This window comes from Gammaproteobacteria bacterium, from assembly GCA_024235095.1.
Taxonomy (GTDB): Bacteria; Pseudomonadota; Gammaproteobacteria; order Competibacterales; family Competibacteraceae; genus UBA2383.
Genome location: JACKNC010000002.1, coordinates 173,014 through 230,419 on the forward strand (window position 1 = coordinate 173,014; position 57,406 = coordinate 230,419).

A 57,406-nucleotide genomic window follows, 5' to 3' on the forward strand; every position below is an offset into this window, starting at 1 on the left:
CGAACGCAATGGTCCAATGCGACCTTCGAGAGCCGACCAATCTCATCAATGGATGGAATAACTCGCTTTGCCGTTGGCACGCTTGGAGCAAGGTTCTTGATGGTCGCGAAGAGCAGGAAGCCTGGGAGTTGCGAAGCGAATTTCTAGATTCATTAGCGCACGAATGCCTGCTCATGCCGGCCTCAATTCGAGATACCATAACTTCCGTTGCAACGGCGGCATTTCACCAGATACGTCTTAGCATTGACCAATCATATCCTGATTACCTTGAAGGAGAACCTAAAACTCCCGAGGAAAAACCAAAGCCGCTTAATCAGAAGCAGAAGGAAAGGCGCCTCTCCCGACTCGTGCGAGTCTGGCCGGATTCCACTCGGTTTCTGGAAGCGTTGCGTGAAATAAATACACAAGTTTACATTGTGGCAACCTGCAACTACCGAAACCTGACGGCTCATTCCATTGGTCCGCGTCTTGGTATCGGCTATACGCGCACCGTCACGCGTTGCGTTAAACAAGCCCAAGCCCTCGAGCGAGCCGATGGTAGCTATGTTCTTAAAGATATACCAGGCAAATTGGCCGTAAGCTACGGCTATGGAGGTACGCCGCCATTGGACCTCGAGACAGTTCGGGCTGCCAATCTTGGCCAGTATGAGAAGGCACGGTCATGTTACGTCGAGTATCGAGCACTTCTCGAGGCAGCAGTAGAAAAAATTGAGCCTGTTGAAAGCGCCGCCTAACATTCAAATCCAGCCGACTCTAAAAAGCGCTGCTTCGCTCCACTTTTTGCCGCCGCTGATTTGAGCGTAGGGGCGTAAAAGAAAATAGGGTGATCGGTGCCGCAGAAAATTCGTGATTTGCTAAAAGCTCTGAAAAGCGCTGGCTTCAAAGAAATCTCTGGGGCCGGTAAGGGATCTCACCGCAAGCTGGTTCACCCGAAATACTCTGGTGCGGTTACGGTGAGTGGAAATCCCAGTGATGACGCGAAACGCTACCAAGAAAAGCAAGTCGCGCAAGCAATCGAACAGGTGCGCAAATGAAAGACTTCGATAAATATCACAAATGGATAGAATGGAGTGAAAAAGATCAAGTATACATCGGAAAATGCCCCGATCTTATTACCGGCATACACGGAGATGATCCTCTTGTGCTGTACGCTGAGCTCTGTGAGGTAGTTGAGGACGTTATTCGCCACTTCAATGCAGAGGGTCGCGCGCTACCGCAACCAAAAGTCCGTCCTATGAGCGAGGTGGCATGAATCGCCCAACAAAGCCATAAATCTCGGACCTCAAGAAGCGCCGCTCCTTCGTCGCTCTGTTTTTTGCGTTCGGTTATGGCTGCCATTAGAGAGCATTATGAAGTATGCAAATGACTATTCCGGATGCGGTAATACAGTTCTATACAATATGTGTGCAGATGAGCCAGCGCATAAAGATATAGATACGGCAGCAATTCCCGGTCTCTTTCCTAATCTTTGATTAATAAGAGTTTTTCTAATAAATTTATCAGTGTTTAATAAAAAATATAGGCTCAATATGGATTCCAGTCAGTTGGCGTTGTTAGGCGACCAGCAGTTCCAAGAGAGGTCTGAGCAAGCCTTTGCCCCGAATGCGGACGTTATGCACGAACTGAAAGAAGCCCAGGTAGAGCGGCAGCTTTTCTTGCGAAATTCCTCGATGGGGTCGCAACCAGGAACGCAACAGGGACCAGAAACCCTCAGCGGTATTAACATGAATCTCATGGAAGCCATCGCCATCGTCGTCGCGGGCGTATTCACCCCGGCTGTGACACACCGTATGATGATCAAAGCCCCAATCCTTCAATGGGTTATAGATTGCATATTCATCGGTATACACCCGGGTTCCCGGGGCGATGAAAGTCTGAAGGAGCGGTTGGATGGTCGCTTGCTGGACATTATCCAGCATCCGGACGACCACCGCGCCGCCGCGCTCAATCATGCCGAGAATCGGCGGCTTTTCCTGCTCCAGGGTGCCTCGACCCCGTGCCCCCTTCAGCCGGCGACGCCGCCCGCGGCGGCCTTTTTTTTCACCGCGTCCGGATGCCCTTTATGCCCGGCCACCATATAGACCTCGTCGCATTCCACTTCCCCCGCCAAGGTGGGTTCGGGTTGGCGGGCGACGATACCTTGGCGCAGTTGCTCGGTCATCCGCTGCACGTCGTCCGGATTCAACGCCAACTCTTGGGCAATCTGGGCATTAGACAAGTTCAAACCCATAAAATATAAACATAATATCCAAATTCGTAACGGCGGGTGGTGGCCGGCCAACACCGTCCCGGTTAGATCGTCAAAAGAGCGATGGCACCCGGCACACCGATATTTCTGTCGCGCCGGTTGGGTCGTGTCGTGACCCTGCTTCGTCACGTTCGCCGCCCCACAATGGGGGCAGTGAACCCCATCGGGCCAGCGCAGTTGGCGGACCGTTTCGTAACACCGGACATCGTCCAGTAGATTCTGAAGGTTGATCATCGACGGGAAACCTGGAGCGCGGCGGTTCAAAACCTCTTCAGTGTAGATCCTGTCCCTTGGCAGGGCGAGCCATCTTCAACAGCCTGGAATCCATATTGAGCAAAAATATATTGATAAATCATTTAGATAAGAAAAAGAGAGCGGGAATTGCTGAATCGTTCCAGCCGACCCGCAACACTCCACGTCGTAGGCGGCGGATAAGTATCCACTGCCTGCGTGGCGCGAAGCGCCGCACAACCAGCGGATCAACCAGACATCGCCTGTCTAAAACTGCGTTTTGTCCGGACTCGCCGGTTACCCGCCGCCCCGTTGGACTCAATCATGGATGATGTAGAATGGTCACTAAAAGTTCCATAAATCTTCGGAGAAGTGTGATTGAACAAACAGTGGAAGGCAGAAGAAGAACTGAACGAGGCGATTAGAATGCTGATGTACAGAATTGATTCGCTGCAAGCTAAAAGTGTCACGAAAGACATTGAATCTGATTCTGTGAACATTGAAGTGCAGGAAATGGCTTTTCGCAATACGATTCGGGAGGTTTTTGGTGCTGATTCGCAGGAGTTCGCAGAGTTCGGAAACACACAAATGCTGCGTAGCCCTTTGCGCGTCGGCATTTCAAATTCTGAAATAGTTCAGGCACGACTCCGTGGCCGAGAATACATGGTGCAAATCTGCGCCGAACTAATTACCAGACTCCAACAGAAGATATTGGAGGTTCGGCGAAAAATTGAATCTGGTACTTTTCATCTTTCGCCGCCGAAGGTTCTACATCCAATCATTGATCAGGCCACTCGAGATCTGATAATTAACGGCCATCATTGGGAAGCAGTGTTTGCCGCAAGCAAGGCACTTGTACTTTACATAAAGGAAAGATCTGGCCGTCGTGATCTTGATGGCGTACCTCTCATGCGAACGGTCTTTTCCAAGAACAACCCAATTCTGAAGTTCAACTCACTCACAACGCAAATAGATTTGGATGAGCAAGAAGGTATGATGCACCTATATGAAGGCGCAGTTATGGCGCTGAGAAACCCTGGTAGTCACGGTTTCCCTACCGGTTCTGATCTACGGGCCAGCCAGTACATCTATCTTCTAAGCCTTCTAATGTTCAGAGCAGATGAGGCTATAACGTAATGCGGTTGCATGGCCCAACAAGCTGCTGCAGCGGCGACAAGGGCGCGGCTGAGTGTTGTCGTTGTCGTTGTCGTTGTCATGGACGCGAGAATAGGGTTTGTCATTCACGCTATGGAACATCCGATCTTTACATCATTTCCGGTCATCGAGTGAAAGAATTTTCCCCGCCTGTTCCTCTGAACGGTCTCAGTTGGTTTCCCATATTTTTGAAATCTCAAAGCAATTTCAGTCTTGGTTTCAATCGTCTCAGTGACGAAGTTGTTGTCCAGGCCCGTAATGCTCTTATTTAGATGGGGCATGCAGTGTTTTCAAGTCTTGTTGAGATTCGATAGGGTGTTGAAGTTACAGATTTGGCGATTAATGAGTAGCTACTTAAAAATCTCCTCCACAGGTATTTCCATATTCAATATCCAATCAGTCAGAATTCCGGAAGAATAGGAAACTGGTTTGTTAATATCATGAAAAATGACAATGGTTTTTGCAGGAGGAATGACCATCCAGCAGGACTTAATACCAGCCCTTAAATAAACCTCGATTTTTTCCGTAACTTCATTAACTCCTTGCTTTGGTGATAATATTTCTACCACCATTAATGGCCTTTCATCTGCTTTCACCTTATCATGTAAAAAATCAATTTCCTTTTTTTCATAGACGGCAATATCAGGGATATAATCATTGCCGTCGATGTCCAGAGTAATTCCAATATGGAAATTGAATTTTTCCTCATGATCAAGAAGCCTGGCAATACGATAGGCGAGATAGGAGTGGTTGTAAGATGGCGACATTTATCAAACCACTCCTGTTGTCTTGCTAATAGTTATCCCCACAAAAATCATGCTGGAGCTTTTTCAGGATTAGCGTATTGAGTATCAGGGAGCCTAAAAAATGATTTGACCCTTTCCTGAAATTCTTTTAGCTTTTCCAAAGCAGAATAAACGCGCGCTCTGAAATCAGCCCGGTTTTTAATTGGCTCCTTTTCCAGATGATCATTTTTGATCTCATTCCAAACCTGTTCATCCGGATTTAACTCTGGCGAGTGGGGGGGAAGAAAGAACAAGCGGATTTGTTTTCGATGCGTCTCAAGAAAGGCTTTGACTTCTTTCGAGGTATGATAAGACGCATTGTCCGTGATGACAATTAATGGGCGCTCTCGACCCTCTAATGCCTTCTCTAAAAAGGCAATGAAAACCCCACTCACTCATTTTTGAGTGGTCACTTCAAATATTAACTCGCCCGTCGCCGTAACCATCGATAAAATGTGAAACCCACCCCGGTCATCACTCACTTTAATTTCAGGCGGATGACCGACTAAGCCCCACGTCCGTCCAGAACGCGTATGGCCTTGAACCCATGACTCATCCTGAAACGCAATATCCGCTCCAAGTTCTTGAGCCCGCTTCTGAATCTCTTTAAATTCTTCATTAATAAACTTTTTAACTTCCTCCTGATCCTGGTTTAAGGCATGATAACAAGGTTTTTGACAACTCAGTCCTAATTGATGTAAATGCAGACGAACCGTGGCATCCGATACCCATAAACCAAAGTACTCTTTCAATAAATTAACCATGATCTCTAAAGTCCATAAAACCGTATCATAGCCATGATCCGCCGGCGTCGTATTGAGTATCGTTTCTTTTAACCATCGATCAATATCCGGAGTCATCACACACGTGGCGCCGAGCGCTTTCCGGGTATCCAGGGCTTCTTCTCCTTCATAACGATAGTTGCGAAGCCAATCATAAATACTCGTTCGGTCGATACCCAAAAAATCAGCAACAAGCTCCGGACCATAATGCTTCTCTTCGACCGCGCGAACCGCAATACGCCGGATGTAATTCATCACTTCATCCGGTATTTTACGTGCATCAAACATCCATTCCGCGTTCATTGCCGCACCTCCTCTATAAATTTAGAGTCTCTAAAGAGGTCTTCTATAGTTATTAGACAATTTGATTAACGCTCAGTTCGTTGATAATGTAGGGATAATCGTTGGCAAGCCTATGCTAACGCCTCGGCATATCGCTGTAAATCCGCTTCAGTCCGGGTCTCAGTTGCGCAAACCAGCAACGCATGGCCCAATTCAGGATATTCATTACTCAGATCGAACCCACCGAGAATGCCGCGCGCCAGCAATCCATCCAGCACTTCGTCAGCGGGACGCGGCAACTTCAATACCGCTTCGTGGAAGACCGGACGGTTAAACGCTTGACTAACGCCTGGAATCACCGTCAATTGTTCCATCAGCTTGCGGGTATTCGCATGACAGGCCGCAGCGACCTGCTCCAATCCATGCGGACCGAGCAGCGACAGATATAATGTGGCGGCGGTAACCATCAGACCCTGATTCGTGCAAATATTGGAAGTCGCCTTGGAACGACGAATATGCTGCTCGCGGGCCTGCAAGGTCAGGGTAAAACCGGTTTTCCCATCCAGATCCACGGTGCGTCCAACCAGACGGCCCGGCATCTGCCGCACCAGTTCTTTCCGGCAACACAGGAAGCCGAAGTAGGGGCCGCCTGAATTCAGTGGCGCGCCGAATGGCTGACCGTCGCCGCAAGCGATGTCGGCGCCGGTATGACCCCATTCGCTCGGCGGCTTGAGCACCGCCAACGCCGTAGGATTGACGACCGCCACCGCCAGCGCATCATGTCGATGCGCCCAATCGGTCAATGCGTCAACGTCTTCCAGCACCCCAAAAAAATTGGGTTGCGGGATCACCAGCGCTGCAAAATCCTGGCCGGCATACGGCGCCAGCGCCTCCTCCGGGGTATGGCCGCCTACTGGATCATAGGGCAGTTCCATCAACTCGATGTCTTGATTATGGACAATCGCGTGGGCTACCCGATGGTAGAAGGGGTGCAGCGTTCGGGGAACCAGGATCCGTTTCGATTTGGATTTCCGGTTGGCGCGCACCGCCATCAACAAGGCTTCGGCCAGCGCCGACGCCCCGTCATACAACGACGCGTTGGACACGGCCAGGCCGGTCAGGCCCACCATCATGCTCTGGTACTCGTAGAGCACTTGCAGAGTGCCCTGGCTGGCTTCCGGCTGATAGGGCGTGTAGGCGCTATAGAATTCCCCACGTCCGGCGATTTCCCAGACTGCCGCAGGAATATGATGTTCATAAGCGCCGGCGCCCAGGAAACAGAGCGGTTGCGGAAGCGCCGCCGCTCGTTCGGTCATCAGCCGGCTCACCCGCCACTCGTCCAAGGCATCCGGCAGGGCCGGCAATTCGCCGATCTGTAGGGAGGGCGGAATTTCGTCGAACAGAGCTTCAAGGGTTGGAACGTCAATCGCGTCCAGCATCGCCCGGACATCGTCCGGGGTATGGGGGATAAACGGCATGGATGGAGCGCCTCCTTAACCGGCTAACTTGGCGTTAGTCAAGGAGCCTTCCTCGTCTTCGTCCTCGTCAATGGCAATCAACTCGTAAGCAGCGGCGTCCAGCAAGCCTTCCAAGTCAGCGCTAGTCTTGATGCGCAGAATCCACCCTTCCTCGTAAGGATCTTCATTGATCAATTCCGGATTGTCCGCCAGCAATTCATTTACTTCGACGATCACACCATCCACCGGGCTGTACACATCGGAGGCCGCCTTGACCGATTCAACCACGGCACAGCCTTCGGCGGCGGTGACTACACGGCCCGCTTCCGGCAATTCCACAAACACCAGATCGCCCAACAGGTGCTGAGCATGATCGGTGATGCCGACAGTAACGATGCCGTCTTCCTGGGAGCGCACCCATTCATGGGTCTCGGTATAGCGCAGTTCAGAGGGGATAGTGCTGCTCATCATCGACTCCTCAACAGGTTGGATCGGAATAGAAACGGTTAAGTTGGAAAGGTTAGATTAGGCAGGACGCGAGACAAAGGGCGGCTTGATCACTTGCGCCGACAGACGCTTGCTGCGCACCTCAATCTGGCAACGGTCGCCAACGCCAGTCATCACTCGCGCCAGGGCGATGCCCCGGTTCAAGGTCGGTGAGAATGCGCCGCTGGTCGTGACGCCAATTTTTCGGTCGCCATCACAAACGGTCTGATGACTGCGCAATACGCCACGCTCTTCCAGCACGAGACCTACAAAGGTTTGCGGCGCACCGGCGGCGCGTTGCTGTTCCAGGGCGGCGCGACCGATAAAATCGCGTTCCAGCGGCTGCCAAGCCACAGTCCAACCCAGCCCGGAGACCAGGGGAGTGGTGGTTTCGTCCATGTCGCTGCCATAAAGACTCATGCCGGCTTCAAGACGCAGCGTGTCGCGAGCGCCCAGTCCACAAGGCGCAACGCCAACGTCTAATAACCGATCCCAAAGCGCTGACGCATCCTGGACAGACGGCATGATCTCCACCCCGTCTTCACCGGTGTAACCGGTGCGGGCGATGAACGCGCCGCCACTCTCCACGGCGTGAAAGCGGCCACTGGCGCGCACCGCTTGCAGGGTCGGGGCATCCAAAACAGCTTCCAGCTTCGCCAGGGCTTCCGGCCCCTGCACCGCCAACATGGCCAGGTCGTCGCGTTCACGCCAGGCGGCGTTAAAGCGCTCCGCCCGCGGCGCGATCCAGGCCAGGTCTTTATCACGGGTAGCGGCGTTCAGCACCAACCGGTAGCCGCCTTCGCCCCGGTCGTAAACAATCAGATCGTCGATGACGCCGCCGGAGTCGTTCAACATGCAGGTATAAAGCGCTTTGCCAGGATAAAGACGGGCAACATCGTTGGCTAGAAGATAACGCAGCAGGACGCGGGTCGGATCGGGAGCGGGGAAATCAACAATGGTCATGTGCGAGACGTCGAACATTCCGGCGGCCTTGCGGACTTGATGATGTTCCTTAAGCTGGGAGCCGTAGTGCAGCGGCATGTCCCAGCCGCCGAAATCCACCAGCTTCGCCCCCAAGGCGAGATGACAGCCGTACAGAGGAGTGCGTTCAGCCATGCGAAAAAATCCTCAAGCAATGGATGGTGCATGTTAGCCTGAAATAGGCTGCTGGAGATACTGCAATAATACGCTCAAAACTCATCATCCTTTCCCTCAACCCTTCTCCTGTCGTTATGAAGCATAGGTTAGCGCAGACGCTCCCCCTTTGCTAAAGGTAGGACTGTTAAGTTCTACGAAAATAGGGCAGCTCGCCGATACTTGACAGCCTCGCCCTTAGCAAAGGGGGAGCAGGGGGATTCGGTTACGTCACCGCTTCCAGAATCTTGGCAAAATGAACGCTGGCTGCTGGCCAATCCGGCAAGGTTTCGCGCGCGGCGCGAGCGCCAGCCGCCAAGCATTCCCGCAACCCCGGCTCGTCCAGGAAACGCGCCAGGGCCTCAGCCAGCGCTGTTTCGTCGCCAGGCGGAACCAACAATCCAGCATCCGCCGGCACCGTGTCGGGAATCGCCCCGGCAGTGGTGCTAATAATTGGTAAACCCCGCGCCAGCGCTTCGGCCAGCACCATGCCATAACCCTCATAAAAAGAAGGCAGCACGAATCCATCCGCCTGTTGATACGCAGCCTCCAGGGCTACGGTCTCCAATTCTCCTAACCATTCCACGCGATCAGACAAACCGAGCTCATCAACCAGCATTCGCAAGCGCGCAGCAGTCGCTGGATCATGGATATCGCCACCGGCGCAACGCAAGCGCCAAGAACGATCTTTCAACCGGGCCAGCGCTCGGAACAGGACAGCATGGCCTTTGCGTGGGGTCAGGCTGGCCGCGCACAACCAGGCAAGTTCACGGCCACCTGAACCGGTCGCCAGTGGCGCGGGGTCAACGCCAGGCGACACCACGGCGCAGCGTTCCGGCGGAACGCCATAATCAGTCAGCACTCGCGCCGTGCTGGGGCTGGTCACAATGACCTGACGCACCTGGCGCAACGCCTCGCGTTCACTGACATACAGTCGTTCGCGTTGCACCTCGTCCAGGCCGGTTTCCAGCGCCAGCGGGTGATGCACCAGTCCGATTAATCGCAACCGGTCACAGTGTGCGGCGGCGGCTTCCGGCATAGCGCCCAGCGCCAGACCGTCGATTACCGCCAGCGACTGATCCGGAAGGGCGACCAGCGCTTCATGGGCTTCGGTGAGTGCCGCCGATGTGGGCGCAGGGAACGAAGCGTCAAGACGCTGGAGTGCAACCGGCCAGCCCAGCGCCGCTAGCCCGGCCATAATGCGCCGGTCGTAAATCGTGCCGCCAGTGCGCCGGTCTGGATCGCCGGGAATCAGGAAATAAGCCTCGTGCGCGGGTGATGGAGAGGACGGGGCAACGCCTTGATTCAAGGCAATACCCCTTCGTAGGAGGCCCAGGCGGTGTGTGATTCATGCAAGGTCACGCGCATGGAACTCAGGCCCGCTGTGTTTGGCCCCAGTTGTCCTTCTTCGATGCGCACCGCCATCCGGTCAAAAATCTCCCGAGCCAGAAATTCCGTGGTGGTGTTGCGGCCTGAAAACTCGGGTAATTCGTCGAGATTGCGGTAGTTCAATTCCTCCAGCACCGCCTGGAGATTGCCGCTGAGCTGGCTAATATCCACGACGATCCCATCTGCATCGAGGTCGGGACGGCGCAGTTCCAGATCGACGACGTAAGTGGCCCCATGCATTCTCTGGGCAGTACCAAAAGCCTCACCGCGAAAACTATGGGCAATCATAAAATGGTCACGAACGCAAACGGTGTACATGGCAAGGTCTCGGGTTGGGATCCTGGATGATCCGGTTGAAATCATCGCACAAGTTCGACCGGACGGTAATCAATACGGTGGCAGAGTACGCCCAATGGATTTCGGCTCAATTCACTCATCACCTTGGGCAGATCGGTAAAGGGACTTTCCCCGCTAATCAGACTATCCAACACTGGATCGTTTAGCAGTTCCATGACCGTGGTCATCCGCCGCCGATAATGCCAGCGGCTGCGCTGGACCGTAGCGATGTTGCCGACCTGGGAACTGCGAATATTAAGCCGTTTAGCATGAAAATCCTCGCCGAGCGGCAAACTGACCGGTTTATTGCCGAACCAGCTTGCTTCCACCACGGTCGCCTCGAAGCCGGCTAGATCCAGGGCTGTAACCAGACCCGCTGGCGCACCGCTGGCGTGAATGATCACATCCTGCTGGCCTTCCGCTCCGGTCGGTAAGGCGAACCGAACGCCCAACTGCTCCGCGATGATCGCTTTATCGGGATCGATATCCACCAATTGCACCGCACAGCTAGGTAGTTGTCCGGCTAGTCGGGCAATAAGGCACCCTACAACCCCGGCGCCAATCACTGTGATCCGATCTCCTAACCGGGGACTGGCGTCCCAGAGCACATTCAGCGCGGTTTCCAGATTGGCCGCCAGTACGGCCCGCCCCGCGGGAACCAGGTCGGGTACTGGCGTAACCGCCGCCGCGGGAACGATGTAGTAGTCCTGATGGGGATAAAGGCAGAAGACAATTTGTCCGCGCCAGGCCGAGGAACCCGCTTCAATGATGCCGACGTTGCAGTAACCGTATTTCACCGGCGCCGGGAATTCGCCCTGCTGAAAAGGGGCGCGCATCACCGGGTATTGGCTGGGCGGCACCTCGCCACGAAACACCAAACTCTCGGTGCCGCGACTGATAGCCGTGTACAACGTCCGCACCCGCACCTCATCCAGGCCAGGCTGTGGCAGGCGTTCGGTGCGAATTTCGCCGCGACCAGGGGCAATGAGCCAGAATGCCCGAGCTGGCATACCTTCGGTTTTCATAGTGAATAACGTCTCCCCAAGGCTTTTTGAACAGCATTTGTCTTAAAATGCCTTAAAATGGGTCAGTAGCGCAAACGCAACCATAGAGAACCCGTATGGCGAATCTTCCAGCGACGGTCCATGCCCTGCTCCATGCTCTAGCGACGCCCCTCACGGTGCTGATGAGCGCCAGCGATATTCTGCATAATCGCACGCCTGATTCCATCAAGCAGCCGGTCTGCCGGGTGTATGACCTGAGTCATCAATTTGGACGGGAAGTAGTCGAATTGCGCGCCTGTCTTGATGAGCGTATTGATCTGCAATCTCCGGTCAATACATCAGCGCAAATTCGGCAATTGGCTGCGAAGTGGCAACGTTATGAGGCGCAGATCTCCGGCCTGGTTGATGAAATCGAGCATGCCAACATCCAGATGTCGGAACCCCTATTGGACAAAATTCTCCATCAGAATCTGCCAAACGGATTAAGCGAACTGCGTCAGGCGCTTTCACAACTGGCCGTCATTCAACCCGAAGACCTGACTCTCTCCTGAATCAGCGATTGCTTTTATTCCCGTGACTCACACCGCCAGGACATCGCTTCAATCATTACAGATCAACACCCTGCTGAACAGCATGGCCGTACTCGCGCTGCTGACCGGCATTGCGCTGATGATCACCAGGATTTTTGCCGCGCCTATCGGATACCTGGCCCAGTCGCTAGCGGTCTTTGTCGGATGCTTGTTGATTCTGGCGCGGTTTCTCTCCCAACATCAACCCTTAACCCGCTTTGGCGCGGCCAATACGGTGACTCTGTTGCGCGCGGGCATTGCCGCTTTGTTCGCAGGCCTGATAGGCCGTCCGGCGCCTGCGCCTGCGTGGGCATGGACCATGGCGGCGCTGGCCATCATTGCCCTGCTTCTCGATGGACTGGATGGCTGGCTGGCGCGACGGAGTAGTATGCAAAGTCCGTTTGGCGCGCGCTTCGATATGGAGGTCGATGCCTTTTTCATTTTGATCCTGGCGGTGCTGGTCTGGCAATTTGGCAAAGCCGGAGTTTGGATCCTTCTCTCCGGCATGATGCGCTATGGATTCGTCCTGCTCAGTTACGCGCTGCCCTGGTTGAATCAGCCCCTGCCGCCGCGCCGTCGTCGACAAACCGTGTGCGTAATCCAGACCGTGGCGTTAGCAGGATGTCTGACGACGCCGCTGATCCCACCGATTTCAACCATACTGGCCGGGTTTGCATTAGGGCTACTGGCGCTGTCCTTCGCCGTGGACGTGGCTTGGCTGTGGCGGCGCGATGAACGCTGAGCTATGGCCGCAATGCGCCAGATGACAGAATTCATGCACAATGACGTAATAATGGTAAATGGTATGAGTGGATAATCATCGACCTCCCCCGAGTGAGGGAGGCTTGGAGAGTCGAGAACGCTTACTTCGTGACCCAGCCCTGGTACTGATCGACATTATCGCGGGTGATCAACTCGACCGGGATGAGGATCGTGGACTCCGCCGGTGGTTGACCCTGCTTGATCTGATAACCGATCTCGATGCCTTCCTTGGCCATACGCAGCGGGTTTTGTGCCGCCGTTGCCAGGAACAGACTGTCCTTATCCTTCAATGCTTCCACGGCTACCGGCGCGCCATCGACACCGGTGATGAAAAACTCGGTGCGCTGTGCCTGCCGCGCCGCCAGATCGGCGCCAGTCGCGGTTGGATCGTTGATCGCGAACACGGCGTCGATCTTGGGGAAAGCGGTCAGCAGGTTGGTCATCGCATCCAGACCCCCCTCGCGGCTGCCCTGGCCATTCTGATTGTCGGACAGAATCTTAATATCGGGATGTTTCGCCAGCACCGACTTGCAACCCTGAACCCGGTCAGTGACCGCTGTCACCGGCGGGCCATTGATGATGACCACATCGCCTTTGCCCTTCAGGCGGTCGACGATGAACTGACAGGCTTTCTCGCCCGCCTGGACATTGTTGCTGGTAATCATCGCATCCGCGCCTTCGGCGCCAGTATCCACGGCAATCACCGGAATGCCCGCTTCTTTAGCGCGCATGACTGCCGGAAAGATCCCTTCGGCATGAACGGCATTGATGAGAATCAGATCGACGCCTGCCGAGATGAAGTTGTCGATCTGGTTGGTTTGTTTGCCGAGATCGTAATCGGCGGAATCAACGGTCACCTTGACCGAGTCGCCGCCGATTTCCCGGGCTTTTTCCTCAGCCCCCTTGGCCAATGTAACGAAAAAGGGGTTGCCCAAGCTGCCCAGGGTTACGCCGACGGCTTTCAAGGGTGGATCAGCGGCCAAGGCTGCGCCGGAGCTGATGAGCGCTAATACAGTCGCGGAAATGAGAGTCTTCTTCATGGTATTGCCTCCTACGGGTTTAATAGATTGGGATGGGGGAGGAGAGTGAAAGGGGTCAAGTGCGCGCGCCGGGCCCCTTGCGCCGGTACTTGTCGAGCGCCACGGCGATAATGATGACCAGACCCTTGACGACCAATTGCCAGAAGAACGACACGTTCATCAGGGTTAAGCCGTTGTTGAGGGTAGCGATGATCAGTGCGCCAAACAGCGTGCCGACGACCGTGCCAATGCCGCCGACGAAGCTGGTGCCGCCCAGAATCACGGCGGCGATGGCGTCCAATTCATAACCGGTGCCGAGCACCCCGTTAGCGCTGTACAGCCGGCTGGTGGTCATCACGCCGCCCAGACCGGCCAGCAGGCCGCTGTAGGCATAGACGAACAGCATCACCAATCCGACCTTGATGCCGGTGAGCCGCGCGGCTTGGGGATTGCCGCCGACGCCGTAGATATGCACGCCCAGCACGGTGTGACGGAGAATAAACCAGGTCAACAGGATGACCAGGAAGGCGATAATCACGATCCAGGGCAGTGGCCCCAAATAGGCGTTGCCGATCCAGGCAAAGCCGATCTTGCTGTTGATCACCGTGGTGCCGCCGGCCAGCAAATAAGCCAGTCCGCGCAGGGCGGTCATCGAACCCAGGGTGACGATGAACGGCGGCAGACCGGCATAGGCCACCAGTAAGCCGTTGATGGCGCCCAGCCCCAGGCCGACCAGTAGCGCCACCGGGACCGCTGCCCAGCCCAGTTCGGGCATGAGCGATATAACCATCGCCGTGACGGCCGATACCGCCAGCACCGACCCCACCGACAAGTCAATACCGCCGGTCAGGATGACCACGGTCATACCAGTCGCTAGGACAATATTGATCGACGCCTGGCGGACAATATTCAGCAGGTTATTTTCGGTGAGAAAGTTGGGGGCGATGATCGCAAAGATGATGGCGATCACGATCAGCACCGGCAAGATGCCCGCCGTCTGCATCAGATTCGCCCAGAAAGTCTTATCGAAGGTTTTCGCTGCAAGGGTCGGGGTTGAGTTCATAATTGCACCATCTCGGTTGTGCCTGTCGCCAGGGCCATGATGTTTTCCTGAGTGGGTTCCGCGCCGCCGAGGCCACCGAGCTCGCCGACAATTTCGCCTTCGCGCATCACCAGGATACGGTCGCTGATGCCGATCACTTCCGGCAATTCGCTGGAAATCACTAGAATCGCCACACCCTTGGCGGCCAGTTCGCTGATGATTCGATAGATCTCGGCCTTGGCGCCGATGTCGACGCCTTTAGTGGGTTCATCGAGAATCAGGACTTTTGGGTGAATGGCGATCCAGCGGGCAATCAACAGCTTTTGCTGATTGCCGCCCGACAGCGCACCCGCAGTGACGAAAGGCCCGGCGACCCGGACCCGCAAATCTGCAATGGAACCCGCGGTCAGTCGCGCCATAGCCGCCCGATTCAGCAACCCGCCGACCAAGGCATCCCGGCCCAGAACACTGATGGTGATGTTCTCGCGCACACTCATGTCGAGAAACAGACCTTGCGCCTTGCGGTCTTCGGTCAGGTAGGCAATGCCGTTATTGATGGCGTCCAGCGGCTTACGAAGGGTCTGGCGTTGCCCTTCCAGCCAGACCCCGCCGCCCGTAGCGCGATCGGCGCCGAAAATCAGCCGCGCCAATTCACTGCGACCGGCGCCGACCAAGCCGGCCAGGCCCAGCACCTCGCCAGCGTGGAGCGTGAAGCTGCACGGTTTCACCCGCCAACCACCGTCAGTCAGCGCCTTGACTTCCAGCACCACTCGGTTCGTGGCGTGGCTATGCTTGTCAAACAGATTGGAGAGCGGGCGTCCCACCATCATCTGCACCAGGCGATCGGCGGAAATCTCGGCGCGCTCCAGGGTGCCGACATAGCCGCCGTCGCGCAGTACGCTGACCCGATCCGACAACTCGTAGATTTCCGCCATGCGGTGACTGATGTAAATAATGGCGATGCCTTCATCCCGCAGCCGCTTAATCAGATCGAACAGGCGGTCGGTTTCGCGGGTGGACAGGGCGGTGGTTGGTTCGTCCATGATCAGGATATGGCTTTTCTGATGCAGGGCGCGGGCGATTTCCACCTGTTGCTGTTCGGCGATGGACAGCGTATTCACCAGGGTCTCGGGGCCGAACTCTGCGCCGAGCCGCTCCAGCACTTTGGCGGTCTCCCGGCGCATGGTCCCCCGGTCGGCCAGAAAGCCGGCGCGCGTCGGCTCATTACCGAGATAGATGTTCTCGGCTACCGTCAGATTAGGGGCCAGGCTCAGTTCCTGGTAGATGATGGCGATGCCCGCCGCACGGGCCGCTTTCGGGCCGGTGATAGCGACCGGCTGGCCGTCGATGCGAATCTCGCCACCGGGATCGGCGGTGTACGCGCCCGACAGAATTTTCATCAAAGTGCTTTTGCCGGCGCCGTTTTCGCCCATCAAGGAATGAATCTCGCCGGTCCAGGCTTGCAATTGCACGTTGTCAAGCGCCTTGACGCCAGGAAAGGTCTTACTGATGCCGCGCATGTCCAGGGCGGGTGTTCGAGTTGGGGCCGCGGTGGTGGAAGGGGAAATAGGTGTCGTGGCCATGTCAGTTCACCTCGCGGTCCAGACCCATGGAGGCCCGATAGGCGGCGCGCTGCGCGTCGCGTCCGAAGCGGTCAGTCAACGCATTCCAGGCTTTGGCCACGTTGTTCAGGGCATCCTGGGGCGAGATTTCAAAGTTCAGCGCCCGCGTCAGTTGCACTTCCAGGGCCTGGGTGTAGGCAAAGTGGCCGGGGATGCGCAGATCCAGCGCAACATTGGGCGACTTCAGGCTTTCCAGTTGTGCATCCAGATACAATCGGGCTTCTTCGGGCGTGAACAACTGGAGCCACCGCTCCCGGTTGTCGAAATGGCTCTGACGGTAGGGGTTGATGCCGGCTTGCGGAGTGACCACCGCCTCGCCGCTGACTTCCGGGCTGGACAGCCAGGCGATAAAGTTCCAGGCGGCTTCAATCTGGTTACTGTTGGCGGGTACGGCAGCCTGCCAGCCGCCAAAAGCCAGGAATGGCGCACGGCTGATGTTCGGAAAGGAATCCCATTGTCGAGTCTGGTCGTTCCAGACCTGCTTGGAGCCGGGCAACAGCGCGGTGCCGACCTTGCCGGGAATCAGGCTGGTCTTGGGATCGGCGGCGTTGACGCCGGTATCGCCCCAGTCGAAGTTCATCGCCACCGAACCGCCGGCGAAGATGTTGTGAATATCCTCTGACGTGAAGCCCAGCGCACCCGGCGGCGCGACATTGAGACCGTTGATGTAATCTTCCAGCGCCTTCACCCAACCTGGGTTGTTGATCTGAGCATCCATGGTGTCGGGATCGAAGAACATAGCGCCCGGATGATCGGGATGGTGGGTGTAGGCAGCGGCGTGGGTAAAGAAATACCAGAACTGCTCGCCGCCGCGTCGATACGCCTCGGCGGTTCCCCATAAGCTGGTGGAGGGTCGGTTGAAAAACTCGGCGATTTGGTAGTACTGCGCCCAGGTTGCCGGTGGTGCTAACTCATAACCGTATTGCTCCTTGAAACGCTGTTGTTCTTTCGGGTTGTTAAACAGGTCCAGCCGGTAATATAAAACGTGTTGGTCGCCATCGATGGTTTGCGATACATAGCGACCCTTCCACATCATCAGCCGCTCGCGGTAGACCGGCAGGATGTCCTGCCAGGACGGGGTTTCACGCATGGCCGCCGGCATATCGGCAAGATAAGGGGCAAAATCCGGCGTCCAGAACGGGCCGAAGGTGATGACATCAAACTTGCCTTCGCCGGTCACCAGGGCGTTGAAATAAGTGGGGTAGAGTTGATCGACCGGAAATTCCCGGAGATTGATTTTGCCGCAGGTCTGTTTCTCCCAGCCTTGGGCAGCCATCGCAATGGCATTGGCGATGAACGGACGGGAACGAGTGCCCACATCCAAAGTGATGCCGCGATAGTCCGGATTACATTCGGCTGACGCGGTGGTTACAGCCAGGGTCAGGCTGAGCAGCCCAACCCGCGTGATCATTGAGGACGCTGTTTTCATCAGCTTTTGCTCCTCGACGGGGGTGGATGCCAAAGAACCAATTTTTCGGGATTAGGGATGCTGCAGGACGTTTCAGGCGCAGCATCCGCTAAGAGAGGTCAGAACAAGACCTTAGTGCCGATGGACACCACGTTCTGATCGCCGTAGAGCAGCGTGTCGGCATCGCGCCCGATGTACTCGGCCCAGAGCAGAGTCCGCTTGCTGAAGTTGTACTGGTAGCCGAGCCGGTAATTATCGATCTTGTCTTCGCCATCGATGCCGGTATCGGTCTGGCCATAGGCCGCCCGGACCGTGCTGTTGCCGAAGGTATACTGGCCGGTGAGAAACCAGCTTTTGGCGTCCGATCCAGTGGAGAGTGGGATGCCGTCTTCATAGTATTGACGCTGCGCATTGACGTCGGTGAAGTCACCCTGCTCGTAAATCGCGCCCACCAACCACACAGCGGTCTTGTAGCCGAGACCCAAGCCCCAGTTGCTCACATCGAGATCAACCGTCTGGTTGTTGCCAATGTCCACGTGGCTATCACCGTTGAGCTTGATGTAGGTCAGGCCGGCGAAGTAGGGACCCTGGCTGTACTTAAGATTGAGATTCCAGATATCGACGCCATCCGAGAAGCCCTGCGGCGTGTTGATGCGGCCATCCAGCACCAATAAGGCTTCGGCGCTGAAGCCATTGAAGATCGGCGTCTGGTAATCGATGCTATTCGCCAGGGTGCTCAAGGCGCCATTGTCGGACGTTCTGCGGTCGATCCCGGAACCCAGATAGACGGTGCCATCGAACATCTTGGAACTATTCCAGATATCAACCACGTTAAGCACTTTCCAGTACGGAGTGTCCTGGGTGCCCAGGGTCACCGCTCCGAAGTTGCCTTTAAGGCCGACGAACTTCTGATTGAGGCCAGCGAAATTGCCGCCTTCGGTCATATCCACGCTGAAGTCGTACTGATAGAAGGCGCTCAAGCCGCCTCCCAAGTCCTCGTTACCCCGGATGCCCAGTTTGGAACCGTTGTTGACGACATCCCAATAGGAATCGGGATCACGATTGTTATCGACATAGTCGACGGAAACCTTGGCTTCGCCGTAAAGAACGGTGTCGGCGTGGGCAAGCAACGGGGTGGTCAAGGCGACGGCAACGGCCAGGGAGATTGCAGTTGTTTTCATGATTGAATCCTCGCGGTGGGTGGTAAGTAATGAAATCGTTTTCATATATTTGTTGAGAGTTGTAATCTCTTCATGGGTATTATTTGTAAACGATTACATTTTCATTGTCAATCTTTTTTTAAAAAATTAATTAACGGCTACTCAAAAAAACCAGGTTACCGTGAAGCAATAGTTGTAATCGTTTACTTTACCCATTCAAGAGGAGGCTCAAATCTCGGTCGCCCCGATGTCGCGAGTGCTGGCAGGATATAGCGGGGTCACTGACGCGACCCGTCAACAGGTGCGCGACCGAACTAATCGTCGGCAAAGTCTATGCCCCAATGGCGGCGGCGCTGATGATCGGTTCGTAACGGGTAAGCAGTAGGGACCGCCTTACCAATAATGTCCAAAATCCGCTCCCCGTTCGGGGAGCTTCCGAGGGACGCCGTGGTCATCGACCGCGACATAAACGATCACAGCCTCGGTCACCGGGGTCGATTGCAAGATGCCGTGATGCGCCCGCTGGGCAAACACTTGCACCTTGACAGTCACCGAGGACGAACCAACGTTTTGAATACGGGCAAAGCAGCTCACCAGATCGCCCACCTGCACGGGCTTATGAAATTCCATCGATGTCACCGCTACGGTCACGACCGGGCCTCCCGCATACTCCAACGCCACGACCCCGCCCGCAATATCCATCTGCGCCATGATCCAACCACCAAAAATATTGCCGCTGGGATTGGTGTGCGCGGGCATTGCCAACAGGCGAACCGTAGGTTGTCGATCGCGAGGAAAATTTCCTGATTTTTCAGTAGATATCGGCGATCCTGATATAACGGTCGTCTGTGACATCGCCGGGTCTCGGCTCTCTTCAACCACCACCCGCTGGGGAAACGAGACCTCCAAAACCACACAGCCCACGTCGGTCTTGAACGGGCCGTGTCGTTCGCCAGGCGGGCGACTGGCGTAGTGGCCCGCCTCCAGCCAAAGATCAAACGCCTGGTCATACAGGCGTCCGCTGACGATGAACACCTCCTCGGGGTAGGCATGGACTTTTCCACCGAAAGCGGTGGTATCCACACCGGGAAGAAAGCGGGTCAACCGCGTGTATTCACCGGTCGCCGGGTCGCTGCTTAAAGTCAGTTCTTCTACCTGGCCTTCCAGGCCCGGGAGTGGGGTCCATCGATCTTGATGCTCCGGATAGAGCGAATTCCAGTAGGTGACAGGTGTTTTCACACAGCTTTCTCCAAGGTGAAGGATTGACCAGTCATAGCCTTGCTCTTTGATAGCCCCACATTCCAGAATTCCCCTCCTTTTTTAACTTTGAAACTCCGGACGCAGTTCGCTACGCAAGAACACTACGCCGCCAGCGTGGGTGGAAAGAGGAGGGTGCCGCGAACCTGGCAAGGCCGCGTGATAGTCGCCAACGGCGTAATGGCGATCACCAATGATCATGTCTCCTTCCAGCAGCAGGCATTCTTCCAGGGAACGGTGATCGTGAGCGGGAATCTGGCAACCCGGAGCCAATCTCAGCAGAAAGGATTGAAAACCTGCTGCCTGGTCTATGAGCAACAACTTGATCTCCACACCTGGCGCCAGGATGCGCCACTCACCTTCCTGAGCTCGCACGGTGATCGTATTGGGGGGGCTGTGCGCGTCCAGCGCGGCTTCGATAGCTTCCCAAACTGAAGCACGCGGCGTTGCTTCTGGCAAAGCGCCCGCCAGTGAGGTTAGCCGCCGTTCCCACATAGCGACTTGCTGACGCGCGACTGGATCTTCAGACAGAATAGCTTCAAACTGGGCCAGCTCCGGATCGGCGAGCGTCCCCAACACATAATCGCCGGCCATTTGTTCTACTTCATGAGTGTTCATGTTTCCAGGCACTCCTTGAGTTGCAACAAACCTCGTCGCACCCAACTCTTGATTGTGCCGAGCGGCATTTGTCGTTGCGCCGCCAGTTCCTCGTGGCTGAATCCGTAAAAGAACGCGAGGCCAATCAGCCGGGCCTGTTTCGGCGGCAGCCGCTGTAGGCACTCGTGAATAGCATGGGCGATCGGATCTGTCGGTTGGAGCGCCTGGGGATCAGCCATCTGTAGCGCATCCTCGGTCAGCGGCTCAGCCCAGGTTTCCAATAACCGCCGGCGGCGTTGACGCAGAAACTCGATAGCTCGATGACGGACAATCGCCATTAGCCAGACCAGCGCTGGCGCGCGTCTGGCCTGATACTGGCCCGCCGTGCGCCAAATGGCCAGATAGGTCTCCTGCAAAATATCCTCTGCCGCTTCCGGCTGGCGAGTGAGCGCCAGAGCAATAGCGTACAGTCGGCGATGGGTAAGCCGGTACAGTTCGGCAAACGCCGCCCGATCGCCGGCGGCGGTTGTCGCCAGCAAGCTTTCGAGGGATGGGGTGGTCAAGGGTTTGGAGGAAAGAGACGGTTGGATGTCCAAATTCACAGCGCTGTCTGTTACCCGTGAGAATGAACCATTCTAGCGGTCGCCGTCGCTGGCGACAATGACTGTCGTCAGCGATCGCCGTCAATGAGAACCCGCCAAGCGTGATGGCGGTTCTAACTTCTCACGCCGAGAATCCATAAATTGAGGTTCAAACCCCGCTCCAAACACCAAATCAGGGCCACCGAAGCGACGATGGCCGAACCCAACGGCAACACCAAACGCCGGTATAGCCAGGTGCGCCGAACCAGGAAGGCAAATGGTAACACGATCGCAACGATCGTCAGTTGTCCCGTTTCCACACCCAGATTAAAGCCCGCCAACGCTAGCGCCAATATATCGCTGGGTAGACCCAAATCCTGCAATACGCTGGCAAAACCAAAGCCGTGAATCAGCCCCAGCGTGAACGCCAGCGCCCAACGCTGGGTCTTAACCAGCGGAAATAGATTGTTGAGCGCTGCTAACACTACAGTAAAGGCAATGGTCGATTCCACCAGCCGGCTAGGCAGATTCACTATCTCCAACACCGCCAGACTGAGGGTCAGCGAGTGGGCGAGGGTGAAAGCCGTCACGATGCCGGCGGTTTCCAGCACGACCGGGCGCAGGGCTACAGCCGGTCGCCAGTGGCCATTTTCCCACCACAGCACTGTGGGCAGCAGCAGCGCCAGTAGGAATAGAAGATGGTCGAAACCGATCCAGATATGCCAGACCCCTTCCTCCCAGTAGCTGATGAATGACCGCCAACCGCTGATGGGCGCCGCATTCAGGACATACTGAGACTGCCCTGGCGACAGCACGACAGTCGTCACGCCGGTAGGCTGATTGACCTGTAACAACCCCCGGTGCGAGGGATCAAGGGCGAAGAACAGCCGGTAATCCAGAGTCACGACCTTTGCCGCCGGACAGTCCAGGGCCACATCGAGCACGGCATAAGCGCCGTCACTGTGCTGGACGACCTGCATGGCTCCAGGCCGGGGAGCGCAAGCGTCATCACCGGCGCGCAAGCTCAGATGTTCCAGGGCATAATTCACCACAGCGCCTTCCTGCGCTTGCAATTCGCCCCAGGTAATAGCGCCGTCACCATCACGGTCCAACCCCAGCGCATATTCCAGATCACGCAACGCAATATCCCAGCGTGCCCACCAGCCACCTTGATGCGGTGTCAGATGTAAATAACTGTCGCTAGGCTTATGGGCGAATGCCGGAAAAGCGCCTAGCAGCAACAAGGCCAGAGTGACCAGTAACGTCGAGAGGACCCACCACCGATTTGATTTTTCGATCATGATTTGAACTCCCGCAAGCGCCGGCTTAACTCGGTCAGCCGTTCACCTTCCAAACGAACCCGATCCAGCCAGTCCAGAACCTCGCGTGCTGCTTCCGGCTGGCCGGCTGCCAGGGCCGCTTCCAACAACAGCCGGGCATCCTGGGGTTCACGCTGGCCCTGTGTCCAGTTCTGCTGGGCCAGTTCCAAAGCTTCCCGAGGTTGCTGGCGCAGATCCAACCGCAACCGGGCTTCAGTGGCGAGATGGATCCCATCGCCGCGCTGACGGGCAGCGGCGAAGCGCGCTTCCAGCATTTCGGCATGGCGTCGCCAGGCGTCGTCACTCAACTGTCGCTCCGCCAAGGTCAGTCGTAGCAACAGATTGTCAGCGCGCTGTTCATCCTGGAGCAAGGTGCGCACCTCGTCGGGACGATGGTGATCGAGTAGAAAATCTGCATAAGCGCCAAACAGGTAGACACTGCGCTGTCCCACGTCCAAAGCGGCGCGGAAGTGCGTCTCGGCCGCCGAAGCGTCACCGCGCTGTTCGGCGATTTCCGCTAGCACCGTCAGCGCCCATTGCCGTTCTTCAGCACCGGCATTAGGACTGTGGGCTAACGCTTGACTCAATCCGCGATAGGCGGCCTCGGCCTGCCCACCCCGACTCGCCGCGCCGCTCCAGCAGGTGATAAACAGTAGCGGAGCTACTCGGCGCTGCAGCGCCAGGCAACTGCGCATGGCCGCAATGGGTTCGCCCTGCACCTGCTGGATGACCGCCTGGGTCAGCCAGGCTTGTGGGTGGCGAGGTTGAATCGCCAGAACTTGGCGCAAATCAGCCAGCGCCCCGTCGAAGTCATGGCGGTTCTGACGCAGCACCGCTCGCAGCAGCAAGACCTCGGACGGCGGTGGGTCTTGATTCCACCACGGCGCCAGCGCGGCTTGAGCGTAACCGGCGTAACGAGGATCGCCTTCAGCGCGGCCGATCGCCAGATTGCGGCGAGCGACCTGGAGCGCCAGTTCCAGATCATTAGGTCGGTCCGCCAGTTCACGACGCAATGCCTGCAACTCTCGCCTCTGTGAGTCGGTCGCGATGTGTGGCAACGTCTCCAGAACCTGATGAGGATCAGTAGGAACGAAGGGCGCCGCTAGCACCGGGCCGACGACGCTCAGCCCCACACCGAGCAGCAGCCGCCAACGCCGCCACCCGGTGGGACTGCTTCTCTCACACAAGACTTGAAAAGCGGAGAGTAGATTCATGGTGAGTCTCGCGAGAGTTCGCCGGTGGTCAGTCCAAAGGACAGACGCTCTCGCAGCCCAACTCGCCTGGATCGACATGGCGACTGTCGCGGCCAGAGTGTGCTAGTCCGAGATAGGGAAAACTCTCGCGGTAAGGTACATCGTTGACGTTGACCCCATCGCCAATCCGGTTATGTGGGAAACCGGTGAATCTCGAATCACCGGTCAATACACCGACCACGGCCCGCGCCGCGATATCGGTCACGTCATCCGACAGTCGGCGACCATTGGGAAAACCAGCAGGATCGCCGGCCAATAGACCCAGGCGTTTGCGCTGCACAGCCGGTGTCGGCGGCACTCCCGTATTCAAGCGCAATAAATCAGCGACCGGGCCGGTTGGGGTTCCTGAAGCAGCGATGGGCGGCGCATAGGTCACCAGCGGCAACAGATCGGTGCGCGGCGGGTCTGGAATCGGCAGGGCTTCAGCATAGATCGCATTCAACACCCGCGCCAGTAGAGGGTCCAGAGCATAATCGGCGAACTGGGCGTCATCTTTGGGCTGGCTCATACTAAACTTGTCCTTGTCGCCGGTGCCAATGAGCAATTCATTGAACAGTGGGTTGCCCATGCGCTGAATCTGGGTTAGGCGCGGCGATAGCTTGGGCGATTCGCCGGGACGGCGGTACGCTTTGCTTCGCGGCCGTAAGGTCGCACCCCAGGCACCGATAGTAGCCAGCGGTTCGCCAGCAGTGTGAAAATGGCCGTCAGCAGTCAACAGCGTGATCGGCGCCTCGATGGCGATAGCGTTGACGTTGAAACCGGCGACATCATCAGACGCGAAATTGGTGGTGTCGCTTCTATTGCCTTCATCCTGATCATCCCCGAGAACGCCTGGGATGCCCGTGTTGAAGGCTCCAGGACGGAAATTCAGCGAATCGAAGGCCGCCCCTAGATCGATCCAGAAGGGGTCGTCCACCGTACCCGCAAACACACGAACGCCATTATCCAAATGGTAAACGCCCTGCTCCGTCAAACCCGCGTAGTCGGGCATGGTGCGCGGCCCTACATTCGTGGGTACGGCGATCAATCCCTCGGCCAGCGTGGTTTGTTGCCGGCCTTGTACCAGGGTGACCGTGTAGCGCTGACGTAGGCTCAGCCCTTCGGAGCCAGTACCGTCCAGCGCAGTGATGGCTGGAGGAATCAAAGGAGTGCCCGGCGCTACTGGCGCCGGGGAATTGGAAGGCGCGGTAATTCCGCTGCCAGCGCCCACGAAGCCGGTAAACACGCTGGGCGCGCGAATTTCGGTGGTGAAGCGAAACTCGAAACTCAGGTCAGCCACCGCATCATGGTTGTTGTCGATACGGATGGCATAGACGATTTCCGGATCGAAGGGGAAATAGTTGGGACCGTTGCTGGGTTCCAGCAGCGGATCAACATCCAGGATGAAGGTAACCTTGCCGGAATCGTCATAGCTGACAAAGGCGTAAAAATCGGTGATATCTGCCTTGGGGTCGAGCGCCGTGAGCGGCGCTTCACGGTGATTGGCAGTATGACCGGCGGTGGCAACCGCCAGGGTCAGGGCTAGGCTCAAGCCGGTGCGAGTTAAGGTGCAAAGCATGACAATCCTCCTTTAAACATCATGATATGTAAGGCGATATGGGGTATCGCCGACATGAAGCAGCAATGACTTCCTAAGCAGTTGCGCCAGCGCTCGTCGTTTGGATGCAAACGGAAAAAATAAAGACTCAATATGGATATCCAGACTGTTGAACACTTATCCACAAAGAGAAAACGACTGCGCGTCGGGTGGCTCGCGCCCATGTCTTGCTGCAAGCAAACGCGGGAGGATTGGAGAGAAAAACCGCCAGACTTTGTTAATCTCTGAGAAGATTCATTGAAAATCAGTCATTTATCTTGATGATAACATCGAACGCCGCCGGCCCAGCCGCCGCCCAACCGATTGAGCGCCGAACTGGCAGTGCATTCAAATTGCCGCAGCACACAGAGTACGGCGTCCTGTTCATCAACGATCCAGGCTTCGCCTCGGGTCACGGGGTCATCCCGTTCTGAATGAACGCGAATCCGCGCCTTGACCAAGTCAATTGACGCTGAGGAGCTGAAACACTGAATAAGGCCCACCCGGTTGGGCAGCGTGGCGCTGCCGCGCAAGGTACACGACCAGATCAGTACGGCCTGAAAGATCGCGTCAACCCATCCCGGATCAAACCGCCATGCGCCATTCTCGGTGAATGGGCAAAATTGCTCAGTCCGGCTGGGCGTTAATCGCAAGTCAATGCCCTGATGATTGATTGCTTCGATGGCTGCAATCGTTTGCAATAGGGGGCCATGGAACAACCAGCGACGATAAGCCTCTTCTACAGTGATTGTTGCTGGCGAAGCCTGCAAAGGGTTCGGAGGCAATTCTTGTGGCCTGGACAGCGCCGGCTGAGTTTTCCTGATGACCACCGTAGCGCGGTAAGCAGGACGTTCACTCTGATCACCCGCGCCAAGCGTGACTGCGCACCGTTGCGGTTCTGGAACAGAAGCGGCTTGTTCATGGACTTGAATCTTTATCGCCAAATCATCCTGCGTGAGTCGCAATCCCTGTAGCAACCGCACATCTTCCAGTTCAAGAATCGGTAATTCCGGTCGATGGACAGCCACCGCTTCAGCCATATATTCCATCGCCACCGCGAACGGCAGCACCGGGACGCCATCCAACCGGTGATGATCCAGATAGGGATCAGTGATTAAATCCACGGTTTTTTCGAACTGCCAGGATGTTGGGTTCAGCTCGGTCAAACGCCCGCCTTGGAGCAACGCATAGGGAGTTTCAATAATAAGAGACGGATCAACTTGGCCAGGCAAGGCGCTGAACCGCATTTCCGCATATTCCCAGGGATAATCACCGGCGACCAGTTCCACCTCATCCGTTGGCCCATACAGCAATTCGTTGAGCAAAAAACACCGACCCGCCGCTGCATTCACTAGATGGACGCCGCGCGCCTCGAACTGCTGCCGCACTTCGGGCGTGACCATACCGGCTCCATGCGTTGTCTGATCCCAGGGACTCCAGTGAATCGCCGCGACCTTCACTGCATCACCCCAACGGGTGCGCAGACGCCACGCCAGCCGGGCCACGATTTCATTCGCGGTTGCATAATCCGCTTGCCCGCGATTGCCGAAACGCCCAGCAACCGAGGTAAAAAAAGCAATGAATTTCAGCGTCTCCGGGCGCAGATATTTCGCCAACAGGAAAGCGCTGTCTACTTTGGCGTCAATGACCCGGTCCATGCTCTCGCCAGATTTGCCCAAGAACCAGCCATCTTCGATGACCCCGGCGCCGTGAATCACCGCATCGATTCGGCCATGCGTCTGGTACAACGTATTCAGCAATGCGGCCATTTCTGTTTCATTCCGAACATCCACGACCCGGTAATCCACCCGCGCGCCCATCGCGATGAAGTCCGCCAGATTGGCGCGGATTTCCCGGTCGCGCAGTAGAGACTGAACGTTTCGTTCGACTTCGGCGGGTTTCACCGTGCGCCCCTCGGCGCTGGCTTGCGCCAACAGATGACGGCGTAACGCGGCGGCATCGGGCAGATGGCGAATCACGGCGTCTTCCGGGTCTGGCAGCGGCGTTCGTCCAAGCAAGATCAAGGTTGGGCGAAATAGCGCTAGTTCACGCAATGTTTCCGCTGTGATGCCACGCGCCCCACCGGTCGCTAGCACGATCCAATCCTCGTCTGGTTGACGCCGGGGAGTGGGCAACGGCGATAGCGAAGCCGGTACAGTTCGGAAAATGGTGCGCACCCCGCCGAGATAGCCGACTTCCCGACGACCGCCGGGCAACGCCAGTTCCTGAAACGCCAGCGCCGCCAATCGTTCAGGATCATCGTCTGGATCGATGTCCAGCGCCTTGCCAATGAATCCGGGTTCAGCCGCATCAGGATTCCATTCCAGATTCAGCGTTTTTACCAATCCGGTCAGTCCTGCGCCACCAGGGAAAATGCTCTGTGCGGCCTCGGGTAAACCATTGCGTCCAAATTCACCACCCAGGCCGCTGACCGTCAGCAACCGTCCTCCATTACGCAACTCGGTCCCGACCTGTTGCAACAAGGCGAATAGACTTTTAACTTCCCGATTCATGCATTCACGCCACTTGGTCAGCGGCGCATCGACCGCCAGCGGCGGCTGACCCAGGGGTAGCAGGTGAATAACGGCCCGGATCGTCAAACTGCGCGATTGCGTCTGAAGCCAATGACTCAGCCGCTCAGTGTCCTCCAGCAGCTCCTCGGGAATCAACAAGGGCTGTACGCCGGCCTGACGCAATTTCCCGCTCAAGGCATCGGCCACGCCCAATTTGTCAGAGGTAATCAGGTATACACCTGGTTCCAGCGCCGACGGCGGAACGGTCAACGATTGTGGATGCGCCTTAACAATAAACCGGGACAGCGGGGCGCACGGAAGACTGTCTGTCCCGGTTAATTCAAAAGGGCGCGCATTCTCCTCCAGCGTCTTTATGGATGTCTCAGTCGCCAATCGGGCGGTCACTGCGTCCAGAATCTGCTGGAACGTTGGCAGCGTGGCGATCGCTTCCATATGTGGCTGAAGTTTTTGTGAAACAGCCTCCGGCAGCGACCGGCGGAACAGGCCGAGAATTTCCACCCGTTTGATCGAATCAATGCCCAAGTCCGCTTCGATGTCCTGATCCAGGCCCAACATCTCCGGCGGGTAACCGGTGCGCTCGCTGGCAATGGTCAGCAAGCGGTTTTTGAGGTCAGGAAGTTTCTCTTCTGATTGGGCCGAGGCAGGCGGCGTAATTCCTTCTTCCCCTCCCTTTGACAAAGGGGGGACGGGGGGGATTTCGTGCGCCGGCATCACAGGAGGAGAGAGATGGATTTCTCCCCCTTTTGACAAAGGGGTGGAGAGAATTTCGCGCGCTGGCATTAGCGGTTGAAGCGCTGCGGATTCAGCGCCGCTTTCCTCCCGGCTTGCGGCGAAATAGGCCAGCATTACTTGTTCCTGCAAGCGCAAAAACTGGCGCATGGTTTCCTGATAACCGGCTAGCGCCTGATCGACCGCCCACCCTGGGGCGGAACCGGTCGCCAGCGGCGGGCCGGATGATGGATCGTTCATGACATGATTCTCCGTCGATGAGATAACTTCCCCCCCACTCCAACCCTCCCCCACGAGAGGGGAAGGCGCTTGTTCCGTTCCCCCCTTTGAAAAAGGGGGGTTAGGGGAGATTTTGGACAAGGCGCCAACCGATGCAGTGAGTGGCGGCTTGACGCCCAGCGCATAAGATTCTCCCTGCCGCCGGACGCCGGTTCCGCTCAGCCACCAGACATGGGACGACAATGGCGCGGGTTTGGCGCGTTCCAATAACTGATCCAATGGCGATGGCGACTGATCGGCAATCCGACCCGCAAACAGCGCGGCCACATCGAGTTGAACGCCATGAGCGAGTAACGCCGCCAACGCCTGCAACAATCCGTTCAGGCCGCCGCCGTGATCATCGACCGCCACCGCTAGATGCAGTTGTCCGTGCAGAATTTGCTGGGTCAGACGGGTTAGCACATTACGCGGGCCGACTTCCAGGAACACGCGCGCACCGGCGGCGTACATGGCCTCGATCTCGCCGGTGAAATTGACTGGTTCCGCCAGATGCGCCGCCAGCCGGTCACGAATCGCCGCTGGTTCCTGCGGATAAGGGTCGGCGGTGAAATTACCATAGACCGTGAACGTCGGCGACCGTAACGGCAAACCGGCTATAAACTCCGCTAGTTGCGCCCGGGCTGGTTCGACGATGGGAGAATGAAACGCGGCGGCGACCGGCAAGGGCGCGGCGGAGATACCGTGCGTTGATAAAGCCTGACGGGCCTGTTCAATCGCCGCAGTAGAGCCGGATAGCACCAGTTGTTGGGGTGCGTTGTAGTTAGCCAGGGTGATGCCTTCGACGCCGCGCAACGCCGCTTTTACGGATTCCGCATCGGCGCGCGCCGCCAGCATCGTTCCCAGTTCACCTCCGGTAGCCGCCTCAACGATGAATCGTCCACGCGCCTCGGACACGCGCATCAGGGTCTCCAGGTCGAGAACGTCCGCCGCATGCAACGCCACATATTCGCCGTAGCTATGGCCTGCCGCGAATTCTGGCTGTAAATTCAAGGTTTGCAACCAGGCCCATAGCCCGGCTTCAACTGCGCCCAGCGCTGGCTGGGCAATGTTGGTACAGGTCAACTGACGACGCGCTTCCTGATCGGTTTCCGGCGTAAAGCGGCGAGGCGGGTAAATGCAAGCGCTTAGTTCCTGGCCAAGCACGTCCGCCAGAACCGTATTCGCCTGTTCCAAAATCGCCGCCAGTTGTGGCAACGCGACCGCCAACTCGCGCAACATGTCGGGGTACTGGCTGCCCTGCCCCGGAAACAGCACCGCTAACCGGGGAAAATCTCCGTCAGCCGGCCAGGGATGCGGCAAATAAATGCCTTCAGCTTGATGCTGCTCACCGCGTAACCATTCAGTCCCCCCCTTTGGCAAAGGGGGGTTAGGGGGGATTTTGGCCCCGTCGTCCGTGCGCAATCCCCCCCGGCCCCCCTTTTTCAAAGGAGGGAGGTGGACGCTTACCTCGCTGCCGGTCAGCGAGAGCGGCAACCCGCGCAACTGCCTCAATGCGCTTGCCGTCTGTTGCGCCAATTCTGCCAACGATCCTGCAACAATCGCCAGCGTCAATCCCTGATCTGGTAATGCCTGCGCCAGCGCCGCCGCTAGTTCCGCCAGACGTGGTTGCGCGCTCGCTTGCAAGGCGACCTGCAACCGTTCCAGTTCAGCGATTAATCCAGCGTGGTCTGACGCTCGCCAGACAAACAACTCAACCGGCCAGTCAAGCGCAGAGGATTCAGGCGCTCGCTTCTCGTCATATTCTTCTAGCGTCGCGTGGAAATTAGCCCCGCCAAACCCAAACGCGCTAACGCTCGCTCTACGCGGATAATCCCGTTCACGCAACCAGGGTCGCGCTTCGGGATTGATAAACAAGGGACTGGCCGGATCGCGCAATGGGGGGAGCGGTCGATCTACCCCGCGATGCGGCGGCAGCACCCGATAATGCAACGCCAGCGCCGCTTTGATCAGCCCGGCTGCGCCTGCCGCCGCCTTGGTATGGCCGATCAATGTCTTAGCGGAACCGATCGCGCCGCTGGCTGGTGATGCGCTGCTCTCGTCCAGCAGCGTCGTCACCGTCTCCAGTTCCGCCCGATCGCCGGCCACGGTGCCGGTGCCATGCGCTTCCCACAATCCAACGGTCACCGGCGAGTAACCGGCTTCCTGATAAGCGCGGCGCAAAGCTCGCAACTGCCCGGCGGGGCGAGGAGCAGTCAACCCCTTGGCGCGACCGTCGCTGGAACCGGCGACGCCTTTAATCACTGCGTAAATCCGGTCGCCATCCCGCTCAGCGTCCGCCAACCGTTTCAATACGACTGCCGCAACCCCCTCCGCAATAGCGATGCCATCCGCTTGTTCGTCGAAGGTGCGGGGTCGGCCTTTCGGTGACAACGCCTGGGTCTTGGAGAAACAGAGATACATGAACGGCGATTGCATGGTATCCGCGCCGCCAGCAATCGCTAGATCGCTGTGACCCAATCGCAACTCGTTGACGGCTTGGTAAATCGCGGCCAGCGATGACGCACAGGCGGCGTCTACTGCGCAGTTGACGCCGCCAAAGTCAAAACGATTGCTGACCCGGCCCGCCGCTACGTTCGGCAATAATCCGGCAAAAGAATCTTCGGTCCATTCCGGCAGCCTGGCCAGCGTGTCCTCGTCCGCGCGTCCGGTCATGCGCAGCAAATCAGCGCGCGTCGCGTAGGCTAACCCCAATTCGCCCATGCCGCCGCTGGTTCCCAGCACCACCGCGATTCGCTCGCGGTCGGTCTGCGCCAGATCGATACCGGCATCCTCCAGCGCTTGCCGCACCGTTTCCAGCGTCAACAATTGCAAGGCATCGACCGACTTCAGAGCGACCGGCGGCAGTCCGTAACGGGTGGGATCAAACGGCTGCTCAGTAATGAAGCCGCCCCATTTCGAGTAAATCCGGTCGCGGGTTGCTGGGTCAGGATCGTAGTACAACCGCCAGTCCCAGCGTTCCGAGGGAACTTCGGTAAGACAATTCGCGCCCTGAACCAGGTTTCGCCAGTACTCCTGCGCATCGGTCGCACCGGGCAACCAGACGCCAACGCCGATAATGGCGACATCCGCCGGATGGGCATTGAATTCAGATTGTTTATGGACTTGCGGTTGATGGCGCGCCAACCAGTCCAGCGCATCCGCTGTGACGTTGCGGTGCAATTCGTCCAGCGTCAATGGCCGGTCATGCAAGGCCGCCACCTGGCCAATCATATACATGCCCTGCGTTCGCTGTTCATCAGGATCAATCCGTCGCAATTCCCCGGTTGGCTCCGAACGCAGCAGGCCCTTGGTGGCGACGCGCAGTCGGCCCAGAGTGAGATCATCTAACCGATCGCGCACCGTCCGCGCCGGTTCGCCTTGGGCTTGTAGCTGCCGACGGGTTTGGTGAAATGTGGCGACGAAAGGCGTGATTGCGCAGCGACTGGCGTGGCCGGGACCGGTGGTTAAGGTGGCGGTTGTTGCACAGTCCAGCGCGACTTGCTGAAAGTCAGGCTGGATCGCCCCGCAGCGCACCGCTTCCTCGGTCAAAATGTAGGCCGTGCCCATCAGTATGCCGATGCACGCGCCCCGCTGGGTCAACGGCGCGGCCAATGTCGCGGCCATCGCCGCTGAGCGGGCGTCATGAATGCCGCCAGCGAACAACACCGCTACTCCGGTCAAACCATCAACATGTTCATCTCCCCAAGCCAGCAGCGCCTCGATCATCGACTCCCACAACACGAAGCTGCTCAGTGGCCCGATATGGCCGCCGCATTCCCGGCCCTCGAAGATGAAGCGGCGCGCGCCCTGCTCCAGAAAGAGTCGCAACAAGGTCGGCGTAGGCACATGCAGATAGGTTGGAATGCCGTCGGCTTCCAGTTGCCGCGCCTGTTCCGGGCGACCGCCGGCGATGTAGGCGAAAGGCGGCCGGACGGCCCGAATCGCCGCCAATTGCTCCTCGCGCAAGGCCGCCGGGACAAAACCGAGAATCCCTACGCCCCAGGATTGCCCGTTCAGACAGCGTGCGGTTTCCGCTAGCAGCTCGCGGGAACGGTCGCCTTTTAGCATCGCCAGGGCGATCATCGGTAATGCGCCGGCTGCTGCAACGGCCTTAGCAAATTCAGCGCAGTCGCTGACCCGGGTCATGGCCCCCTGCACGATGGGAAAACGGGTCGCATGAACACGCGCCAATAGGGAATTTTCCGCCAACGCGGCATCTTTTTGCGCTTGATGCGACTGTTTGGCCAGCGCTCGCCGAATCGCACGAATGACGCTGGCGACCGTTCCATAACGCTCGGCCCAAGACGCGGCGAACGCGATCTCCTGACCGAGAGGTAAAATGTCGTGCGCCCGTGGATCGCGCCAACCGGTCAATCCATCCAGGATCGTTGCAGGAGAATTCTCTCGATCATCCTGCAACCGCTGGCGTAGCGTGGTCACCGGCGCAAACCCTGGCCGTTCCAGCACCCGGACATAACGCCCGGTTTCCTCGTGACCCAACAATACGGTTTCCGTGCCGTCCAGTCCCCGCAACCAGGGACGCAAGGCGTCAGCGACCGGCGATTCCCGCAACAACAGCAAGGCGTGCTCCAACACTACCCCGGCAGCGCCGCCAATCTGACAGGCAGCGGCGGTATGCAGACCGATGCCACCCCGGACGTAAACGGGCGATAGGGTTCGCTCCAGCAACCGTTGCAGGAGCACAAAGCTGCTTTCCTCACCGACTGCGCCACCGGCTTCGTGACCCTTCACCCACCAGCCGTCAATCTGCGATTCTAGATCAGTGAATGCATCGCGCCAGAAGGAGAGTTCCAACAACACTCGTCCACCGCTGGCGCGGAAAGCCTGAACGGTAGGCAGTAAATGAATATTGCGCTCAGCATCCAGAATCAGCCAAGCCGGTCTGACCAAACGGTCAGCATCCAACGCCGTTGGCGTTTCGCTGCCGCCCCATTTCAGGCCAAAAGGGGTGTGCAGGGTCGCCAACCGTTTCAGCGCCGTCGCCAGTTCGGACGGATTCACGCCGACTTCGGCATTGAATACCCCAACCGCGCCTGTGCGACAACCAGCGATCGCCAGGGCAGGATCGTTCAAACCGGCAGGATTTAAAACGAAGAGCGTGAAAGGGTCGTTCGCCGCCATCACACGGTTCATATCGCCGGGTCAACCGGCGGCGTCAGTGGTTCTGGCGATTCACCGGTTTCACTGGCCGCCAGCTTGAACCGGCTGACCCGTTCCATTTCCAGCAGGGTCTCCTCCAGCGCCGCTTCCAACCAGTCCACCCGATTTTCCAGTTGCTGGTAATAGCGGCTGATTTCCTCCAGGGTGCTGGAGGTTGTCAGTTCCTCGGCGCGCGGCATGGCTTCGACGCCAAATTCCAGTCCCCAGGCGTTTTCGCCGCCGGACGGTCGCCCCGCGCCACTTTCCTGGTTCTGCAACCATTGCAGCAGAGCATGACGAATATCCGGATTTTTCAGCAAGGAGGCTAAAGCGGCTAGTCCACCCGGTACACGCCCGCCTTTGGCTTGGGCTGCAACCGCTAATGCGGGCGCGCTACTGGCCGCCATCATCAAGGCGCGTAAACCGGGGCGACCGCGCTGTGCGGTCGGTTCCGGATTCTCCCCTTTGGCAAAGGGGTGTGCGGGGAGATTTTGCCCAGCGCGCGCTTGGCGCTGTTGCCGCAACCGGCCAAGACGCTGTTTGACTTCATCCTCATCGCTCATAGCATGAGTTACTCCAGAAATTCCAGAAACCAATCATCGCCGCCGGTTCGTGGTAAGGCATTGGATTCTGGCAGGCGATCCACCGGCGACTCGACATTCGGCGCGGGTTTAACCTCGGAGGGCGTTTTGACCTGTTGCCGGGCTTGGTCCAAACGCGCTTGCAAATCCTGGGCGACAGCCTGTAATCGCAGGAGATCCGCCTCAAGCGCGGCGACTTCCCCAGCGCCCTCGGTATCTCTATGATGCACCGCTTCACGAGGAGGCAGGGTTGCTTCCCTGTTTGCTTCAATGACTCGATCCCTGTGCGCTCTGGCGGAGGGGGAAGCGGGCAATACGGCAGAAGACGCCCCGGTCTCAGGCAAGCGACTCACCCGCTCCAGTATTTGTTGCAAACGCCAAAGGTTGACCCCGCTCGCCATCGGTTCGCCGGGAATATCCTGCTTCAAAAACTTGAGCAGACGCTGAATGCGCTCATTGGCGCTGCCCTGAGCATTCCGGCTGCGCTGTTCTAGTAACCGCATCGCCTGCTGGAGTCGTTGCTCCCCAATGGAAGTTCCAGGAATGAGCACATCCCCTGGCGGCGTTTCCGCCAAAAATTGCGTGAATCGCTGCAACAAACCACCACCCTGTCGTTCGCCGCGCGGTCCCGGCCCCGCTGGTCCCTGGCGACCGCCCCGCCCACCTCGACCACGGCGTCCACCCTGAGCCGGCGTCACTGGATCGGGCATTGTCGGCGTCACCGGCGTCGCAGGCGTCGCGCCATGCGACGGAGATGGGTGTTCATATCGCCCCCGCAGCGCTTGCAGACGAGCGCGCCGCTTGGCTATACCGTCATCGTTATTCATATAAATTTCTCTCGGGAAGGGTTCTTAAAATTACGAGTAACCGAATTCTCGCGCTAACTCGACGACTGCTGGGTGCAATGCCTCGCCATTCGGTCGCCATGGCAGCGGCTCGGCAAGATCATAACTGTCAAGTTGCGCCGGGCGCAGGCGCGGCTCCAGGAGAAAATTGATGTCATTACCCAAGCGGGCATTGATCGGACCGACATGGGCATAGGGCGACTGTTCCGGCGCCTTCATCGCCGCCAGTTCACGTGGGCCACAAGGCAACCCCAACCATTGACAGATTCGGGCCAGTTCCGTATCTGGATCGGCCAAAACCCGCTCGCCCTGCACTTGCAGCCACTGCTCCCGAGGCAGATCATTCAGGAATTCCATGATCAACGTGTTAGCGTCATGCCATAAAATTTGTGGCTCAATCACCGCCATATCACCCGACTGATCAATCGCATTGAGCATCATCAGCATCAACTTACCGCCCCGCGCCTTGAGCACTGATTCGCATTGCCCACGCGGATGACGCAGCAGATGGATGAACCGCGCCTGGGGCACCGCCTCCAGCAATCGATCCAGATAAAGCCGCCGACGGAGATAGCCCGGACTCTTCTCGACCGCAATCAGCGGATCAATTTTTGCCAGCAATTCCTGAAAGACTTCGCCGGTGCTGCGCCGGGCGCGCACACGAATCCAGCGGTAGGCCAATGCAACCCCGTCGATGGTCTGTTCACCCGCGTAAAGCTGCGCCACCGTTCGCAACAAGCCATGGCGCATCACCGGCCAAAAGGTCGATTTGCGCCCGCCATCGTTATCGGCACCACGCCAGAACTCATCCAGTGTTTCCGCCATGAACAGGTTCAGTTCGGGGAATCCATACATCCGGGAATGCTGGCCGAGCATCGTGCTAACCAGCGAAGTAAAAGACCGGGGCGGCGCCAGAATAAACACGGGTTCGCCACGCACTGGATTCGCCGCCGTCACGGGCGCAATCCTTCAACAAAGGGCACTTCAAAGCATTTTTCGTGCATGATTGGCCCGTGGCCAAAGTAACCCGCTTCGCCAAATAGTTCGCCATGATCGGCGGTGACGATGAACCAGGTATTCGCCGGGCATTTGGCGTACAGCTCGCCGAGCAATCCGTCGATATACTCGACGCACTTGACCTGCTGGCCGTGCAAGCGCTGCATCTCCTCGGCGGGAAAGAAGTCTTGAACGGAGGATGCGCGGGGCGCATCGCTGGCCAAATCCTTGAGTACTCCATGCACCCCGGAGACGTGCGGCAGATCGTCTCCGGTCAGCATGTAAGGATAATGCGTCTCGCCCAGATTGAGAAAATAACAATGCGGTTGATCGTTCGGAAAAACGATTTCCCGCACCATGCCAGCGAAATCATTATGGTGGTCCATCAACCGATAATCATCGAAATCGCGGCTAAGCAGGGTATAGGGATTCAAGACCGGCAGGGACATCCTGGCTATTGTCCGGTAGCCGTGGTTTTTCAGCACCTTGGGCAAAGACAGCTCTGGAACGAAGGTCTTGAATGACAAACCGGGAATCGCCAACCGATCCACCCAGCGCTTGAATTCGCCTTTGTAAACTTCCGAGGCGAAAACCCCTTGCGGACTGGTGTGTGGAACCATGCCCATCAACATTGCGTAGTGCGAAGGCGAGGTCCAGGATGCATAACTATAACGCTGCTCAATCGGACCGAGCCGGTCAATGTTTGGCGTATTCGCTGCTTGGCAGCTGTCATAACGACAGCTATCCATGACGATATAAATCAGATGATTCATGCGCGGCGATTGCGGTTACGGCGGTTTTGGCGCAGACGGCGGGTTTCATCGGCAACCCGGTTCGTCACCGAAGGTTGCAGTTCCCCGGCCAGATCTTCCCAATCGCCCTCACTGGCCGCCAGCTCACGTTCCAGATCACCCAACAATTGCTCATGGTCAGGCAAATGCAAAACGGTGGCGCGGTATTCCTCGACCGCCAACTGAAATTGTTGACGCCGATAATGGATGTCGCCTAGTAGCTTATGCACCAATGGCGCGATCTGGCTCTTCTGCGGCAATTCGCGGGCCTGCTGCTCGGCCTCCTCCAGCTTTCCGCCTGCCAACAAGGCTTCCACCAGTCGCAAGCGGAGCGAGGTCCGTCCAGGATCGAGACGCAACGCCTCACGCAGCGCCTCCTCGGCAACGGGATAAAGCTTCAGCTCCAACGCGGCCCGTCCGAGTTGCGCCAACGCTGAACCGTTATCCGGCAAGCGCTCAAACACTTCCAGCAAAACCTGTTCAGCCGGATCGCGTTCATTCCGGGCGATCAGCAGACGCGCCAATAAAATGGCGGCGCGAATATGATCCGGCTCGATGCCCAGCGCCAACCGCAATTCGGCAATGGCGGCTTCCGGCTGACCTTGCTGGCGATGGATTTCCGCAATCAACAAGCGCGGCTGCACCTTGCGCGGATCGTAGCGCAGCGCTTCCCGTAACTGAGTCATGGCTTCGTCATAACGCTGCTGACGCAGCAGCGCCTGGCCCAGTCCGGTCATGGCTTTCACCAATTTCGGATCGAGATTCAGCGCGTTCTGAAAGGCCAGGATGGCCGGTTCAAATTGATCCAGTTCAACCAACGCTTGTCCTTCCAGCACATAAGCTTTCGCGAGCAAGGGGTCCAAAGTCCGGGCCTGGGTGAAGCGGGCCAGCGCCTCTTCGGTGCGATCCTGACGCCGCAGCACCATGCCGAGAGCAAGACATGCATTAGCCGATTTGGGATTACTGGCTAACAGCGCCTCGAATTCCATGCGGGCTTCATCCCGACGTCCCTCGCGAAACAGCACACGGCCTTTGCGCAAACGCTCGCGCTCGTCCTGAACAGGCGCTGGGTCAGGCTCCAGTTTTTTGACCGTGGGTTGCCACTGTGTCATATCTCATACCTCATGAAAGCCGGCGCTGTCGACAGCACGGGCATCGTCGTGAATTTCAGGGGATAATTGCAAAATCAGTGCCGGGTGACCGAATCCTGAAACGATCAGCCGCCATTTCGAAACCAGGGACATCGTATGAGAGTCAATAATCGGAATGAAAGTTGCTGATGCTTGGATAAAGTAAAAAGCGAATCCATCATAGCAATTTGTGGCTTATCGGCACAAATCAGCCATAACGGCTCTTTGGAGAGGCAACAACTCATGGCAAAATCCGTTGCTATCCATCCACATCCAACCTCGGCTTAACAAAGACTATGACCATCATCAACGCCATCACTGCAAAAAATATCCAGGAACAGCTCACTTTGCTGCTAAACAACATGATTCAAGGGTGGGATATGGATATTCTGGAACCGATTGGCGCGGAAACCCGGCTCATCGAAGACCTGAATTTCGAGTCGGTAGACTTGATGCAGCTGATTGTGTCTATCGAGCAGACGTTTGGAGTGCGAGGATTGCCCTATGAACAGGTGCTAATGCAGGATGGCGGCTATGTCACCGAGATCACGGTTCAACAACTAACGACGTTCCTTCATCGTTTCATCCCGCTTCACAGGACTGGCCAATTTCAGTCGTTACCCTCCCCGGCAGGCTGAATTTGGACTCGGACATCGCGCTTCACACACCTTCACTCTCAGCTTTCAAACAGACCGCTTAATGCCTCAACTAGCCTTTTGCGGTCGATCTTGCCATTCGGATTGCGCGGCAGGTCGCTGGAATAGGCAATAACTTGCAACGGTACCATAAAGTTAGGCAGATGCTGCTTGCAATGGGCGATTAATTCGCTCGCGTTGAAATCTTCGCGCAGCGGCTTGATCACCGCCACCACCGCCTGGCCCAGCGCCGGATGCGGAATGCCCAGCGCCGCCGCCTCGGCAGCCTGGCCACTGCCATAAATGACTTCCTCGACTTCGGTGGGACTGACCCGGTAACCGGAAGTTTTGATCATGTCATCCTTACGACCGATAAAGTACAGGAAACCCTCCTTGTCCATTCGCACCGTGTCACCCGACCAAACAGCAAGTTCGGGGATCGGTAACCCCGGATTCTGCCCCGGCGCTGGACGATAGCGCTCCGCGGTTTTAGCTGGATCATTCCAATACCCCAGTCCGACCAGCGCTCCGCGATGCACCAGTTCCCCCGGTTCCCCCGGCGCGCAGGGCGTTCCATCTTCGCGCACCACCAGAATTTCCGCGTTGGGAATGGCCTTGCCCATCGAATCGGGCCGGCGGTCAATTTCAGCCGGCGGCAGGTAAGTCGAACGAAACGCCTCGGTTAATCCGTACATCAGGAACGGCGCGGTTTTCGGCAGGGAACGGCGCAAGGCGTCCAGCGTGGCGCGCGGCATGGCGCCGCCGGAATTGGTGATATAGCGCAGGTTGTCCACAGTTGCTTGCGGCCATTCCAGTTGAGCAAGTTGCACCCACATCGGCGGCACTGCCGCCAGGCCAGTAATTCCCTCGCGGGCGACCGTACTCACCACGTCGCGGGGCAACAGATAATCCATTAACACCGCCCGCGCCCCGGCTACGAAAGCGGTGGTTAACTGACTCAGGCCATAATCGAAACTAAAGGGCAGCACCGCCAGCAACCGGTCATCGGCATGGTTGCCCAGGTATTCCGCCACGCTGTAAGCGCCGGCCAACATATTGCGATGAGATAGCACGACGCCTTTGGGTTTGCCGGTGCTCCCGGAGGTGTAGAGAATCGCCGCCATGTCGATATCAATGGCCGGAGCGGGCGAACGGCCATCGTCCGCTGCGAGCAGCGCCGGCCAGCCCAGAACCTGTAAATGATGCGCATGCGGCGTCGACAGAGAAGCTTCATCGACCAGCACCAGGCTGTGCAGGTCCGGACAATCAACCAGTAACGGGGCTAGTGATTCGGCCCGGTCGCGGGCGGTGACCAGGATGTGGACGTTGCAATCGCGCAGAATGTAGGCCACTTGTTCGGGCTTCAGCAACGGATTGACCGGTACAAATACCCCACCCGCCAGCGTCGCGCCAAACAGGGCGGCCACCGCTTCCAGGCGCTTGGGCAAATAAACGGCGACCCGTTCCGCCCGGTTCAGCCCCAGCGCCAACAAGCCACGACCGGTTGTCCGGATCAAATCAGCTAAACTTGCATAATCCAAAGCTGTTTGCCGGTGAATGATGGCCGTGGCGTCAGTGCGGCGCTCCGCCTGTTCGAGAATAAGTTCGTGCAGCAATCTGGCCATAAAAATTCCAAAGGGGTGGGATATAGAGGTTCCAGGCATCAGGTTTCAGGTTTCAGGTTTCAGGTTTCAGGAGCGGAAACAAGGAATTGCTCCTGAATTTGTCCGGTTTCCATGCGCAAGGACAATACGATGTCTGTTAATGCAAATAATAGTCGGTTCGGCGCTGATCGGCGCAGAATGAACTGGAGAATCCATTCGTGAACCGCTTTTTTGTCTTGTACGTAACCAGTGGCTGCCATCTATGCGAACAGGCAGAAAGTTTAATCCAGGGACAAAAAAGTATTGCCGTCAGCGCAGTAGAAATTGCCGACGACGCTGAACTCTTGGAACAGTATGGCGCGCGCATTCCGGTCTTGCAGCGACAGGAAACCGGCGAAGAACTGGACTGGCCTTTTGACGTGGAAGCCCTTCAACGCTTTTTGACCGGGTAACCGCCCATTTTCCCCTTTAAAAAAGGGAAATTAGGGGGATTTTTGGAAATTATTCGCTATCTTCAATAGGGATAAATAACCACCATGGGTAAAATAACGATGAGTCAATACCAACGTTACTTACTGTCCTTCCTCGGTTTCGCTGGAGTCCTTGCGACGATCAGCCCGGTCCATGCCTCCGGTCTGCAAATCACCGAGCAGAGCGTGACCGGTCTGGGCCGGGCCTTTGCCGGAGGCAGCTTACCGAATGACGATGCTTCCGCCGCCTACTTCAATCCCGCTGACATGATGCTGAGCAAAGGTGCTCAGGCGCAAGCCGGGATGACCTTTATCGGCATCATCATCGATGTGAGTAATGCAGGTTCCACCCTTCGCTTGCCGGCCAATCTGGGGGAGCTGTTAACCCGGCCACCCGGCACGGTCATACCGGTGTTCGTGACCTTGCCGACCTCGGGACTCGCCTACGATGACGGCGGTACCGATAATGTGGCGCCCAACGGTTACTACATCATGGACATCAACGACCGGATGCGCTTTGGATTAAGCATGACTACGCCGTTTGCTGTGAGCACCAGCTATAGCCGGAACTGGGTGGGCCGTTATCACGCGGTGGATTCGGAATTGCTGACCATGGATATCAATCCTTCCATCGCCTACCGCATCAACGACCAGTTATCGATTGGCGGCGGGATCAGCGCACAGTACGCCGATGCTACGCTGAGTCAGGCGTTGTTCAATCCATTAGCGCCGAACAGCGATGGCTACGCCAAGGTCGAAGCCGATGGCTGGGGCTTTGGCTACAACCTCGGCGCGACTTATGAACTTGACTCCAATACCCGATTCGGCATTAGTTACCGTTCACGGATCAAGCATTCGGTGGAGGGCGACCGTACAATCACCAACTTTATCTCTGACCGGAATGGCGAAGTTGGCGCCAAGGCTAAGGTGACCCTGCCGGACTGGGTGGGGTTGAACGCCTACCGACGGATTAATGATCAATGGGCGGTGATGGGCGGCGTGCGCTGGACCAACTGGAGTCTGTTCAAGGAATTGAAAATTGACTTCGTGGACGGTGCGCAGAGTTTGACCGAGGAGCACTGGGAAGACAGCTGGGCCTTCAACGTTGGCGTCAGCTATGACTACAATCCGGAGTGGACCTTCCGCGCTGGTTACCAATATGACCAGACCCCGGTGCCATCAGCAGAATTTCGCACTCCGCGCATTCCCGATTCTGATCGCAATGCCTTCGCGTTCGGTTTGAGTTATCATCCGAACTCACAACTGTCCGTGGATTTTAGCTATATGTATCTGGTATTTAAAGATTCCAGCACGGACAACACCATTGATTTACTGTCGACCGCGCCGGGACTGGCCACGGATACGTTGCGCGTTGACTACGAAAGTTCGGGGCATCTGCTTGGATTGCAAGCGAGTTATCGATTTTAAGTAGAGCTTACGCATTGACAGGCGGTTGGAATTGTCGATTGAGATGTCCCAAGTTGGGGGTGAAGGCTTGGATAAATCTGATAATCGCCTCACTGGATAGCTCGCGTTGTAACCGGTAACAATTAAGAATCACATCCGTGATTTGTAGTCTCTGCAATTGCACACCGCCACAGATCGCGGCGAAGAGGTGATTGCGAATAGCTGTTGGCTGACGCACTTGAAGCGGTTTGGCCGGTATCCTGATCGGGCGTCGCCCCACCCTGTACCGGTGGGTATGGCAAAATTCGATCAGTGATCAAGGAATACTCTCATGATGTTGAAACTGGAGCAGGTCCACACCTTCTACGGCCAGATCGAGGCGCTCAAGGGTGTGTCGCTGGAAGTCCATCCCGGCGAAATTGTCACCCTGATCGGCGCCAACGGCGCAGGCAAGAGTACTCTGTTGATGACCATCTGCGGTTCGCCGCAAGCCACTAAAGGCAGCATCCTCTTTGAAGGACAGGACATCACGCATGAACCGACGCATGTCATCATGCAGTGTGGACTGGCGATTGTGCCAGAGGGTCGGCGCATCTTCCCCGGTCTGACCGTGCAGGAAAATCTGCAAATGGGTGGTTTCTTCGCCGATCAATCCCGATTGGACATCGATCTGGAGCGGGTCTTTACTTTGTTCCCCCGCCTCAAGGAACGGCGTCATCAGCGCGGCGGCACCCTGTCGGGCGGCGAACAGCAAATGCTAGCCATCAGCCGGGGTCTGATGGGCCGCCCCAGTCTGCTGCTGCTTGACGAACCTTCGCTGGGACTGGCGCCGATCATCATTGCCCAGATTTTCCAGATTCTTCAGGAAATCCGCGAAGAAGGCGTCACCATCTTCCTGGTCGAGCAGAACGCCCATCGCGCCTTGCAACTGGCCGATCGCGGCTATGTGCTGGAAAACGGACGGATCGTGCTGGCCGATACCGGGGCCAACCTGCTGACGAATGACGAGGTACGCAAGGCATATCTGGGGGGCTGAAGTCGTGGTAATATCAGCACCCTCTTATTAACCATAGCATACAAGGACAAAATCATGATTCTGGACAGAGTGGACGCCGGTCATCGAGTTCCTGATGAATTCAATGTCATCGTCGAAATCCCGGCGCATTCCGACCCGGTCAAATATGAGGTGGACAAGGAGACCGGCGCGCTGTTTGTGGATCGCTTCATGAATACCGCCATGCATTACCCCTGCAATTACGGCTACATTCCTCATACCCTTGGCGAAGATGGCGATCCCCTGGACGTGATGGTCGTTGCACCGCTGCCGGTCGTTAGCGGTTGCGTGGTGCGTTGCCGCCCACTGGGGGTATTAAAAATGACCGATGAAGGCGGTGGCGACGCCAAACTGCTGGCGGTGCCGGTCAAGCAAGAATGCGCCCTCTATGACCATATCGAGTCTTTTGAACAGATGTCGAAAGCTCAACTCAATCAAATTGCTCATTTTTTCCAGCATTATAAAGATCTCGATACCGGCAAGTGGGTGCGGCTGGACGGTTGGGCCGATGCGGAAGAAGCCAAGGCCGAGATTAGGCGCGGCGTGGAACGCTACAACGACAGCAAATAAACGCTGCCCTGCAAGATGAACCAGGCATAGCCGGCGGCCAGCACATCGTCAAACATGATGCCAAAACCGCCGCCTACCTCACGATCAACCCGCCGAATCGGCCAGGGTTTGACAATATCGAACAGCCGGAACAGTACAAATCCGGCGACAACCCACAGCCAGCCTGGCGGCGCGGCAATCATAGTAATCCAGTAGCCGATCACCTCATCCCAGACAATGGCGGGATGGTCATGGACGCCCAGATCGTGCGCCGTCCGGTCACAAATCCACACGCCAAGCATAAAACCCGCCAGGATGATGAGCAGATAGGCCCACAGCGGCAGCGGCTGCATCAGCAGATAGAGCGGAATCGCCGCCAGCGTGCCAAAGGTGCCAGGCGCTTTTGGCGCGCAACCAGAACCAAAACCGAGCGCCAGAAAATGCACCGGGTCGCGGAAGAGCCGCGCACAAGGGTGATTACCGTTCACTTAATCCCCAACTCGTCGAAAATCAATCAATTTATGATCATCGCCAAAGCGCATTTCAAACAGCCCATGTACGCCCTCCAGAGTTACGAAGCGCCGTAACCATTGCGCGGGGAATTGCACCCGTCGCCCGTCGCTGGCCCGCACGACAACCTGGCGCGCAACGCCTTCATAATAACTGCGTATCTGCTCAGCGGTCAGACTAAGGTGAAAGTACACGGTTTGCATAAAACGCCATCCAGCGCACTGATCAGATTACTGCCCCTGAGCGGGCGATGCCGAGGCTTGGGCTTCGCGGCGGCGGCGCAACAGCAGGCGGGAGATGAAGATGCCAATTTCAAACAGCATCCACATCGGCACGGCCAGCAGGGTCTGCGAGATGACATCCGGCGGAGTCAGCAACATGCCGATAACAAAAGCGCCGACGATCACGTAAGGACGTTTGGCGGCCATCGCCTCAGGCGACAGGATGCCCACTAGCGACAGGATGACGGTAGCGACCGGCACCTCGAACGCTACGCCAAAGGCAAAGAAGATCGTCATGACGAAATCGAGATAGCGGTTAATGTCCGTCATGACCGCTACACCCTCTGGAGCGGTTGTAGTAATGAAACCAAAGAAGATCGGCATGATGATGAAATAGGCGAAGGCCATGCCGCAATAAAACAGGATGGTGCTGGACAGCAGGACGGGTATCGCCATGCGTTTCTCACGCTGATATAGGCCCGGCGCGACAAAGGCCCAGACCTGATAGAGAATCCACGGCATAGTGACGAACACCGCTAGGATCAAGGTGAACTTGAGCGGCGTCAGAAACGGCGACAGTACGTCAATGGCAATCATGCTGCTTTGGGCCGGCATGTGTCGGGTTAAAGGACTGGCGAGCGCGCTGTAGATCGGATTGGAGAAGGGCGACATCACCACGAACACCAGCAAGACGCCGCCCACCATGCGCAGCAGACGGCTGCGTAACTCGATCAAGTGACTGATAAAAGGTTGTTCGCGGTCGGTGTCGGACACGGTTTCAGTTTGCAGCAGGCGGCGTGGAAGATTCGGATGACGCTGATTTTTCCAGGATCAATCCCCCCTGCTTCCCTTTTTCAAAGGGAGGTGGCGAAGAGAGAATTTCGTCAGATGGCGGCGGCCCTTTGAAAGAAGGGGAACTCAAAGCAGGCGGTTGCCAATCCGGCGGTGGCGGCGCCGAAACCGCGCCGGGTCGCCAACCTGGCGGGGGGCCAGGGTCATCAAATTCGGCCTGCAGATCCTCTTGAATCTCTTTGACCCGGTTTGTTAGATCTTTCTTAATATCATTGACTTCGGTCAGGTGGCCCTGCTCGCGCAACGACTGCTTGATTTCTTCCAGGTGCAGTTCCCGGTCCACTTCCGCTTTGATATCGGCCACCATGCGCCGGACTTTGCCTAACCACAGGCCAGCAGTGCGCGCCAGCCCAGGGAGGCGCTCCGGACCCACTACAATCATCGCTACAATGCCGATCAGCGCCAGCTCCCAAAAGCCGATTTCGAACATACCGTTGAGTAGCCTGGGAATTAAACCTTGTCGCGTTCCTTGGCCAACGGATCGTGTAAACCCGCCGTAGCGTCACCGCCCATTGAATTTTGGGCGGTGGATTGTTCAAGTTTCCTGGGGTCTTCTTGCTCCGGGGTTTCCGGTTTGCCGCCTTCCTTCATGGCGTCGCGAAAGCCGCGAATCGCGGAGCCGAGGTCGGAACCGAGGTTGCGCAGCCGACTGCCGCCAAAGAGCACCAGAACGATGACCAGGATGAGCAGGAGTTCCCAGATACTGAAATGCATAAGGATTGGCCTCTGAATAACGGGGAAAAAGGCGAAATTTTAATGGGTGGCGCGGGCGGCTTTTTCAGCGAGACCGGACACGCCAAAGCGACGTTGTAATTCATTCAACACAGCATCCGGACCAAGACCTTGATATGCTAGCATGACCAGAGTGTGAAACCATAAATCGGCGGTTTCGCGCACGAGGGGTTCGGGATCGCCGTTCTTGGCGGCGAGCAAGGTTTCAGCGGCTTCTTCACCGACTTTTTTGAGAATGGCGTCCAGGCCCTTGGCATACAGCTTAGCCACATAGGAACTCTCGGGATCGGCTTGTTTGCGCGCTTCCAGAGTCGCCGCCAACTCGCGCAAGATGTCGTCGCTCATGAACCGTACACCTCGCGCGGATCTTTAAGCACCGGATCGACCGTGATCCATTGCCCATCGCGCAACTCCTGGAAAAAACAACTCTGCCGTCCAGTATGACAGGCGACCCCACCGATTTGTTCGATATCCAGCAACAACACGTCTGCGTCGCAGTCCAACCGGATGCGTTTGATTTTTTGGGTATGACCAGAGGTTTCCCCCTTGTGCCAGAGTTGCTGGCGCGAACGGGACCAGTACACGGCCTCGCCACATTCTGCCGTACTTTGCAACGCTTCCCGGTTCATCCAGGCCATCATTAACACCCGCCCCGTAGCGGCGTCCTGGGCGATGGCGGGAACCAGTCCGTCTGTTGTCCATTTAATGTGATTTAACCAGTTGTTGGTCACAAATCCCTCTCCCTTACCCCCTCTCCCCGAGCGGAGAGGGGAGATTTATAGTCTCACTTCAATCCCACGCGCCTGCATGTGGCGCTTGGCTTGTTCAATCGTGTACTCAGCAAAATGGAAGATGCTGGCGGCTAGCACCGCATCGGCCTTGCCGAACAGGACGCCATCGGCCAGATGATCCAATGTGCCGACGCCACCGGAAGCGATCACCGGGATACTCACCGCTTCGCTGATGGCGCGGGTCAATTCCAGGTCAAAACCGCTCTTGGTACCGTCGCGATCCATGCTGGTCAACAAAATTTCGCCTGCCCCATATTCGGCCATGCGCTGCGCCCATGCGATGGCGTTGATGCCGGTAGGCCGACGGCCACCGTGGGTGAAAATTTCCCAACGCGGCGGATCACCGGTTTGTTGGACTGATTTAGCATCGATGGCGACGACAATGCACTGATTGCCGAAACGCTCAGCGGCTTCGCGGACGAATTCAGGACGATGAATGGCGGCGGTGTTGATAGACACCTTGTCAGCGCCGGCGTTCAACATGCGCCGCACATCGTCCAGGGTGCGGATGCCGCCGCCGACCGTCAACGGAATAAAGACCTCGCTGGCCACCTGTTCGACGACATGCACCATAGTTTCGCGGTCATCGGAACTGGCGGTGATGTCCAGGAAGGTGATTTCGTCAGCACCCTCCTGATCATAACGACGCGCGATTTCCACGGGATCGCCGGCGTCGCGAATCTCGACGAATCTGACGCCCTTAACCACGCGGCCCTGATCTACATCCAGACAGGGAATGATGCGTTTCGCCAGTCCCATTTAATCGCTCTCCTCCGCGTCGGCCATGCGCTGAGCTTCGGCCAGATCGATGGCGCCATCGTACAGCGCCCGACCAATGATCGCTCCTATAACCCCCTCATTCTCTACAGCGCACAGCGCGCGCACATCATCCAGGGTACTGACGCCGCCAGAAGCAATGACTGGGATGGCGATCGATTGGGCCAGACGAACTGTGGCTTCGACATTAACGCCCTGCATCATGCCATCGCGGCCAATATCAGTGTAAATAATGGCTTCTACGCCATCGCGTTCAAAAATTTGTGCCAGATCGATGACATTATGCTTGGACAGCTTCGACCAGCCATTGATGGCGGCTCGTCCATCCTTGGCGTCGAGTCCCACAATGATGTGGCCGGGGTACTCCAGGCACAAATCACTGATGAAATGCGGTTCCTGAACCGCTTTGGTGCCGATAATGACGAATTGGACACCTGCGTCAAGATAGGTTTCCACTGTTTCTTCATCGCGGATTCCGCCACCTACCTGAATCGGCAGATCAGGAAAAGCCTTAGCGATTTGGCCGATCACCTGGGCATTGACCGGTTGGCCGGCGAATGCGCCATTCAGATCAACCAGATGTAAGCGTCGCGCGCCGGCGTTGACCCAGCGCTCGGCCATAGCAACCGGGTCATCCGAAAAGATTGTGGAGTCCTCCATACGGCCTTGGCGCAGCCGCACACATTTACCATCTTTCAAGTCAATCGCGGGTATGAGCAACATAACGGCTTCTTCCAGCAGCACATCTTGATTTCAAGGGTCAGGGATTCCAGTTAATGAAATTGGCAAGCAAACGCAATCCTGCCTGGGCGCTCTTTTCCGGATGAAATTGCACCGCGAACAGATTGTCTCGCGCAATCGCCACCGTGAAATTAAAACCATATTGACTCTGACCCACCGTCAACACCTCGTCAGTGGGTTGCAAGTAGTAACTATGGACGAAATAAAAGCGGCTGCCCTGAGGAATACCTTCCCACAACAGATGATCACGCACTTGATGCACCTGGTTCCAGCCCATGTGGGGGACTTTCAGCCGTTCACCGCTGGCGGAATCAAACAACTCGCCAAACCAGACCACCCGGCCCGGCAAAACCTTCAGGCATTCAACCCCACCGTTTTCCTCACTAAAGTCCAACAGCGCCTGTGGTCCCAGGCACAATCCCAGAAACGGTTTGCTGCGCGCGGCATCCCGAACCACATCGATCAGTTCCCAGTGCGCCAACTCGCGCATACAATCGCGGATTGAACCCTGACCGGGAAACACGACCCGGTCGGCGGTTAAAATGTCATGGCGATTCTGGGTCACCCGCACCCGCGCCTGGGGTGCGACATGCTCAAGCGCTTTAGCGACGGAGCGAAGGTTACCCATGCCGTAATCGATGATCGCGATGCTAGTCATGCGGAGGACTCGTAGGAGTGCTGAATGCAGGGGTTAACAGTGATCTATCGACCGAGACTTAGAGGCTGCCCTTGGTGGAGGGAATACCCACCATGCGCGGATCAAATTCAACCGCCATGCGCAGAGCGCGGCCAAAAGCTTTGAATATGGTCTCGACGATATGATGAGCGTTGCGGCCACGCAGATTGTCGATGTGCAGGGTGATCAGGGCGTGGTTGACGAAACCCTGGAAGAATTCGCGGAACAGATCGACATCGAAATCGCCGATTCGGGCGCGAGGGAATTCGATCGCGTATTCCAGACCTGGTCGACCAGAGCAGTCCAGTACAACTCTGGAAAGCGCCTCATCCAGGGGAACATAGGCGTGGCCATAGCGGCGGACGCCATGCTTGTCGCCCAGCGCCTGCCTAACCGCCTGACCCAGGGTGATGCCGATATCCTCGACCGTGTGATGCGCGTCGATGTGCAGATCGCCCTGAGCTGCAATGTCCAGATCAATCAGGCCATGACGGGCGATTTGATCGAGCATGTGATCGAGAAAAGGTAGACCGGTGGCGAGTTGAGCATGGCCCGCGCCATCCAGATTCACCCGAACCTGAATTCGGGTTTCCAGGGTGTCACGTTTGACCGTGGCGATGCGCGCCGACATGTTGGCTGGTTTCTATCCGCGACTGCTATTGTAACCATCTCCACTCAATCCTGCAGTGAAGATGAGGATTATTTAGAGGGAATTATAGATGATTGGGTCCAATAAGCGAATTCCATTTATGCATTGGACGCAAAATTATGGGTTCTTCGAGGATTCTTGTGGAACCCACACCGTAGATACCGTCTTGGCGGTCAAGGGGCGAGGGTCCAATTTGCTTGATAGGGTTGCTGATGTTTAAGGACACCGAACGCCAATTGCACCAATTTGCGCATGGCTGCGCCCAAGGCGGCGATTTTGGCTTTGCCCCGGGCCAGCAGGCGCTGGTATAAGGCCTGGATGTGCGGGTTATGGCGGGTCGCCACGACGGCGGCCATGTACAGCGCTGCCCGAATCCGGGGTGCTCCGGCTTTGGACAGGCGGGGGCGGCGATGCAGGCTGCTGCCCGATTGACCTTCGATGGGGACCAAGCCGAGGAAGGCGGTCACTTGATCGGCGGAGGTAAAGTCGTGGCCGTGCAGCACCGCCAGCAACCGCTGGGCGGTTTTCTCGCCCACGGCAGGAATCGAGCCCAGCAAGTCGTGGTCCTGTTTCAGGCGGGGATGGCGTTCGATGTGATCGTGAATCGCCGTCTGTACGCGGGTTTGCTCCTGCCTCAAAAAGGCGATGTGTTGTTGGAGCGAGTCCAGGACGGTGGCGGGTGCGGGAACCGCCGCGGTTTTCTCCAGACGGTTCTGTTCCCGGCGCAGGTCCGCTTCGACCGCATCCAGGCGGGCGATCAGGGCATTCAATTCCCGAATCTCCGAGGCCGGGGGTTGCCAACGGGGCGGGTTGACCAAGGCCCCGTACCGGGCCAGCACCGGGCTGTCGCAGGCGTCGGTTTTTGTGCGCACCGCCACACCCTGACCAAAGGCTTTGACTTGGGCAGGATTGACGACGGACACCCCGGCGCCGGCCTCAATAAACCAAAGGGTGGCCGCTTCATGATAGACCCCAGTCGCTTCCAGAATCAGATGAAATGCGAATTAAGAACTAACTAATATCCTTAAATATAAATATGTTACGTTACTCATCGAATTGCTGACGAAAATCCAGAAATCGGGTTTTCAACGAGTTGAGGATGAAGCTCTTAATTCGCATTGAACCTGACTCAGGTCCGGGACTTTTTGCCGGATCCGCCAATCGCGCAATTCCGTAAAACCCGCTGGGGTGTTGGGCACGGTCTTGGCGCGGCGTTGATCGTTCTCCGGATTGAGCAGACAGCCATCCAGCTTGTTTTTAGCAACATCAATACCGAGGTGATACATCAGGGTTCTCCGAAAGTGTTAACGCTCTGCGCTACACCGGCCTTGTGCATTCAGGATCACCGCACCGGGCGGGTCCTCGGTTACCGTTCAGTGTTTCAGCAGGCAGAACCACAGCGGTCGAGGGCTTCATCTACGCATCAGGGTCGCGCCCTTAGGTCGGGCTCAAGCTCACTCAACCTCTGGGGGGCCGTTCATCACCACCCCCGCCAAGATACAAGGTCGGGCATAAGCGCAGCGTTGCCCGACAGGAGCGCGCATGTCGGGTACGTCCGGAGCCAGACCTACCGATTGCAACATCAATTCCACAAGAATCCTCGAAGAACCCATTTATGTTGCCATTACTGATCAGCGATTAGGCAGCTCAGTAACAGTTCCTTGCCATGCATTGTCTATCGTCATGGCCGATCCGGGGGGGATGGTCTGCTAAACTGTGAGTCGATCGCTGGCCGTAGAGTGTTCGACGATGGATCTGAAATCCCTTGTGCAAAATACCCGCACCTTGTTTTCCCTGCCAGATGTGTTGATTTGCATTAATCAGTTAATCGATGATCCCAACTCTCAGGTCAATGACCTGGCGGAAACTATTCTTTGCGATGCAGGGTTGGCTGCTCGTTTGCTGCGCTTGGCCAATAGCGCTTACTACAAGCCCCAGCGCCGGGTGGAGACGGTTTCGCACGCTATTATTTTGTTAGGGCATCGACAAGTCCGCGATCTGGTGATGACCACAGTGGCAGTGAGTATCTTCAAGGGACTGCCTCCGGAATTGGTGAACATGGACCGGTTCTGGCTGCACAGCATTCGTTGTGGCAGCGCCGCGCGCCGCCTGGCTCAGCATCGTCAGCTTCACGAGACGGAACACTTCTTCATTGCCGGTTTGTTGCATGGCATCGGTAAGCTGGTTCTTTACAGCCAATATCCAGAGCATTATCGCGAAGTCCTTGAATTGGCAGGCGAAGACGAATTGGCCCGGATTGCCGCTGAACGCCGGATTTTCAAATTCACTTATGCCGATGTAGGCGCTGAATTACTGAAGAGTTGGCGGCTCTATGATCATCTCCACATGGCGGTTGCTTACCATTTGGACCCCTCCTGGGCGCTAGCGACCTATCGTTTGGATAACCACGATTCTCCATGTCGCGGTCCAAATCGCCAACAGTATGCCAGCAGAGGCCGATGTTCTTTCCAATCCGTCAATGGACGATACCGCGATGCATTTCGCGCCACTCGCCAAATTGCTTAATTTGCAACCTGAATTACTGGCTGCGCTCCCCACGGAGATTGATTTGCAAGCCAGGGAAATCTTCGAAATTGTCCGACCGGTTCCTATGGCAGCTTTCTCTCCATATAGCTCCTAACCATTTGATAATTTCGTACCAGTACGATAAGCCATATCGTCTGCTGTTTTGGTTGCATAGGATGTGAAAGGGAATGAACAAGATTTTTGTCAGCTATTGCCATCATCAGGGGGATCGGGTTTGGAAACGGCTTACGCCCTGTTTGAAAGCAGGCGGGGCTGAGGTATTGATCGACCGGGAGCGCTTCGAGGTGGGCAAGGCGCTGGTTGGGCAAATGGACGCTACTCAAGATCAGGCCGATAAGCATTTGCTAGCTTTATCGGACGATTATTTGAAGAGTTCTTCTTGCTGCCACGAAATGGATCGGGCTATTGCTCTGGACCCGGATTTCAAATTGGGCATCGTGATTCCTGTATTACGTGGCGCTTGTACGCTACCGCCTTCGATCACCGGGCCGAATCCGCTGTATGCAGATCTACGTGACGACCGCCAACCCGACCCATGGACTCAAGTGCTCCGGCAGTGCGGTGCAACCGGGTTGGGAACGACTGCCCCGGCGTGGTTGGCGGCGCGGGACGAAGTGGCGCGGTACCTGGAACGGAATCAATCAGTAAATCTGGTGGTGGATAACGGAGTAAATTGGCGAGCCTTGCTGGCGCATCTGGTCAACGACTATCCGCTGGGCTTGGCGCAAGTGGATTTGCAAGACCCTGATACTATAGGCTTGCCAACGATTATCCCTACATTATCAACGAACTGAGCGTTAATCAAATTGTCTAATAACTATAGAAGACCTCTTTAGAGACTCTAAATTTATAGAGGAGGTGCGGCAATGAACGCGGAATGGATGTTTGATGCACGTAAAATACCGGATGAAGTGATGAATTACATCCGGCGTATTGCGGTTCGCGCGGTCGAAGAGAAGCATTATGGTCCGGAGCTTGTTGCTGATTTTTTGGGTATCGACCGAACGAGTATTTATGATTGGCTTCGCAACTATCGTTATGAAGGAGAAGAAGCCCTGGATACCCGGAAAGCGCTCGGCGCCACGTGTGTGATGACTCCGGATATTGATCGATGGTTAAAAGAAACGATACTCAATACGACGCCGGCGGATCATGGCTATGATACGGTTTTATGGACTTTAGAGATCATGGTTAATTTATTGAAAGAGTACTTTGGTTTATGGGTATCGGATGCCACGGTTCGTCTGCATTTACATCAATTAGGACTGAGTTGTCAAAAACCTTGTTATCATGCCTTAAACCAGGATCAGGAGGAAGTTAAAAAGTTTATTAATGAAGAATTTAAAGAGATTCAGAAGCGGGCTCAAGAACTTGGAGCGGATATTGCGTTTCAGGATGAGTCATGGGTTCAAGGCCATACGCGTTCTGGACGGACGTGGGGCTTAGTCGGTCATCCGCCTGAAATTAAAGTGAGTGATGACCGGGGTGGGTTTCACATTTTATCGATGGTTACGGCGACGGGCGAGTTAATATTTGAAGTGACCACTCAAAAATGAGTGAGTGGGGTTTTCATTGCCTTTTTAGAGAAGGCATTAGAGGGTCGAGAGCGCCCATTAATTGTCATCACGGACAATGCGTCTTATCATACCTCGAAAGAAGTCAAAGCCTTTCTTGAGACGCATCGAAAACAAATCCGCTTGTTCTTTCTTCCCCCCCACTCGCCAGAGTTAAATCCGGATGAACAGGTTTGGAATGAGATCAAAAATGATCATCTGGAAAAGGAGCCAATTAAAAACCGGGCTGATTTCAGAGCGCGCGTTTATTCTGCTTTGGAAAAGCTAAAAGAATTTCAGGAAAGGGTCAAATCATTTTTTAGGCTCCCTGATACTCAATACGCTAATCCTGAAAAAGCTCCAGCATGATTTTTGTGGGGATAACTATTAGCAAGACAATACCTCCCGCCGGGGTTTACTGGCAGCAATAGCAAAGGCTTTGGGGGAACGGATTTCATTGCCGGATGAGCCGCGAGATTTACCCAAGTTTAAATGCGAATTAAGAGCTAACGGTATTGGATAAATTAGATTGCCAGTCCATTGTATAATAGGTGCTTCTCACCACACCTATTGGAGCGGCTACGATGGACTGGCAAATTCAGTTAATTACCCTTTATGATATGGTTTGCAAACACTATCAAGAAGAGCTTTGGGTTTATTGCCAAAGATTTAGTCCTTACTGCGATCTATCATTTACGGATGAAGAGGTGATTACTATTTTCTTATTTGGGATTATAAGTAAACACAGTCAAATTAAAACGATCTATGACGAAGCTCAACGTCATCTGGGTGATTGGTTTCCGAATTTGCCCTCGTATCCTGGATTTGTGCAACGGGTGAATAAAGTCTGTGATGTTTTCGCGCCGCTCGTCGAAATTCTGTCGGCCCGTGGCCCTATTTTGGGTGATTGGTTGCTGGATTCTCAACCGATTATTCTTGCTCAGCAAGGGCATAGCTTCAATGCACGCGTTGCTCCAGAGTATGCCAGTCGGGGCTACTGTGCATCGAAGAAGCTGTATTATTATGGCGTAAAATTGCATGTTTTAGGCCAGCAGCAGATCGGCAGCTTACCTTTTCCTGATTATATCGGCATCACTCCTGCTAATGAAGATGATGGGAAAGTTTTGGAGAGTCTATTACCTTACTTACCCGAAAATAGAGCGTATGGTGATAAATCATATGCGTATTTGAAACCGATCGCGGCCCTACAAGGAATCGAGTTGTTAACACCGATTAAGAGACAAAAAGGTCAGGAATATTTAGATGTTGCTAATCAATGGTTATCTCGTGCCATCAGTCAAGTCCGTCAGCCCATTGAATCATTTTTCAATTGGATTAATGAAAAAACCGGTATTCAAAAAGCGAGTAAAGTCCGCTCTTCATCCGGATGATTAGTCCATGTCTTTGGGCGACTGGCTGCTGCCATTTTTATGCTTGTTTTTCCTGAAATTTTTCGTAGCGCTTAATTCGCATTTAAAGAGTTGCTACAGACTCGTTCCAATACTCGGGTAGTTCTGACGCATTTCGATATGGCGCCTCATCGTTCCTATTACGATGTCGATCTGTTCGCCGCATTGCGTTTCCTGATGATGGACATGCGCAAGTTGACGTTGCTGGTGCAGTCACGCACGCCGTTTGCTGCGCTGTTGCCGAAAGATCACCCGCTTTCCGACCTCGACATCAAAACAGTTGAGCTGCGCGCGCGACCATGACGCCATTGCCGTTGGAACAACTTGGGCTGCGCGTGCAGGATCATCGCTCGGCGTTGTGGTGGCTGGGGATCTTGTACCGGCGTCCTCAACAATTCCGAAAACAACTGGAAATCCTGCCACGGCTTCAAGCGCTACGCGTTGGTGGCGTGCTGTATCTTTATGCCCTGCTCCATATGGTGGTCTTGATGATAGTCTTGGGCATCCTAGACCATTGGGTGTTGTTCGGTGTTTTAGGCTTGGAATTCGCCAACGTTGCCCTCGGGGTTGTCCTCGGGGTTGTCGGAGGGATTGCCGTAGGGATTGCCGTAGGGATTGTAGGAGGGATTACCTTCGGGATTACCGACGGGATTTTAGGAGGGATTGCCTTCGGGATTGCTACAGGGATTGCCCTCGGGATTGCCGTCCGGGTTACCGACGAGATTGCCTTCGGAATTGCCCTCGGGATTGCCCTCGGGATTGCCCTCGGGATTGCCGTCGGAATTACCCTCGGGATTGGCGCAGGTGTTGCATACGGGATTGGCGCAGGTGTTGCGTTCGGGATTACCGTCGGAATTGCCCTCGGGATTGCCTCGCTTCGCGCCTATTACCAGTTTTTTGGTTGGCTTTTTATCTGGCCAGCAGTGCACGGTCGCTGGTATCCCTGGCATCCGGTCGCGTGGGACGACCTGTGTTCATTGCCTTTTCCTGGCTTGGATCGTCTGTTAGCGGCGTATGCCGATCATGCGCCGACCGCCGCGCAGGCGGAAATCGAACGCCTCATCGATCATTATCCAAGTCAGCGTATGTCGGCCTTGCGCGCCAAAACCCGGTTGATCGCCCGCGCCTCTGCCCAAGAGACCCATCTGTCCCGGCTCGACGCTTACATGGCGCAACTTCCAGAAGGTGATCGCGATTTTCTTGCCCAGACATCGAAAGTACGCGCGATGGCTGGCGAAATTTGCCAAGTGCAAATATGCGAATTAAGAGCTAACTAATATCCTTAAATATAAATATGTTACGTTACTCATCGAATTGCTGACGAAAATCCAGAAATCGGGTTTTCAACGAGTTGAGGATGAAGCTCTTAATTCGCATAAATGCGCCTGGATACCCTGGATCGTCCGTTTCTACGCGAGCCAACGGCTGCGCTGCTGGTCGAGAAGATCAAGAATTTCCAGAGCCAAGTGGCCGGTTTTCGCGAGCCACTGAGCAGCGAATTCCGCCAAGCAGCCCGTCAATGGCTCGCTATCGCCGAACGTCAGCATCACCAAATTCAAATCGTATTGAGCAAGGAACCTGCTTTACCAGTATTTCGGGCAGGTGATCCGGTAGATCGAAACAAGGAAGCCTTTATCCCACGCGAAAACATCCTCGGCGACTTGGATCGTCAATTGACTTTGAGTACCGGTTGTCCTGGCTTGATCCTGTACGGTCGCCGCCGCATGGGTAAATCCACCTTGTTGCGCAAT

59 protein-coding genes and 2 pseudogenes (2 of these 61 running past the window's edge) are annotated in these 57,406 nt (G+C 56.3%); 18 read left to right on the forward strand and 43 right to left on the reverse strand.

Annotated elements, in window-relative coordinates; all coding sequences use genetic code 11:
• Window positions 1-734, forward strand: partial view of a hypothetical protein gene (locus tag H6973_13870; protein ID MCP5126676.1) — the 3' portion only. Its footprint begins 151 nt before the window's first position; the window shows 734 of its 885 coding nt (coding positions 152-885); its start codon lies beyond the left edge, outside the window; its stop codon occupies window positions 732-734.
• Window positions 735-830: 96 nt separating this feature from the next.
• Window positions 831-1,034 carry a type II toxin-antitoxin system HicA family toxin gene (locus H6973_13875; protein ID MCP5126677.1) on the forward strand — a complete coding sequence of 68 codons (204 nt, stop codon included), beginning with the start codon at window positions 831-833 and terminating at the stop codon, window positions 1,032-1,034.
• A gap of 519 nt (window positions 1,035-1,553) precedes the next feature.
• Here H6973_13875 and H6973_13880 read toward each other — a convergent pair.
• Window positions 1,554-2,482, reverse strand: a pseudogene (locus H6973_13880) (IS1595 family transposase).
• Between the two features lie 375 nt (window positions 2,483-2,857).
• Here H6973_13880 and H6973_13885 point away from each other — a divergent pair.
• Window positions 2,858-3,616 carry a TIGR02391 family protein gene (locus H6973_13885; GenBank protein ID MCP5126678.1) on the forward strand — a complete coding sequence of 253 codons (759 nt, stop codon included), beginning with the start codon at window positions 2,858-2,860 and terminating at the stop codon, window positions 3,614-3,616.
• Between the two features lie 368 nt (window positions 3,617-3,984).
• Here H6973_13885 and H6973_13890 read toward each other — a convergent pair whose 3' ends face one another.
• The 9 genes from H6973_13890 to H6973_13930 all read right to left on the reverse strand — a co-directional run bounded on the left by H6973_13890 (window position 3,985) and on the right by H6973_13930 (window position 11,295).
• A complete protein-coding gene (locus H6973_13890; protein MCP5126679.1) occupies window positions 3,985-4,401 on the reverse strand; it encodes a Uma2 family endonuclease in 417 nt (138 codons plus the stop codon).
• A 47-nt stretch (window positions 4,402-4,448) separates the two neighbouring features.
• Window positions 4,449-4,814, reverse strand: coding sequence for a transposase (locus H6973_13895; GenBank protein ID MCP5126680.1), 366 nt, complete (start codon window positions 4,812-4,814; stop codon window positions 4,449-4,451).
• Window positions 4,815-5,504, reverse strand: coding sequence for an IS630 family transposase (locus tag H6973_13900; protein ID MCP5126681.1), 690 nt, complete (start codon window positions 5,502-5,504; stop codon window positions 4,815-4,817).
• 110 nt (window positions 5,505-5,614) lie between these two features.
• A complete protein-coding gene (gene gcvPA, locus H6973_13905; GenBank protein MCP5126682.1) occupies window positions 5,615-6,961 on the reverse strand; it encodes an aminomethyl-transferring glycine dehydrogenase subunit GcvPA in 1,347 nt (448 codons plus the stop codon).
• Window positions 6,962-6,976: 15 nt separating this feature from the next.
• Window positions 6,977-7,408 carry a glycine cleavage system protein GcvH gene (gene gcvH / locus H6973_13910; protein ID MCP5126683.1) on the reverse strand — a complete coding sequence of 144 codons (432 nt, stop codon included), beginning with the start codon at window positions 7,406-7,408 and terminating at the stop codon, window positions 6,977-6,979.
• A 57-nt stretch (window positions 7,409-7,465) separates the two neighbouring features.
• Entirely contained in the window at window positions 7,466-8,542 is a 1,077-nt protein-coding gene (gene gcvT / locus H6973_13915) for a glycine cleavage system aminomethyltransferase GcvT (protein ID MCP5126684.1), read from the reverse strand.
• 244 nt (window positions 8,543-8,786) lie between these two features.
• Window positions 8,787-9,758, reverse strand: a complete 972-nt coding sequence (locus H6973_13920) for a glycosyltransferase family 4 protein (GenBank protein MCP5126685.1) — start codon at window positions 9,756-9,758, stop codon at window positions 8,787-8,789.
• A gap of 107 nt (window positions 9,759-9,865) precedes the next feature.
• Window positions 9,866-10,267: a 6-carboxytetrahydropterin synthase gene (locus H6973_13925; GenBank protein MCP5126686.1), complete on the reverse strand. Its 402-nt coding sequence runs from the start codon at window positions 10,265-10,267 to the stop codon at window positions 9,866-9,868.
• A gap of 41 nt (window positions 10,268-10,308) precedes the next feature.
• Window positions 10,309-11,295, reverse strand: coding sequence for a zinc-binding alcohol dehydrogenase (locus H6973_13930; protein MCP5126687.1), 987 nt, complete (start codon window positions 11,293-11,295; stop codon window positions 10,309-10,311).
• Between the two features lie 110 nt (window positions 11,296-11,405).
• Between H6973_13930 and H6973_13935 the strand changes: the two genes are divergently transcribed.
• Together H6973_13935 and H6973_13940 are read left to right on the forward strand one after the other, a co-directional pair.
• A complete protein-coding gene (locus H6973_13935) occupies window positions 11,406-11,840 on the forward strand; it encodes a hypothetical protein (protein MCP5126688.1) in 435 nt (144 codons plus the stop codon).
• 82 nt (window positions 11,841-11,922) lie between these two features.
• A complete protein-coding gene (locus tag H6973_13940) occupies window positions 11,923-12,600 on the forward strand; it encodes a CDP-alcohol phosphatidyltransferase family protein (protein ID MCP5126689.1) in 678 nt (225 codons plus the stop codon).
• Between the two features lie 121 nt (window positions 12,601-12,721).
• On the opposite strand, the gene H6973_13945 is transcribed toward H6973_13940, so the two are convergent.
• The 18 genes and pseudogenes from H6973_13945 to H6973_14030 all read right to left on the reverse strand — a co-directional run bounded on the left by H6973_13945 (window position 12,722) and on the right by H6973_14030 (window position 38,460).
• Window positions 12,722-13,660 (reverse strand): ABC transporter substrate-binding protein, encoded by a 939-nt coding sequence (locus H6973_13945; GenBank protein MCP5126690.1) that lies wholly within the window; start codon window positions 13,658-13,660, stop codon window positions 12,722-12,724.
• 55 nt (window positions 13,661-13,715) lie between these two features.
• Complete coding sequence (locus tag H6973_13950) at window positions 13,716-14,702, reverse strand: ribose ABC transporter permease (GenBank protein MCP5126691.1); 987 nt, start codon at window positions 14,700-14,702, stop codon at window positions 13,716-13,718.
• Complete coding sequence (locus tag H6973_13955) at window positions 14,699-16,264, reverse strand: sugar ABC transporter ATP-binding protein (GenBank protein MCP5126692.1); 1,566 nt, start codon at window positions 16,262-16,264, stop codon at window positions 14,699-14,701. Before H6973_13955 ends, H6973_13950 begins: the two co-directional genes overlap by 4 nt.
• A 1-nt stretch (window position 16,265) precedes the next feature.
• A complete protein-coding gene (locus H6973_13960; protein MCP5126693.1) occupies window positions 16,266-17,714 on the reverse strand; it encodes an extracellular solute-binding protein in 1,449 nt (482 codons plus the stop codon).
• Between the two features lie 116 nt (window positions 17,715-17,830).
• On the reverse strand, window positions 17,831-18,892 hold the full coding sequence (locus H6973_13965) for a porin (protein MCP5126694.1): 1,062 nt from the start codon (window positions 18,890-18,892) through the stop codon (window positions 17,831-17,833).
• A gap of 372 nt (window positions 18,893-19,264) precedes the next feature.
• Window positions 19,265-19,726 (reverse strand): acyl-CoA thioesterase, encoded by a 462-nt coding sequence (locus H6973_13970; GenBank protein ID MCP5126695.1) that lies wholly within the window; start codon window positions 19,724-19,726, stop codon window positions 19,265-19,267.
• 27 nt (window positions 19,727-19,753) lie between these two features.
• Window positions 19,754-20,110: pseudogene (locus H6973_13975) on the reverse strand (cupin domain-containing protein).
• A gap of 81 nt (window positions 20,111-20,191) precedes the next feature.
• Window positions 20,192-20,746, reverse strand: a complete 555-nt coding sequence (locus H6973_13980) for a cupin domain-containing protein (GenBank protein MCP5126696.1) — start codon at window positions 20,744-20,746, stop codon at window positions 20,192-20,194.
• Complete coding sequence (locus H6973_13985; GenBank protein ID MCP5126697.1) at window positions 20,743-21,327, reverse strand: sigma-70 family RNA polymerase sigma factor; 585 nt, start codon at window positions 21,325-21,327, stop codon at window positions 20,743-20,745. The genes H6973_13980 and H6973_13985 overlap by 4 nt, the downstream gene beginning before the upstream one ends.
• 113 nt (window positions 21,328-21,440) lie before the next feature.
• On the reverse strand, window positions 21,441-22,607 hold the full coding sequence (locus tag H6973_13990) for a HupE/UreJ family protein (protein ID MCP5126698.1): 1,167 nt from the start codon (window positions 22,605-22,607) through the stop codon (window positions 21,441-21,443).
• On the reverse strand, window positions 22,604-23,839 hold the full coding sequence (locus H6973_13995; protein MCP5126699.1) for a hypothetical protein: 1,236 nt from the start codon (window positions 23,837-23,839) through the stop codon (window positions 22,604-22,606). The genes H6973_13990 and H6973_13995 overlap by 4 nt, the downstream gene beginning before the upstream one ends.
• 28 nt (window positions 23,840-23,867) lie before the next feature.
• Window positions 23,868-25,436: a DUF4331 domain-containing protein gene (locus H6973_14000; GenBank protein ID MCP5126700.1), complete on the reverse strand. Its 1,569-nt coding sequence runs from the start codon at window positions 25,434-25,436 to the stop codon at window positions 23,868-23,870.
• Between the two features lie 287 nt (window positions 25,437-25,723).
• Complete coding sequence (locus H6973_14005) at window positions 25,724-34,129, reverse strand: SDR family oxidoreductase (GenBank protein MCP5126701.1); 8,406 nt, start codon at window positions 34,127-34,129, stop codon at window positions 25,724-25,726.
• Window positions 34,126-34,698, reverse strand: coding sequence for a hypothetical protein (locus tag H6973_14010; GenBank protein ID MCP5126702.1), 573 nt, complete (start codon window positions 34,696-34,698; stop codon window positions 34,126-34,128). Before H6973_14010 ends, H6973_14005 begins: the two co-directional genes overlap by 4 nt.
• Before the next feature lie 8 nt (window positions 34,699-34,706).
• Entirely contained in the window at window positions 34,707-35,543 is an 837-nt protein-coding gene (locus H6973_14015) for a hypothetical protein (protein ID MCP5126703.1), read from the reverse strand.
• 30 nt (window positions 35,544-35,573) lie between these two features.
• Window positions 35,574-36,518: a sulfotransferase gene (locus tag H6973_14020; GenBank protein ID MCP5126704.1), complete on the reverse strand. Its 945-nt coding sequence runs from the start codon at window positions 36,516-36,518 to the stop codon at window positions 35,574-35,576.
• Complete coding sequence (locus tag H6973_14025; protein MCP5126705.1) at window positions 36,515-37,330, reverse strand: sulfatase-like hydrolase/transferase; 816 nt, start codon at window positions 37,328-37,330, stop codon at window positions 36,515-36,517. Before H6973_14025 ends, H6973_14020 begins: the two co-directional genes overlap by 4 nt.
• A complete protein-coding gene (locus tag H6973_14030; GenBank protein ID MCP5126706.1) occupies window positions 37,327-38,460 on the reverse strand; it encodes a tetratricopeptide repeat protein in 1,134 nt (377 codons plus the stop codon). The genes H6973_14025 and H6973_14030 overlap by 4 nt, the downstream gene beginning before the upstream one ends.
• Window positions 38,461-38,774: 314 nt before the next feature.
• Here H6973_14030 and H6973_14035 point away from each other — a divergent pair, with 314 nt between their 5' ends.
• Window positions 38,775-39,116 (forward strand): acyl carrier protein, encoded by a 342-nt coding sequence (locus tag H6973_14035; GenBank protein ID MCP5126707.1) that lies wholly within the window; start codon window positions 38,775-38,777, stop codon window positions 39,114-39,116.
• 38 nt (window positions 39,117-39,154) lie between these two features.
• Here the strand turns inward: H6973_14035 and H6973_14040 are convergent, their stop codons facing one another.
• On the reverse strand, window positions 39,155-40,738 hold the full coding sequence (locus tag H6973_14040; GenBank protein ID MCP5126708.1) for an acyl-CoA ligase (AMP-forming), exosortase A system-associated: 1,584 nt from the start codon (window positions 40,736-40,738) through the stop codon (window positions 39,155-39,157).
• A gap of 197 nt (window positions 40,739-40,935) precedes the next feature.
• Here H6973_14040 and H6973_14045 point away from each other — a divergent pair, with 197 nt between their 5' ends.
• The 4 genes from H6973_14045 (at window position 40,936) to ppa (ending at window position 44,218) form a co-directional block, all read left to right on the forward strand.
• Window positions 40,936-41,169: a glutaredoxin family protein gene (locus H6973_14045; GenBank protein ID MCP5126709.1), complete on the forward strand. Its 234-nt coding sequence runs from the start codon at window positions 40,936-40,938 to the stop codon at window positions 41,167-41,169.
• Between the two features lie 99 nt (window positions 41,170-41,268).
• Window positions 41,269-42,615, forward strand: a complete 1,347-nt coding sequence (locus tag H6973_14050; protein ID MCP5126710.1) for a porin — start codon at window positions 41,269-41,271, stop codon at window positions 42,613-42,615.
• A 313-nt stretch (window positions 42,616-42,928) separates the two neighbouring features.
• A complete protein-coding gene (locus H6973_14055) occupies window positions 42,929-43,630 on the forward strand; it encodes an ABC transporter ATP-binding protein (protein ID MCP5126711.1) in 702 nt (233 codons plus the stop codon).
• Window positions 43,631-43,684: 54 nt separating this feature from the next.
• Window positions 43,685-44,218: an inorganic diphosphatase gene (gene ppa, locus H6973_14060; GenBank protein ID MCP5126712.1), complete on the forward strand. Its 534-nt coding sequence runs from the start codon at window positions 43,685-43,687 to the stop codon at window positions 44,216-44,218.
• Here ppa and H6973_14065 read toward each other — a convergent pair.
• The 14 genes from H6973_14065 to H6973_14130 all read right to left on the reverse strand — a co-directional run bounded on the left by H6973_14065 (window position 44,200) and on the right by H6973_14130 (window position 51,738).
• On the reverse strand, window positions 44,200-44,685 hold the full coding sequence (locus tag H6973_14065) for a phosphatidylglycerophosphatase A (GenBank protein MCP5126713.1): 486 nt from the start codon (window positions 44,683-44,685) through the stop codon (window positions 44,200-44,202). The genes ppa and H6973_14065 overlap by 19 nt on opposite strands.
• Complete coding sequence (locus tag H6973_14070) at window positions 44,686-44,910, reverse strand: DUF2835 domain-containing protein (protein ID MCP5126714.1); 225 nt, start codon at window positions 44,908-44,910, stop codon at window positions 44,686-44,688.
• Window positions 44,911-44,937: 27 nt separating this feature from the next.
• Window positions 44,938-45,633 (reverse strand): twin-arginine translocase subunit TatC, encoded by a 696-nt coding sequence (gene tatC, locus H6973_14075; protein ID MCP5126715.1) that lies wholly within the window; start codon window positions 45,631-45,633, stop codon window positions 44,938-44,940.
• 73 nt (window positions 45,634-45,706) lie between these two features.
• Window positions 45,707-46,210 carry a twin-arginine translocase subunit TatB gene (tatB, locus tag H6973_14080; protein ID MCP5126716.1) on the reverse strand — a complete coding sequence of 168 codons (504 nt, stop codon included), beginning with the start codon at window positions 46,208-46,210 and terminating at the stop codon, window positions 45,707-45,709.
• Window positions 46,211-46,230: 20 nt separating this feature from the next.
• On the reverse strand, window positions 46,231-46,494 hold the full coding sequence (gene tatA / locus H6973_14085; GenBank protein MCP5126717.1) for a twin-arginine translocase TatA/TatE family subunit: 264 nt from the start codon (window positions 46,492-46,494) through the stop codon (window positions 46,231-46,233).
• 39 nt (window positions 46,495-46,533) lie between these two features.
• Entirely contained in the window at window positions 46,534-46,857 is a 324-nt protein-coding gene (locus tag H6973_14090) for a phosphoribosyl-ATP diphosphatase (protein MCP5126718.1), read from the reverse strand.
• Complete coding sequence (gene hisI, locus H6973_14095; GenBank protein MCP5126719.1) at window positions 46,854-47,243, reverse strand: phosphoribosyl-AMP cyclohydrolase; 390 nt, start codon at window positions 47,241-47,243, stop codon at window positions 46,854-46,856. Before hisI ends, H6973_14090 begins: the two co-directional genes overlap by 4 nt.
• A gap of 45 nt (window positions 47,244-47,288) precedes the next feature.
• A complete protein-coding gene (gene hisF / locus H6973_14100; protein MCP5126720.1) occupies window positions 47,289-48,062 on the reverse strand; it encodes an imidazole glycerol phosphate synthase subunit HisF in 774 nt (257 codons plus the stop codon).
• On the reverse strand, window positions 48,063-48,803 hold the full coding sequence (hisA, locus tag H6973_14105) for a 1-(5-phosphoribosyl)-5-[(5-phosphoribosylamino)methylideneamino]imidazole-4-carboxamide isomerase (GenBank protein MCP5126721.1): 741 nt from the start codon (window positions 48,801-48,803) through the stop codon (window positions 48,063-48,065).
• A 37-nt stretch (window positions 48,804-48,840) separates the two neighbouring features.
• Window positions 48,841-49,479, reverse strand: a complete 639-nt coding sequence (gene hisH / locus H6973_14110; protein MCP5126722.1) for an imidazole glycerol phosphate synthase subunit HisH — start codon at window positions 49,477-49,479, stop codon at window positions 48,841-48,843.
• 58 nt (window positions 49,480-49,537) lie between these two features.
• Window positions 49,538-50,128: an imidazoleglycerol-phosphate dehydratase HisB gene (hisB, locus tag H6973_14115; protein MCP5126723.1), complete on the reverse strand. Its 591-nt coding sequence runs from the start codon at window positions 50,126-50,128 to the stop codon at window positions 49,538-49,540.
• Window positions 50,129-50,319: 191 nt separating this feature from the next.
• Window positions 50,320-51,138, reverse strand: a complete 819-nt coding sequence (locus H6973_14120; GenBank protein MCP5126724.1) for an IS110 family transposase — start codon at window positions 51,136-51,138, stop codon at window positions 50,320-50,322.
• A 93-nt stretch (window positions 51,139-51,231) separates the two neighbouring features.
• Window positions 51,232-51,432: a hypothetical protein gene (locus H6973_14125; GenBank protein ID MCP5126725.1), complete on the reverse strand. Its 201-nt coding sequence runs from the start codon at window positions 51,430-51,432 to the stop codon at window positions 51,232-51,234.
• 168 nt (window positions 51,433-51,600) lie between these two features.
• Window positions 51,601-51,738 (reverse strand): hypothetical protein, encoded by a 138-nt coding sequence (locus tag H6973_14130; protein ID MCP5126726.1) that lies wholly within the window; start codon window positions 51,736-51,738, stop codon window positions 51,601-51,603.
• A 157-nt stretch (window positions 51,739-51,895) separates the two neighbouring features.
• Here H6973_14130 and H6973_14135 point away from each other — a divergent pair, with 157 nt between their 5' ends.
• The 8 genes from H6973_14135 to H6973_14170 form a co-directional block, all read left to right on the forward strand.
• On the forward strand, window positions 51,896-52,672 hold the full coding sequence (locus H6973_14135; GenBank protein MCP5126727.1) for an HDOD domain-containing protein: 777 nt from the start codon (window positions 51,896-51,898) through the stop codon (window positions 52,670-52,672).
• Between the two features lie 188 nt (window positions 52,673-52,860).
• Window positions 52,861-53,487 carry a toll/interleukin-1 receptor domain-containing protein gene (locus tag H6973_14140; protein ID MCP5126728.1) on the forward strand — a complete coding sequence of 209 codons (627 nt, stop codon included), beginning with the start codon at window positions 52,861-52,863 and terminating at the stop codon, window positions 53,485-53,487.
• Between the two features lie 72 nt (window positions 53,488-53,559).
• Entirely contained in the window at window positions 53,560-54,249 is a 690-nt protein-coding gene (locus tag H6973_14145) for an IS630 family transposase (GenBank protein ID MCP5126729.1), read from the forward strand.
• Entirely contained in the window at window positions 54,250-54,615 is a 366-nt protein-coding gene (locus H6973_14150) for a transposase (protein ID MCP5126730.1), read from the forward strand.
• Window positions 54,616-54,830: 215 nt separating this feature from the next.
• On the forward strand, window positions 54,831-55,637 hold the full coding sequence (locus tag H6973_14155) for a transposase (protein ID MCP5126731.1): 807 nt from the start codon (window positions 54,831-54,833) through the stop codon (window positions 55,635-55,637).
• Window positions 55,638-55,775: 138 nt separating this feature from the next.
• Window positions 55,776-55,958 carry a hypothetical protein gene (locus H6973_14160; protein MCP5126732.1) on the forward strand — a complete coding sequence of 61 codons (183 nt, stop codon included), beginning with the start codon at window positions 55,776-55,778 and terminating at the stop codon, window positions 55,956-55,958.
• Entirely contained in the window at window positions 55,955-56,932 is a 978-nt protein-coding gene (locus H6973_14165; protein MCP5126733.1) for a hypothetical protein, read from the forward strand. Before H6973_14160 ends, H6973_14165 begins: the two co-directional genes overlap by 4 nt.
• A gap of 102 nt (window positions 56,933-57,034) precedes the next feature.
• On the forward strand, window positions 57,035-57,406 hold the 5' portion of the coding sequence (locus tag H6973_14170; GenBank protein ID MCP5126734.1) for a hypothetical protein. It continues 306 nt past the right edge of the window; 372 of the gene's 678 nt are visible here — the first part of the coding sequence; it begins with the start codon at window positions 57,035-57,037; the stop codon falls past the right edge of the window.

Excerpts from the sequence above, each read along its gene's own strand:
- H6973_13935 (MCP5126688.1), top strand. The coding sequence starts at position 11,406 with ATGGCGAATCTTCCAGCGACGGTCCATGCCCTGCTCCATGCTCTAGCG.
- gcvH (MCP5126683.1), bottom strand. The coding sequence starts at position 7,408 with ATGAGCAGCACTATCCCCTCTGAACTGCGCTATACCGAGACCCATGAA.
- H6973_14165 (MCP5126733.1), top strand. The coding sequence starts at position 55,955 with ATGACGCCATTGCCGTTGGAACAACTTGGGCTGCGCGTGCAGGATCAT.
- H6973_14160 (MCP5126732.1), top strand. The coding sequence starts at position 55,776 with ATGGCGCCTCATCGTTCCTATTACGATGTCGATCTGTTCGCCGCATTG.
- tatB (MCP5126716.1), bottom strand. The coding sequence starts at position 46,210 with ATGTTCGAAATCGGCTTTTGGGAGCTGGCGCTGATCGGCATTGTAGCG.
- H6973_14070 (MCP5126714.1), bottom strand. The coding sequence starts at position 44,910 with ATGCAAACCGTGTACTTTCACCTTAGTCTGACCGCTGAGCAGATACGC.
- H6973_13960 (MCP5126693.1), bottom strand. The coding sequence starts at position 17,714 with ATGATCACGCGGGTTGGGCTGCTCAGCCTGACCCTGGCTGTAACCACC.
- H6973_13900 (MCP5126681.1), bottom strand. The coding sequence starts at position 5,504 with ATGAACGCGGAATGGATGTTTGATGCACGTAAAATACCGGATGAAGTG.
- H6973_13940 (MCP5126689.1), top strand. The coding sequence starts at position 11,923 with ATGGCCGTACTCGCGCTGCTGACCGGCATTGCGCTGATGATCACCAGG.
- gcvT (MCP5126684.1), bottom strand. The coding sequence starts at position 8,542 with ATGGCTGAACGCACTCCTCTGTACGGCTGTCATCTCGCCTTGGGGGCG.
- H6973_14135 (MCP5126727.1), top strand. The coding sequence starts at position 51,896 with ATGGATCTGAAATCCCTTGTGCAAAATACCCGCACCTTGTTTTCCCTG.
- H6973_14015 (MCP5126703.1), bottom strand. The coding sequence starts at position 35,543 with ATGAATAACGATGACGGTATAGCCAAGCGGCGCGCTCGTCTGCAAGCG.
- H6973_13955 (MCP5126692.1), bottom strand. The coding sequence starts at position 16,264 with ATGGCCACGACACCTATTTCCCCTTCCACCACCGCGGCCCCAACTCGA.
- H6973_14140 (MCP5126728.1), top strand. The coding sequence starts at position 52,861 with ATGAACAAGATTTTTGTCAGCTATTGCCATCATCAGGGGGATCGGGTT.
- gcvPA (MCP5126682.1), bottom strand. The coding sequence starts at position 6,961 with ATGCCGTTTATCCCCCATACCCCGGACGATGTCCGGGCGATGCTGGAC.
- hisF (MCP5126720.1), bottom strand. The coding sequence starts at position 48,062 with ATGGGACTGGCGAAACGCATCATTCCCTGTCTGGATGTAGATCAGGGC.
- H6973_13890 (MCP5126679.1), bottom strand. The coding sequence starts at position 4,401 with ATGTCGCCATCTTACAACCACTCCTATCTCGCCTATCGTATTGCCAGG.
- H6973_13990 (MCP5126698.1), bottom strand. The coding sequence starts at position 22,607 with ATGATCGAAAAATCAAATCGGTGGTGGGTCCTCTCGACGTTACTGGTC.
- tatC (MCP5126715.1), bottom strand. The coding sequence starts at position 45,633 with ATGGTGGGCGGCGTCTTGCTGGTGTTCGTGGTGATGTCGCCCTTCTCC.
- tatA (MCP5126717.1), bottom strand. The coding sequence starts at position 46,494 with ATGCATTTCAGTATCTGGGAACTCCTGCTCATCCTGGTCATCGTTCTG.
- ppa (MCP5126712.1), top strand. The coding sequence starts at position 43,685 with ATGATTCTGGACAGAGTGGACGCCGGTCATCGAGTTCCTGATGAATTC.
- H6973_14125 (MCP5126725.1), bottom strand. The coding sequence starts at position 51,432 with ATGTATCACCTCGGTATTGATGTTGCTAAAAACAAGCTGGATGGCTGT.
- hisH (MCP5126722.1), bottom strand. The coding sequence starts at position 49,479 with ATGACTAGCATCGCGATCATCGATTACGGCATGGGTAACCTTCGCTCC.
- H6973_13930 (MCP5126687.1), bottom strand. The coding sequence starts at position 11,295 with ATGCCAGCTCGGGCATTCTGGCTCATTGCCCCTGGTCGCGGCGAAATT.
- H6973_14035 (MCP5126707.1), top strand. The coding sequence starts at position 38,775 with ATGACCATCATCAACGCCATCACTGCAAAAAATATCCAGGAACAGCTC.
- H6973_14040 (MCP5126708.1), bottom strand. The coding sequence starts at position 40,738 with ATGGCCAGATTGCTGCACGAACTTATTCTCGAACAGGCGGAGCGCCGC.
- H6973_13950 (MCP5126691.1), bottom strand. The coding sequence starts at position 14,702 with ATGAACTCAACCCCGACCCTTGCAGCGAAAACCTTCGATAAGACTTTC.
- H6973_14145 (MCP5126729.1), top strand. The coding sequence starts at position 53,560 with ATGAACGCGGAATGGATGTTTGATGCACGTAAAATACCGGATGAAGTG.
- H6973_14155 (MCP5126731.1), top strand. The coding sequence starts at position 54,831 with ATGGACTGGCAAATTCAGTTAATTACCCTTTATGATATGGTTTGCAAA.
- H6973_13980 (MCP5126696.1), bottom strand. The coding sequence starts at position 20,746 with ATGAACACTCATGAAGTAGAACAAATGGCCGGCGATTATGTGTTGGGG.
- H6973_14050 (MCP5126710.1), top strand. The coding sequence starts at position 41,269 with ATGAGTCAATACCAACGTTACTTACTGTCCTTCCTCGGTTTCGCTGGA.
- hisA (MCP5126721.1), bottom strand. The coding sequence starts at position 48,803 with ATGTTGCTCATACCCGCGATTGACTTGAAAGATGGTAAATGTGTGCGG.
- H6973_14055 (MCP5126711.1), top strand. The coding sequence starts at position 42,929 with ATGTTGAAACTGGAGCAGGTCCACACCTTCTACGGCCAGATCGAGGCG.
- H6973_13925 (MCP5126686.1), bottom strand. The coding sequence starts at position 10,267 with ATGTACACCGTTTGCGTTCGTGACCATTTTATGATTGCCCATAGTTTT.
- H6973_13920 (MCP5126685.1), bottom strand. The coding sequence starts at position 9,758 with ATGGCCGGGCTAGCGGCGCTGGGCTGGCCGGTTGCACTCCAGCGTCTT.
- H6973_13945 (MCP5126690.1), bottom strand. The coding sequence starts at position 13,660 with ATGAAGAAGACTCTCATTTCCGCGACTGTATTAGCGCTCATCAGCTCC.
- H6973_14005 (MCP5126701.1), bottom strand. The coding sequence starts at position 34,129 with ATGAACCGTGTGATGGCGGCGAACGACCCTTTCACGCTCTTCGTTTTA.
- H6973_14030 (MCP5126706.1), bottom strand. The coding sequence starts at position 38,460 with ATGACACAGTGGCAACCCACGGTCAAAAAACTGGAGCCTGACCCAGCG.
- H6973_13995 (MCP5126699.1), bottom strand. The coding sequence starts at position 23,839 with ATGAATCTACTCTCCGCTTTTCAAGTCTTGTGTGAGAGAAGCAGTCCC.
- H6973_14010 (MCP5126702.1), bottom strand. The coding sequence starts at position 34,698 with ATGAGCGATGAGGATGAAGTCAAACAGCGTCTTGGCCGGTTGCGGCAA.
- H6973_14025 (MCP5126705.1), bottom strand. The coding sequence starts at position 37,330 with ATGAATCATCTGATTTATATCGTCATGGATAGCTGTCGTTATGACAGC.
- H6973_13965 (MCP5126694.1), bottom strand. The coding sequence starts at position 18,892 with ATGAAAACAACTGCAATCTCCCTGGCCGTTGCCGTCGCCTTGACCACC.
- H6973_14000 (MCP5126700.1), bottom strand. The coding sequence starts at position 25,436 with ATGCTTTGCACCTTAACTCGCACCGGCTTGAGCCTAGCCCTGACCCTG.
- H6973_14090 (MCP5126718.1), bottom strand. The coding sequence starts at position 46,857 with ATGAGCGACGACATCTTGCGCGAGTTGGCGGCGACTCTGGAAGCGCGC.
- hisB (MCP5126723.1), bottom strand. The coding sequence starts at position 50,128 with ATGTCGGCGCGCATCGCCACGGTCAAACGTGACACCCTGGAAACCCGA.
- H6973_13970 (MCP5126695.1), bottom strand. The coding sequence starts at position 19,726 with ATGTCACAGACGACCGTTATATCAGGATCGCCGATATCTACTGAAAAA.